The sequence below is a fragment of the Salinarimonas rosea DSM 21201 genome (assembly GCF_000429045.1).
In the GTDB taxonomy this organism is placed as follows: Bacteria; Pseudomonadota; Alphaproteobacteria; order Rhizobiales; family Beijerinckiaceae; genus Salinarimonas; species Salinarimonas rosea.
On the sequence record NZ_AUBC01000029.1, the window covers coordinates 1 to 51,133 of the forward strand.

Genomic DNA, 51,133 nt, shown 5'->3' on the forward strand with positions numbered 1-51,133 from the left:
CCATCGAGGGCAGCCGGAGTGATAACCATGCCCAAATCGCCTGCGTCCCGACAGACTGGCCGAGTCGCGGCCGGAACGCATCAACTGGGTAAGGCGTGGTGACCACGAACGCGACGCCCGCGACGCTCGCCGTGACGGCGACGAGGCGCGTCATCGAGAACGGGTCGAGGAAGTGCCCGGCCGTCCCGGCGGTGACGATGAAGCCCGCGATCATCATGATCCAGACGATCGCCGCCGCCGACGCCTGCCGCGCGGGCGCGACGCGCTCGGCCAGCAGCGCGAGGAGCGAGGTGCCCGAGGCGCCGACCCCGACGCCGATGATGCCGAAGGCCAGCGTCGAGAGCGCGATGCCCGCGACGAGGTTCGTCGCCGCGAGCGCGGTGGCGAGCGCGGCGAGCACCGCGCCGACGGCGAGCGCCGCCATGCCGCCGACGATCCACGGCGTGCGCCGCCCGCCCACGTCCGAGCCGTGGCCCCAGCGCGGGCGCAGCAGCTGCACGGCGTAGTGCAGGCCGACCAGCAGGCCCGGCAGGGAGGCGGCGAGCGCGAGCTCGACCACCATGACGCGGTTCAAGGTCGAGGTGGTGATCACCACGATCGCGCCGAGCGAGGCCTGGACGAGGCCGAGCCGGGCGATGCCGAGCCAGGAGAGGGGAGCGCCGTCGCGCGAGGCCGTCCGGGAGGCTGTCATGGTGCCGCTCCCTTCATCCGCCGACCGGCCCGAGCCCGCGCAGGGCGAAGGCGGTGGCGAGCATGCCCAGCACGTAGAGCGTCGTGCCGGTGGCGTTGTACCAGGCGGCCTTGCCGCGGGGATCGGCGACGAGCTTGCCCATGAGCGCGGCCTGCGCGGCGAGGAGCGCGGTCACCGCGAGCGCGTGCCAGGGCGCGCCCCAGAAGAGCAGCAGCGCGATCACCACCAGCTGCGGCGCCGCCATGACGACGCAGGCGAGGCGCGCGGCGCGGTCGACGCCGAGCAGGACGGGCAGCGAATCGACGCCCTCGCGCTTGTCGCCTTCCACCGACTTGAAGTCGTTGAGCGTCATGATCCCGTGCGCGCCGAACGAATAGAGCAGCGCCACGACGACGATCCGCCAGTCCGGAAACGCGGCGGCCATGATGGCGGCGCCGGTGAACCAGGGCAGGCCCTCGTAGGAGATCGCGACCGCCGAGTTGCCCCACCAGCCGTTCTGCTTGAGGCGGAAGGGCGGGGCCGAATAGGCCCAGGCGAGCGCGAGCCCGATCACCCCGGCGAGCAGCACGACGGGCCCGAGCATGAAGGCGACGAGGAACGAGAGCGCCGTCCAGATCACGGCGATGTAGAAGCCCCATTGCCCGGGGATGCGCCCGGAGGGGATCGGCCGGTTCGGCTCGTTGATGGCGTCGACGTGCCGGTCGTACCAGTCGTTCACCGCCTGGCTCGCCGCGCAGACGAGCGGCCCCGCCAGCACCACGCCCGCCAGGATCACGGGCCAGCGCGTGTCCGCGGCGACGCCGGAGGAGACGACCCCGCAGGCGAACGCCCACATGGGCGCGAACCAGGTGATCGGCTTGAGGAGCTCGGTGAAGGAGAGGATGGCCGGTCGCGTCATGCCGGAGATGCTACCCCGCTCGGCCGGCCCGTCAATCAGAATTGACACTTACGTGTGTCAAGTCGGGTGAGGGGCTGCACGGCCCCGTCCGGCCTCAGTCGTCGTGGTCGAGGTCGCCGAGCCCGTGCCGACGCAGCTTGGCGTAGAAGCTCTGGCGCGAGAGGCCGAGCATCTCGGCGGCGGAGGCCCGGTTGTCGCCGGTGAGGTCCAGCGCGGCCTCGATGCACAGCTTCTCGATCACGTCCGTCGTCTCGCGGACGAGCTCCTTGAGCGACACGCGCCCGACGAGCTCCTTCATCTGCGCGACGGAGTGCGGCAGCTCCGGCCCGGCGGCGCCCATCGCGGCGGCGGGACGCGGGCCCGTGGAGCGGATGGCGAAGCCGTAGCAGGCGTCGTCGACCTCCGGCGCCAGCACGGCGGAGACCTCGACGTCCTCGGTCAGCCCGTACTCGCCCTGCACCACGGTGCCGAATCGCTTCACCGCGCCGTGCTCGCGCACGCTCGCCGTGAGCACGTTGCAATCGACGCTGGAGCGGCCGAGCCAGCGGTCGAGCGGCTCGCCGCGGGCCTGCTCCTCGGTGGCGAGCTGCACGAGATCGAGGAAGGCGGCGTTGGCGGAGAGGATGCGCCGGTCGGAATCGGTCACGACGATCGCATCCGGCAGGCGCTCGACCACGCGCAGCACACGCCGGCGCGCGGCCGCGAGGGCGCTCGCGCCACCGGCGGGCGGGGCGAGGCGCACGAGGAAGTGGGTCACGCGCTCCTGGCGGAAGACCGAGGCCGAAGCCAGGGCCTCGCGCCCGTCCCCGAGCCTGAGGCGCGCCTCGTCGGAGCGCCCGGCGGTGCGGGCGGCGCCGAGCAGGTCCTCGAGCGCGCCGGCGCTCTCGGCCGCGAAGAGCTGGGCGAGCGGGCGCCCGGCGATCGGCCGGCCGGAGGCGACGAGCTCGATCGCGGCGGGGTTGGCCTCGCTGACGCGCCGGGTCGCCGCGTCGACGACGAGCACCGCTTCCGACGCGATCTGGAACAGGAGACGGTAGCGCGTCTCGGCGCTGCGTAGATGCGAGTACTCGCGCTCCATCGCGGCCTGTGCGTCCACCAGCCGGCGCTGCAGCGTGGCGACGCCACGCAGGTCGCGGCCCACCGCGACGATGCGCCCGGAGCGGCCGACGTCGACGGCGGAGTAGAGGATCGGCAGGTCCGGCCCGACGGGGAGAGGGTGGTTCACCTGACGCCAGATGCGCGCCTCGTCGGAGGCGGCGTTGCGCATCAGCGCCTCGATCTTCTCGCGGCTCTCGACGGTGACGGTGTCGACCCAGCGCTTCCCGCGCCAGCGCCCGCATTCCTCGACCTCGAGCTCCCGCGAGCCGACGGCGACGTCCTCGATCACCCCGTCGGGATCGACGATGAGCGCGAGATCGTTCGTGGCCGCGATCAGGCGCGCAGCGCTCGCCGCGTCGACGTCGGCCAACGCCGTCTCAGGGGCCCGGAATCGGCGCAGGCCCTCGGGAGCCGTAGGAGTGTCCATCGGGCGCTGCGATCCTCGCTGTTCCAAGCCGATCCCTCACCGAGCCCGCGCGGCGCCTCCCACGAACCGCTGCGCCTTCCTGACGGCGTCCAGGCCGTCGAACGCCACGAGGTCGGCACCGACGAGCGCGGCACTCTCGGGATGTTCGTTGAAGTAGTGGCCCCCGACGACGACACCGACCCGCTTGTTGCGCGACCTGCGCCGGACGACGTCGATAGCGGACGCGAGCTCCGCGAGCAAGCTCTCGCAGCTCAACGACAATCCGACGACGTCGAACCAGTCCGAGCGGACGATGCGGCCCAGCTCCGCGAGCGAGGTGCCGGGGGCGCACACGGCGTCCCAGCCCGAGCGGCGCAGGAATTCCTCGACGATGGCCACGCCGAACGTGTGGGTCTCGCCCGGCGAGGAGGCGAGCAGGATGCGCTTCTCCTCGGGCCCGGTGTCGCCTTCCGCCTCGAAGGGCGCGCTGAGGGCGCGCAGCACCTGCTGGAGGCGCGAGAGAGCGATCGTGACGTCGCAGAAGTCCGCCTTGTCCTCCCGCCAGAGCGCATCGAGATGATTCGCGGCCGGTGCGAGCAGATGCAAGAAGATCGTCTCCAGCGTCGCGCCCCGCGCGCGCAGGACGGAGATGTAGGAGGTCGCGACCTCCACGTCGTGCGCGATGACGAGGCCGGCGAACTCCACCACCTCCTCGTGCGAGGGCAGCGGGTCCTGCCGGTCGCCCTCGCAGCAGCCGTCGCTCGTGTGCACGAGCATCAGGCGGGGGATGATCTCGGCCTCGATCGTCCGGGAGAGCGCGTCCCTGCGAGCCGCCTCCGTCCGTGGTGCACGGCGCGAGCTCTGCCCCACCGAACGTGCCTCGCCGCCTGGCGCAGCGGCGGAGGACGATGCGATCGCCTCCTTGAGGATGGCCATCGTAACCTCCCTTCGTCTCGGCGTCGTGCGCGTCGACTGCTCGGCGGACCGTTGATCTTGTTGATTTTTCTGGTCGGGGAGCGTGGCTGAACTTGGAGCGAGCATAAGGCGGAGCAAGCTGTGCGCGCAAGTGGTCCGAAGCTACGCACTTAACCCGACCGTGTTTGTTGTGAGGATGGATTGACGTCAATCTAGGTTGACACTTCCGGGCCCGCTCCGTAGCTTTCGAGGCAAGAAGACGAGCCGTTCCAGGGAGGGTCGCGATGCGTCGCGCCGACGCCGAGACGCCGAGGAGAGGTCTCTACACGCCTCAGGAACGCCTGCGGCGCGACGCCTCTCCGTGGACGACGGTGCAGGGGGTGCTCGCGCCGGTGCAATTCCTGGTATGCCTCGCCAGCATCGCCCTGATCGCGCGCTACCTCGCGACCGGCGACGGCTATGCGCTCGCGACGATCTCCATCGTGGTCAAGACGCTGACGCTCTACACGATCATGGTCACCGGAGCGATCTGGGAGAAGGAGGTCTTCGGCGTCTACCTGTTCGCCGAGCCGTTCTTCTGGGAGGACGTCGTCTCCTTCGGCGTGATCGGGCTGCATACCTTCTATCTCGTGGCGCTGTTCACGGATCTGCTCGGCTCGCGCGGCGAGATGCTGCTCGCGCTCGCCGCCTACGCCGCCTACGTCGTCAACGCCGTGCAGTTCGTCCTCAAGCTGCGCGCCGCGCGGCTGCAGGAGACCCGCGAGAGGGGCGCCGCGGCGCCCGCGGGCGGCGGGATCCCGGCGGGGGAGGGTGCCCGATGAACCGCCATGTCGTCGTCGACGAGACCCGCCGCCCCGCGCCCGCCGGCTGCGCCGACGTACCGAGCGTCCCGCCGACCGTCGCCCCGGGCACCGGCCCGGCCGTGCGCACCGAGCGCGGCCAGCGCGAGGTCTTCTGCGGGCTCACGGGCATCATCTGGATGCACCGCAAGATCCAGGACGCCTTCTTCCTGATCGTGGGGTCGCGCACCTGCGCGCACCTGATGCAGTCGGCCGCGGGCGTGATGATCTTCGCCGAGCCCCGCTTCGCCACCGCCATCATCGACGATCGCGACCTCGCCGGCATCGCCGATGCCAACGACGAGCTCGACACCTGCGTCGAGCGGCTCCTGTCGCGCCGGCCCGACATCAAGATGCTCTTCCTCGTCGGCTCCTGCCCTTCGGAGGTGATCAAGCTCGATCTGTCGCGGGCGGCGCAGCGCCTCTCCGCGCGCTTCCTGCCCGACGTGCGGGTGCTCTCCTATTCCGGCTCCGGCATCGAGACGACCTTCACGCAGGGCGAGGACACCTGCCTCGCCTCGCTCGTGCCGACCCTGCCGCAGGCCGCGCCGGAGGCGCAGCAGCTGCTCGTCGTCGGAGCGCTCGCGGACGTGGTCGAGGACCAGTTCGCCCGCATCTTCGCCGCGCTCGGCATCCCCGCGCGCTTCCTGCCGATGCGCCGGGCGAACGAGCTGCCTCCGGTGGGGGAGGGCACGCGCATGCTCCTCGCCCAGCCGTTCCTGGCGGAGACCGCGCGCGCCCTCGAGGCGCGCGGCGCGACGCACCTCGGGGCACCGTTCCCCCTCGGCGTCGAAGGGACGACGGCCTGGCTGCAGGCGGCCGCGGACGCCTTCGGCGTCGACCCGGCGGCGCTCGAGCGCGTCACCGCGCCGATGGCGGCGCGCGCCCGCGCCGCGCTGGAGCGCCAGCGCGAGCGGCTTTCCGGCAAGCGGATCTTCTTCTTCCCCGATTCGCAGCTCGAGCTGCCGATCGCCCGCTTCCTCCACCGCGAGCTCGGCATGGAGCTCGTCGAGGTCGGCACGCCCTTCCTCCATCGCCAGCACCTGGCGGCGGAGCTGGCGCTCCTGCCGGACGGCGTCGCGATCGTCGAGGGCCAGCACGTCGACCGGCAGCTCGATCGCTGCCGCGCGGCCGCGCCCGACATCACGGTGTGCGGGCTCGGCCTCGCCAACCCGCTCGAGGCGGAGGGGCTCGCGACCAAGTGGTCGATCGAGCTGCTCTTCACCCCCATCCACGGCTACGACCAGGCGGCGGACCTCTCCGGCCTCTTCGCCCGCCCGCTCGTGCGCCGCGAGAAGCTGAAGGTTTGAGGCGATGAAGCTCACCGTCTGGACCTACGAGGCTCCCCCGCACGTCGGCGCGATGCGCGTCGCGACCGCGATGGAAGGCGTCCACTACGTCCTGCACGCGCCGCAGGGGGACACCTACGCCGACCTGCTCTTCACCATGATCGAGCGGCGCGACCAGCGCCCGCCGGTGACCTACACGACCTTCCAGGCGCGCGACCTCGGCGCGGACACGGCGGAGATCTTCAAGGAGGCCGCACGGGAGGCCTACGAGCGCTTCGATCCCGACCTGATGCTGGTCGGCGCCTCCTGTACCGCCGAGCTGATCCAGGACGATCCGGGCGGGCTCGCGAAGGCGCTGAACCTCCCCGTCCCGGTCGTGCCGCTGGAGCTGCCCTCCTATCAGCGCAAGGAGAACTGGGGCGCGGCGGAGACCTTCCTCCAGCTCGTGCGCGCGCTCGCACGGCCCCGCGCCGAGCCGCGCGCGGAGGGTGCGCAGCCCTCGTGCAACATCCTCGGCCCGACCGCGCTGGGCTTTCGCCACCGCGACGACCTCGAGGAGATCCGCCGGCTGATGGCCCGCATCGGCGTGCGCGTGAACGCGGTGGCGCCGCTGACGGCGCGGGCGCACGACATCGCGCGCCTCGGCGAGGCGGACTTCAACGTCGTCATGTACCCCGAGATCGCCGGCCCCGTGGCGCGCCACCTGGAGCGCGCCTGCAGGCAGCCCTTCACCAAGACCGTTCCCATCGGCGTCAACGCCACGCGCGCCTTCGTCGAGGAGGTCGGCGCGCTCGCCGGGCTCGACGTCGCCGACGTCCTCGCCGAGGGCGCGGGGCGGCTGCCGTGGTGGTCGCGCTCGGTCGATTCGAACTACCTCACCGGCAAGCGGGTCTTCGTCTTCGGGGACGCGACCCACGCCATCGCCGCCGCCCGGGTCGCCTCCGAGGAGCTCGGCTTCGAGGTCGTGGGGCTCGGCACCTATTCGCGCGAACTCGCCCGCGAGGTGCGCGCCGCGGCCGAGGGGCTCGGCCTCGAGGCGCTGATCACGGACGACCATCTCGAGGTCGAGGACGCGATCACGGCCCTCGCGCCGGAGCTCGTGCTCGGCACGCAGATGGAGCGCCACATCGCCAAGCGGCTCGGCGTCGCCTGCGCGGTGATCTCGGCCCCCGTCCACGTTCAGGACTTCCCCGCCCGCTACTCGCCGCAGATGGGCTTCGAGGGCGCGAACGTCCTCTTCGACACCTTCGTCCACCCGCTCGTGATGGGGCTCGAGGAGCACCTGCTCTCGATGTTCCGCGAGGACTTCGAGTTCAACGACGGCGCGGTCCCCTCGCATCTCGCCTCCGAGCACGCCGCGCCGCGCCGCGAGGCGGCCCCCGCGCCGGCCGAGCCGACTTCCGGGCCCGAGCCCGCGCCGGCCGCAGACGGCGGCGTCGCCGTCCTCGAGCGACCGGCGGCCGATGCCGACCTCCGCTGGACCGCCGAGGCGGAGAAGGAGCTGCTGAAGATCCCCTTCTTCGTGCGCGGCAAGGCCCGGCGCAATACCGAACGCTTCGCGCGCGAGCGCGGGGTCGCCCCGATCACCGTCGAGACGATCTACGATGCGAAGGCTCATTTCAGTCGCTGACCGGACGGATCTGACGATCCGATCCATGGACGGGCCCGCCCCGGCCTGCCTCGACCGCGTCGCGGCTCCCTCGGCTGCGGGCGTGCCCCTGCGCTTCACCATCGTGACGCTCGACAACCATCTCGCCGGCCCGATCGCCCGCGCCCGGCGCACCCTCGCCCGTGAACTGCCGGGGCTCACACTGCGCGTCCATTGCGCCACCGATTTCGAGGGCGATCCCCAGGCGGTCGCGCGCGCCGTCGCCGACATCGCGAGCGCCGACATCGTGCTGTGCACGATGATGTTCCTCGAGGACCACATCCGCGCCGTCATGCCGGCGCTGGAGGCCCGGCGCGACGCCTGCGACGCGATCGTCGCCTGCATGTCGGCGGGGGAGGTGACGAAGCTCACCCGCATCGGCGGGCTCGACATGAGGAAGCCCGCCTCCGGGCCGATGGCGCTGTTGAAGAAGCTGCGCCCGAAGAGCTCGAAGAAGGACGGCGCCCCCGGCGCCGGCGACTCGGGCGCGCGTCAGCTCAAGCTCTTGCGCCGCATCCCGCAGATCCTGCGCTTCATCCCGGGCACCGCCCAGGACCTGCGCGTCTACCTCCTCTGCCTGCAGTACTGGCTCGCGGGCTCGGAGGAGAACGTCGCCAACATGGTCCGCCTGCTCGTGGACCGCTACGCCGCCGGCCCGCGTCGCGCCCTGCGCGGCACGCTGAAGGTCGGCGACCCGGTCGAGGTGGCGGAGGTCGGTGTCTACCATCCGCGCGTCCCCGGCGGCATCGCCGAGAAGGCGGACGCGCTGCCGCGCACCGGCGGGGCCGGGCGGGTCGGGCTCGTGTGCCTGCGCTCCTACATCGTCGCCGAGGACACCGCGCACTACGACGGGGTGATCGACGCGCTCGAGGCGTCGGGCCTCGACGTCGTGCCCTGCTTCGCCGCCGGCCTCGACGCGCGCCCCGCCATGGAGCGCTACTTCCTCGATCGCGACGGGCGTCCGACGGTGGACGCCGTCGTCTCGCTCACCGGCTTCTCGCTCGTCGGCGGCCCCGCCTACAACGATTCGAAGGCCGCCGAGGAGATCCTCGCGCGGCTCGACGTGCCCTACCTCGCCGCGCAGGCGAGCGAGTTCCAGTCGCTCGCCGCCTGGGAGGGGTCCGAGCGCGGCCTGCTGCCGGTCGAGGCGACGATGACGGTCGCGCTTCCCGAGCTCGACGGCGCGACCGGGCCGATCCTCTTCGCCGGGCGCGGCCCCGGCGCCGGCGCCGGCGCCTGCGGCCATTGCCGACGCTCGGAGGCGGAGCGCGCCGCCGGCGCCTGCGGCGACTGCATGCGCCCGCAGCCCGAGCGCGTGGCGATGCTCGCCGCGCGGGTGGCGAAGCTCGTCGCCCTGCGCCGCACCGCGCGCGCCGCGCGCAAGGTCGGCATCACGCTCTTCAACTTTCCGCCCAACAGCGGCGCCACCGGCTCGGCGGCCTTCCTCGCCGTGTTCGAGTCGCTCTTCAACACGCTCGCGGCGATGAAGGCCGCCGGCTATACGGTCGACCTGCCCGAGAGTGTGGACGCGCTGCGCACCGCGATCCTCGAGGGTAACGCCGCCCGCTACGGCGCGGACGCCAACGTCGGCGCGACGATCCCCGTCGACGACCACGTGCGCCGCGAGCGGCATCTCGCGCAGATCGAGGCGCAATGGGGCCCCGCGCCCGGGCGGCAGCAGACCGACGGCGCCTCGCTCCACGTGCTCGGCGCGCGCTTCGGCAACGTCTTCGTCGGCGTTCAGCCCGGCTTCGGCTACGAGGGCGACCCGATGCGGCTCCTGTTCGAGCGGGGCTTCGCGCCGACCCACGCCTTCTCCGCCTACTACCGCTGGCTGCGCGAGGATTTCGGCGCGCACGCGGTGCTGCACTTCGGCACGCACGGTGCGCTGGAATTCATGCCCGGCAAGCAGACCGGACTGTCGGGCGCCTGCTGGCCGGACCGGCTGATCGGCGATCTGCCCAACCTCTACGTCTACGCCGCCAACAATCCCTCCGAGGGCATGATCGCCAAGCGCCGCGCCGCCGCGACGCTGATCTCCTACATGACGCCGCCGGTCGGGCATGCCGGCCTCTATCGCGGCCTCGTCGACCTGAAGGGCGCGGTCGAGCGCTGGCGCGCTCTGCCGCCGGAGGACATCGCCGAGCGCGCCGACCTCGCGCAGAGCATCCGCGCGCAGGCGGGCGAGCTCGACTTCGTGCTCGCCGATCCCGGCCCGACCGGCGAGGCGGACATCGCCGGGCTGTGGGAGCAGGTGCTCGAGTACGAGACGACGCTCATCCCCTACGGCCTCCACGTGATCGGCCGCGCTCCGTCGGCGGTCGAGCGCGCGGACCTCCTCGTCTCCGTCGCGGACGCCTCCGACGGCATCGCTCTGGCGCGTGCCGCCGCGGAAGCGCTCGCCGCCGGCGCCACGCCCGCCGCCGCCCACCAGGCGGCGGAGCCCGGGCGCGGCGAGGTGACGCCGGACCAGCTCGAGGTCCTGACCCGGCTCGCGGCGGTGAACGCCGCGATGGCCACGGACGGCGAGCTGCCCGGCATCCTCCACGCGCTCGACGGCGGCTACATCCGCCCCGTGCCCGGCGGGGACCTGCTGCGCACCCCCGCGATCCTGCCGACAGGGCGCAACATCCATGGTTTCGACCCCTTCCGCATCCCGAGCGCCTACGCCGTCAAGGACGGCGCGCGGCAGGCCGACGAGCTGATCCGCCGCCACCGCGCCGACGGCAACCCGCTGCCGGAGACGGTGGCGATGGTGCTGTGGGGCACCGACTCGCTGAAGACCGAGGGGGCGCCGATCGGCCAGGCGCTCGCGCTGATCGGCGCCGCGCCGAAGTTCGACAGCTACGGGCGGCTGTGCGGCGCCGTGCTGCGGCCGCTCGACGAGCTCGGCCGCCCGCGCATCGACGTCGTCGCGACGCTCTCGGGCATCTTCCGGGACCTGATGCCGCTGCAGACGCGCATGCTCGCCGAGGCCGCCTTCCTCGCGGCCTCCGCCGACGAGCCGGATGCGATGAACTTCGTCGCCAAGCACGCCCGCGGCTACATGGCCGAGAAGGGCTGCGACCTCGAGACGGCGGCGCTGCGCATCTTCTCCAACGCGGACGGCACCTACGGCGCGAACGTCAACCAGCTGATCGACGCCGGCGCCTGGGACGACGAGGACGAGCTCGCCGAGACGTTCTCGCGGCGCAAGTGCTTCGCCTACGGGCGCTCCGGCAAGACGACGCGCGAGCCCGCCCTGTTCGAGAGCATGCTGTCGGGTGCCGACCTCGCCTACCAGAACCTCGAATCGGTCGAGCTCGGCGTCACCACCGTCGATCAGTACTACGACAGCCTCGGCGGCATCTCGAAGGCGATCGGCCGGGCCCGCCGCGAGGCCGGCCGCGACGCGCCCGGCGCCCGGCCGGTTCCCGTCTACATCGGCGACCAGACCAAGGGGAAGAACGTCGTGCGCACGCTCACCGAGCAGGTGGCGCTCGAGGCCCGCACGCGCATGCTGAACCCCAAGTGGTACGAGGGCCTGCTGCAGCACGGCTACGAGGGCGTGCGCCAGATCGAGGCCTCCGTCACCAACACGATGGGCTGGTCGGCCACCACCGGCCAGGTCCAGGACTGGGTCTACCAGCGCCTGACCGAGACCTTCGTGCTCGACGCGGCGATGCGCGAGCGCTTGGCCGCGCTCAACCCGAAGGCGTCCGTGAAGATGGCCAACCGCCTCATCGAGGCGCACGAGCGCCGCTACTGGACGCCCGACGCCGCCACGCTCGCAGCGCTGCGCGCCGCGGGCGAGGCCCTCGAGGACCGCCTTGAAGGCATCACCGAAGGAGCGACCCCGTGACCGCCTTGAACATCCGTGCGCCTATCCCCCGGCGCCCCGCTCTCGGCCGCTCCGACGGCGAGGGCAGCGTGCAGGTTCACCTGGATCCGAGCCTCGACATGGGCAAGGCGCAGGTCTTCGCCGTCTACGGCAAGGGCGGGATCGGCAAGTCGACGACCTCGTCCAACCTCTCGGCCGCCTTCTCGAAGCTCGGCAAGCGCGTCATCCAGATCGGCTGCGACCCCAAGCACGACAGTACCTTCACCCTCACTCGGAGGCTAATCCCCACCGTCATCGACGTGCTGGAGACGGTGGACTTCCACTCCGAGGAGCTGCGGATCGAGGACTTCGTCGTCGAGGGATACAATGGTGTGATGTGCGTCGAGGCCGGCGGCCCGCCCGCGGGCACCGGCTGCGGCGGCTACGTCGTCGGCCAGACCGTGAAGCTCCTCAAGGAGCATCACCTGCTCGAGGACACGGACGTCGTGATCTTCGACGTGCTCGGCGACGTGGTCTGCGGCGGCTTCGCCGCGCCGCTCCAGCACGCCGACCGGGCGCTGATCGTCGCGGCCAACGACTTCGACTCGATCTTCGCGATGAACCGCATCGTGCAGGCGATCAAGGCGAAGTCGAAGAACTACGAGGTCCGCCTCGGCGGCGTCATCGCCAACCGCTCCGCGGCCACCGACCAGATCGAGCGCTTCACCGACAAGATCGGCATGAACGTGCTCGCCCGCTTCCCGGATCTCGACGCCATCCGGCGCTCGCGACTCGGTAAGCGCACGATGTTCGAGATGGGGGATGAACCCGATGTTCGCGCCGTGCAGGACGAGTACCTTCGCCTTGCGCAGTCGCTGCTCGACGGCACGGACCCGTTGATCTGCGATTCCCTCAAGGACCGCGAGATCTTCGATCTTCTGGGGTTCGAATGATGCAGACCCAGAGCTACGTCGACCGCCGCCATCGCCTGCAGGCCTATTTCGACCGCACGGCATCGGAGACCTGGGCGCGGCTGACGTCGGACGCGCCGGTGAGCCGCATCCGCGCCACCGTCCGCGCCGGGCGCGCGGAGATGCGCGCGACCATCCTGTCCTGGCTGCCGGACGACCTGAGCGGCCTCACCCTGCTCGACGCCGGCTGCGGCACCGGGGCGCTCAGCGCCGAGGCCGCACGGCGGGGCGCACGGGTGACCGCGATCGACGTGGCCGAGAGCCTGGTGGCCGTCGCGCGCGAGCGCCTGCCGGCGGACGTCGACCCGGCGTTCGTGACCTTCCGCACCGGGGACATGCTCGACGAGGCGCTCGGGCGCTTCGACTACGTCGTTGCGATGGACTCGCTCATCCACTACCGGCCCTCGGACATGGCCGGCGCCCTCGCGGCGCTGTGCTCGCGCACGGACCGGGCGGTGATCGCCACCTTCGCGCCGCGCACGCCCGCCCTCTCGCTGATGCACGCCACCGGCAAGCTGTTCCCGCGCGCGGACCGCTCGCCGGCGATCGTGCCGGTGTCGGAGACGACGCTGGCGCGGCTCGTCGGCGGCGAGCCCGACGCCGCCGGCTGGCGCACCGGCCGCACCCGGCGGGTGAGCCGCGGCTTCTACACCTCCCAGGCCCTGGAGCTCGTTCCAGCATGAGGCAGGCCGGGCCCACCCGCTCGACGCCGGCGCTGTCGAGCTTCTGGACGCTGATCGGCACGCGCTTCCTGCCGTTCGCGGACGCGGCGACGCGCGAGCTGCCGCTCCCGCGGCTCGTGCGCCTGTCGCTGTTCCAGGTCTCGGTGGGAATGGCGATCGTGCTCCTCAACGGCACGCTCAACCGGGTGATGATCCTCGAGCTCGACGTGCCGGCCTGGCTCGTGGCCTCGATGATCGCGCTGCCGGTCCTGTTCGCGCCGGCACGGGCGCTGATCGGGCATCGCTCGGACCACCACCGCTCGCTGCTCGGCTGGAAGCGGGTGCCCTACATCTGGTTCGGCTCGCTGCTCCAGTTCGGCGGGCTCGCGATCATGCCGTTCGCGCTGCTCGTGCTCTCGGGAGACGGGCAGGGGCCCGTCTGGGTCGGCCAGCTCGGGGCGGGCCTCGCCTTCCTGCTCGTCGGCGCGGGCCTTCACACGACGCAGACCGCGGGCCTCGCGCTCGCGACGGACCTCGCGCCGGAGGCGTCGCGCCCGCGGGTGGTCGCCTTCCTCTATGTCATGCTGCTCGCCGGCATGGTCGCCAGCGCGGTCCTCTTCTCCGTCCTGCTCGAGCCCTACAGCCATCTCGCGCTGATCCAGGTCGTGCAGGGCGCGGCCGTGGTGACGATGGTGCTCAACGGCATCGCGCTGTGGAAGCAGGAGGCGCGCGACCCGTCCCGCACCCGCGTGGACACGCCCCGGCCCGCGTTCCGCGAGAGCTGGGCGAAGTTCGTCGCCGGCGGGCGCGCCACGCGCACCCTCGTCGCGGTCGGCCTCGGCACGGCCGGCTTCTCGATGCAGGACATCCTGCTCGAGCCCTACGGCGGCGAGGCGCTCGGCATGTCCGTCTCGGCGACGACGGCGCTCACGGCGCTTCTCGCCGCCGGCTCGCTCGTCGGCTTCGCCTATGCCGCGCGCCGGCTCACGAGAGGCGGCAATCCGTACCGGCTCGCCGCGCTCGGCGTGCTCGTCGGCATCGCCGCGTTCTCCTGCGTGGTCTTCGCGGGCGCGTTCGACTCGGCCCCGCTGCTGCGCATCGGCGCCGTGCTGATCGGGCTCGGCGCCGGGCTGTTCGCCGTGGGCACGCTCACCGGCGCGATGGCGCTCGCGGATGCGAGCGGCTCGGGCCTCGCGCTCGGCGCCTGGGGCGCGGTGCAGGCCACCGCCGCGGGCGTGGGCATCGCGCTCGGCGGGGCGATCCGCGACGGCGTCGGCGCGCTCGGCGCCTCGGGGGCGCTGGGCACGGCGCTGGCGGGTCCGGAGATCGGCTACCACGTCGTCTACCACCTCGAGATCCTGATTCTGTTCGTCTCTCTCGTCGCGATCGGTCCGCTGGTCGCACCCGCTTCGGTCGGCACCTCGGCGCGCCGCGAGCGGTTCGGTCTCGCCGACACGCCAGCTTGAATGAGGAGGCTTCCATGGGCACTGGAGCCATCACGGGTTACATCGACGTCGCGCAGGTCACGCTCTACGTCTTCTGGTTCTTCTTCGCGGGGCTGATTTTCTACCTGCGCCGCGAGGACAAGCGCGAGGGCTACCCGCTCGTCTCGGAGCGCTCCGAGCACATCCTGGTGCAGGGCTTCCCCTCGATGCCCAAGCCCAAGACCTTCCTCCTGCGCAACGGCCACACCTACCAGGCGCCTCCCGGCCACGTCGACGAGCGCGAGCTCAAGGCCGTGCCGGCCGAGCCCTGGCCCGGCGCGCCGCTCAAGCCCACCGGCAACCCGATGATCGACGGCATCGGCGCGGCCTCCTACGCGCTGCGCGAGGACGTTCCCGAGCTCACCGCCGAGGACGAGAACCGCACCGTTCCGCTGCGCGTGGCGACCGACTTCGCCGTCGCCGCGCAGGACGAGACGCCGATCGGCATGCCCGTCTACGGGGCCGACGGGATCAAGGCGGGCGTCGTCTCGGAGATCTGGATCGACCGCTCCGAGCCGATGATCCGCTACCTGGAGACGGAGGTGGCGACGGCCGCCGGCCCGCGCACCGTGCTCGTGCCGATGAACTTCTGCCGCATCAAGAAGGCCCGCGGCGAGGTCCACGTCGCCGCCATCCTCGCCTCCCAGTTCGCCGACGTGCCGGCCCTCGCCTCGCCCGACCAGATCACGGCGCGCGAGGAGGACAAGATCACCGGCTACTTCGGCGGCGGCACCATCTACGCCACCCCCGAGCGCGCGGAGCCGATCGTATGAGCATCGCAATCGTGAAGAAGCCCGAGGATGCGCTCGCCGCCGCGGCGGCCCGCGAGGCCGCGCAGGCCGAGCCCGTCACCCCGCGCGGCCTGCCCGCTCCGCTGCCGGAGGGCGAGACGATCCTCTGGCAGGGCCAGCCGGCCTGGCGCACGCTCGCGCGGCGCGCGATGCACCTTCGCGGCATGAGCCTCTATTTCGGGATCCTCGCCGTCTGGGCCTTCGGCGAGGCGATCGTGGCGGGGGAGGGCGTCCCCGCGGCGCTTCTCTCCGCGACCTGGCTTCTGGCGCTCGGCGCGGCGGCGATCGGGCTCTTGTCGCTCTATGCCTGGCTGTCCGCCCGCTCGACCTTCTTCACCATCACGAACGAGCGGCTGATCCTGTCCTTCGGCGTGGCGCTGCCGATGAGCGTGAACGTGCCCTTCAGGCTCCTCGAGAACGTCGCGCTCAAGCGCTGGCCGAACGGCACCGGCGACCTCCCGCTCACCATCAAGAGCGAGCGGCGGCTCTCCTACGTGCTGTTCTGGCCCTACGTGCGGCCCTGGCGGTTCTCGAAGGTCGAGCCGATGCTGCGCGCGGTGCCGCAGGCCGAGCGCGTCGCGGCGATCCTGGCCGAGCGCCTGACCGCCACGCACGGCGAGAACGCGGCGGCGCAGGCGGCGGCGTCCTCGCGGCACCAGGACGCGAGCGAGGGCGCGCGCGACGACGCACGCCTGCGGCCGGCCACCGCCTGAGACCCGCACCGAGACCCGTGGAGCTCCCCCGATGAACGCTCACGCGATGCCACCCCGACCGGAGCCGGCCGCCGACGTGCCGCGCCGCCGGCCGCACTTCCCCAGGGGCGCGCTGTACGGCGCCGCGACCGTTCTCCTCGCGGTGCTCGTCTCCGTGTGGATCTTCCGCGAGCCGGAGCCGGCGCCGCGGGACCTCACGGGCGCGCACCTCGCCGTGCCGCTGATCTTCGAGGACCGCGCCGACGGCGCCGTCGTCGTGCGCGACCCGGCGGACGGGACGGTGCTGCGCGTGTTCGACCCGGGCACCAACGGCTTCGTGCGCGGCGCCATGCGCGGCCTCGCCCGCGAGCGCAAGCGCCGGGCGATCGGCGCGGAGGTGCCCTTCACGCTCGTCCTGTGGCCCACGGGCCACCTCTCGCTCGAGGACCCGGCGACGCATGCCTCGATCGATCTCTCCGCCTTCGGCCCGGACAACTTCGCGCCGTTCGTCACGATCCTGAACGCAGAGGGAGGGGCGTCATGATCTTCCGCCGCACGCTCGAGGTGCCCTGCACCGTCGAGATCGAGAACACGTTCGACAGCCTCCACGCGCATGTCGACCTGCACGGGATCAAGGTCGCGCCCGGCGACAGCGTGATCGTCCACGGCGCGCCCACCATCGTGCCGCACGGCGAGCGGCAGGTCTTCGAGCGCCGCGCCACCGTGGTGCGCGCGACGATCCTCGACCGCCTCTTCGCTAGGGCCGAGGGCTATGCGGAACTCACCGACCTGTTCGAGGTCGGTTTCGAAGGGCATCCTCCGGAGATCCGCAAGAGCGACGGGCCGGCGCTACCCCTGCCGGCAGACGACGCCCGACATTCCCGAGGGAGGGACGCGACATGATCACGATGGAAGGCGGAGTCGGCCAGGGCGAGAACGGCAAGCCGCGCCGGGGCCCGCGCGAGGTCAACGAATCCACCCGTCGCGCCCAGGCGAGCACGATGCTCTCGCCGCGCTTCTACACGACCGATCACGCCGCCATGGACGCGATCGACGTCGAGCCCGTGCGCAAGGACTGGGACGCGCTGATCAAGGAGATGCGCGACGACCCCAACAAGGGCCACTTCAAGCGCACCGACGAGTGGGACGACTTCGACCTCTCGACCCTGCCCGAGGGCCTGCAGGAGGAGCTCAAGGACTTCCTGATCTCGTCGGTGACGGCGGAGTTCTCGGGCTGCGTCCTCTACGTCGAGCTCAAGAAGCACATCAAGAACCCCGACGTGCGCGAGCTGTTCGCGCTCATGGCCCGCGACGAGGGCCGGCACGCGGGCTTCATCAACGACACGCTCAAGGACCTCGACATCGCGGTCGACCTCGCCTTCCTGACGAAGGCGAAGAAGTACACCTACTTCAAGCCGAAGTTCATCTTCTACGCGACCTACCTCTCCGAGAAGATCGGCTACGCGCGCTACATCACCATCTACCGTCTGTTCGAGCGCAATCCCGAGCTTCGCTTCCACCCGATCTTCAAGTGGTTCGAGAAGTGGTGCAATGACGAGTTCCGCCACGGCGAGGCCTTCGCGCTGCTCATGCGCGCCAACCCGCACCTCGTCTCGGGCCTGAACAAGTACTGGGTGCGCTTCTTCCTGCTCGCGGTCTACGCGACGATGTACGTGCGCGACCACGCCCGGCCGCACTTCCACGCCGCGCTCGGCATCGACCCGGACGAGTACGACTACCGCGTCTTCCGGATCACCTCCGAGGTCTCCCGCCAGGTCTTCCCGGTCGTGCTCGACATCGACCACCCGGCCTTCAAGGCGGGGCTCGATCGGCTCGTGCGCATCTCCCGCTCGATGGAGAAGGCCGCCGCGCACGGGGGCCTCGCGGGCAGGCTGCGCAAGGGCGCGCTCTCGCTCGCCGCCGCCGCGACCTTCGCGCGGCTCTACCTCCTGCCCGTGAAGCGCAACGAGGTCCCCGCCTCGGTGCGCCTCGAGCCGGCCTGGTGAGGACGCACGCCCCATGACCATGGTCCTCGTCGCGGCCGGTTTCGCGCTCTTCGCCTGGTGGGCCTCCACCGGGCTCATCCTGATGCTCGACCGGCTGCCGCGCTGGACCTTCGCGTGGACCATGGCGGGGGCGACGGCGCTCACGGCGCTCGCGGTCTGGGGGCTCGCCTGGTCCGCGCAGCAGACGAGCGTCGCCGCGGCGCTGTGCGCCTTCGCCTGCGCGCTCGTGGTCTGGGGCTGGACCGAGGTGTCCTTCCTCACCGGCTGGATCACCGGGCCGCGCACGACGGCCTCGCCGCCGGGGACCCGGGGGCTGGCGCGCCTGCGCCACGCGATCGCGGCCATCATCTGGCACGAGCTCGCCATCCTCGCGGGCTTCCTCGTCGTGCTCGCGGTGACGTGGGGCGGCGAGAACCAGACGGCGACGGCGACCTACGCCGTCCTGTGGATCATGCGGCTGTCGGCCAAGATCAACATCTTCCTCGGCGTGCCCAACCATGCCGACGGCTTCCTGCCCGAGCATCTCGCCTACCTGAAGTCCTGGTTCACCAGGCGCGCGATGAACCCGTTCTTCCCGGTGTCGGTCTCGGCCGCCCTCGTGGTCCTCGCGCTCGTCGCCGCCCCGGTGTTCGCACCGGAGACCGGGGCGTTCGAGGGGGCGAGCCGTGCGCTCGTGGCGACGCTCCTCGCGCTCGCGATCGTCGAGCACTGGTTCCTGGTCCTGCCCTTCGAGTCGATCGCGCTCTGGCGCCTGCCGTCCGGCGAGCCGCGGGCCGGCGAGTCCTCGCGCGACGCACTTCCGCCGAGCCTCCCCGCGCCGCCTCCGGGCACGGTTCCCACCCCGCTCGCTGCCGTTCTTCCCGCCCCGTTGCGCGAGCCCGTCCCGGACTCCGCGCGCGACCCCCGCGCCCCGCGCCGCCCCGTGCCGCGTGTCGAGGACACGCCGTCCGCGTTCAGCCTGTGGAGACGATGATGAACTACGAGGAAATCTTCCGCACCGCGCTCGACGGGCTGCACCAGGAGGGCAACTACCGGGTCTTCGCCGATCTCGAGCGGCAGGCCGGCGCCTTCCCGCGCGCGATCTTCCGCAGCGGCGGCGTCGAGCGCGAGGTCACGATCTGGTGCTCGAACGACTATCTCGGCATGGGCCAGCATCCCGACGTCATCGCCGCGATGCAGGAGACGATCGGGCGCTGCGGCGCCGGCGCCGGCGGCACCCGCAACATCTCCGGCACCACGCACGCGCACGTCCTGCTCGAGCAGGAGCTCGCCGAGCTCCACGGCAAGGAGGCGGCGCTGCTCTTCACCTCGGGCTACGTCTCGAACTGGGCGGCGCTCTCGACGCTCGGCGCCAAGCTGCCGAACGCCGTCATCGTCTCGGACGCCGACAACCACGCCTCGATGATCGAGGGCATCCGCCATTCCAAGGCCGAGAAGGTGATCTTCCGCCACAACGACGTCGCCGATCTCGAGGCCAAGCTCGCGGCGATCGACCCGGCGCGGCCGAAGATCGTGGCCTTCGAGTCCGTCTATTCGATGGACGGCGACATCGCGCCGATCTCCGACATCTGCGACGTGGCCGAGGCCTACGGCGCGATGACCTATCTCGACGAGGTCCATGCGGTCGGCATGTACGGCCCGCACGGCGGCGGCGTCTCGGAGCGCGAGGGGCTCGCGCATCGCCTCACGATCATCGAGGGCACGCTCGGCAAGGCCTTCGGCGTGATGGGCGGCTACATCGCCGGCTCGGAGGCCGTGTGCGACTTCGTGCGCTCCTTCGCCTCGGGCTTCATCTTCACGACGGCGCTCCCGCCGGCGCTCGCCGCGGGCGCACGCGCCGCGATCCGGCACCTGAAGGTCTCGGACGTCGAGCGCCGCGGCCAGCGCGAGCGCGTGGCGCAGCTGCGCGCGCGGCTCGACGAGGCGGGCATCCCGCACCTGATGAACGGCAGCCACATCGTTCCCGTCATCGTGGGCGATCCCGTGCGCTGCAAGGCGATCACCGACCTGCTGCTCGAGCGCCACGGCATCTATGTCCAGCCGATCAACTACCCGACCGTGGCGCGCGGCACCGAACGGCTGCGCATCACGCCCGGGCCGCTGCACACGGAGGCGGACGTCGAGCACCTCGTGCGCGCGCTCGAGGCCTGCTTCGCCAGCGTCGCCGAGCTGCGCGAGGCCGCGGAGTAGCGCCCTCGCCCCCTCACGCGTCCCGCGCGAGGGCGGCGAGCCGTGCGACCATGGTCGATCCCGGATCGGACAGCGGGGCGACGACGTCGAAATGGTGCCGGCCGGGCGCCGACTCGTAGCGCGTGGCGACACCCTTCGCCCCCCAGGCCTCGACGATGGCGCGGCTCTGGCGGTGGTACTCCGCGCTCTCGATCTCGCCGACGATCGCGTCGAGGCTGCCGCCGGGGATCGGCTCCCACAGGAGCGGGCTCGCGGCCTTCGCCTCGGCCTCGTCCATCCGCAGCGCGCCGTTGACCTTGGTGTGGAGGAGCGGCGCGAGGTCGAACAGGCCGGAGATCGCATAGGCGGCGCGCACCAGGTCGTCCGGCAGGTCCTGCGAGACGGCCTTCCAGTGCGTGGCGAGCAGGCAGGCGGCGAGATGCCCGCCGGCGGAATGGCCGGCGACGACGAGGGGGCGGTCGAAGCGCGCCATCTCGCGGGCGGCGGTGCGCATCTCCTCGACGATCTCGCCGATGCGCGCCTGCGGCGCGAGCGTGTAGCTCGGGATCGCGACCTGGATCCCGTGCGCGAGGAGCCCCGCCGCCAGATGGCTGAAGGAGGAGCGGTCGAGCGATTGCCAGTAGCCGCCGTGGATGAACATCACGGAGGCAGCCGCCCGGTCGGTTTCCGGCCGGAACAGGTCGAGCCGCTGGCGCTCGCCCGCCCCGTAGGCGATCTCGAGCGGCGGATGCGCCGCGCGGAAGGCGGCCGCATCGCGTGCCCAGCCGGCGAAGATCTCCGGGTGGTGCGGCACCCGCGCGCGGTTGTCGTACTCGGCCTCGTAGTCGATCGGCGCGTCGGTCATCTGAGGGCTCCTCTCGCGTCCAGAGGGAAGCGCGCCGGGCGCCTGGCCGCAAGGGCCTGTGCGCCCGAAGCCGGATCGGCACGCCCGCGCCCTCGCCGTGCCCGCCGCCACCCGTCCGCCGCTTTGACTTCCCCGCGCGCATCCGTCAAAAGGCCGGCCTTCCGGGACGCGCGCCCGCGGCCGCGCCCCGATCGGGAACCCGAGAGGCCCAGATGAACAACCCCGTTCTCGTCGAGGTGACGCGCGGCGCGCTCGTCGAATCCCGCCATCGCGGCGCCGTGGCGGTCGTCGACACCGAGGGCACGGCGGTGCTCACGATCGGCGACGTGGACGAGCCGGTCTTCCCGCGCTCGGCCGTCAAGGCCATCCAGGCGCTGCCCCTCGTCGCGAGCGGGGCGGCGGACGCGATGGGCCTGACCGACGCCGAGCTCGCCCTCGCCTGCGCCTCGCATTCCGGCGAGCCGGCCCATGTCGAGACCGCGGCGGCGATGCTCGCCAAGGCCGGGCGGGACGTCGGCACGCTCGAATGCGGCTGCCATTGGCCGCTCGACCAGAAGGTCGCCCGCGCGCTCGCCGAGGCGGGCGGGCAGCCGAGCGCGCTCCACAACAATTGCTCGGGCAAGCACGCGGGCTTCGTCTGCCTCGCCTGCGCCTCCAAGGTCGATCCCGCCGGCTACGTCGGACCGGATCATCCGGTGATGGAGGAGGTGCGTGCCGCGCTCGAGGAGGTGACCGGCGCGACCCACACCGCCGACCGGCGCGGCACCGACGGCTGCGCCATCCCGACCTACGCCGTGCCGCTCACCGCGCTCGCCTACGGCTTCGCCAAGCTCGGCACCGGCATGCACCTCTCCGACGCCTACGCCGCCGCCGCGGCGCGCATCCGCAAGGCGGTGGCGGCGAACCCGTTCATGGTGGCCGGCACCGGCCGCTTCGACACGCGGGTGATGGAGTGCCTCGGCCCGCGCGTCTTCCTCAAGACGGGCGCCGAGGGCGTCTACTGCGCCGCCTTCCCGGAGCTCGGGCTCGGCGCCGCGCTCAAGTGCGACGACGGCGCGACCCGTGCGGCCGAGGCGATGATGGCGGCGATCATCCGTCGCTTCCTCGACCTCGACGACAAGGAGCGCACCCTCGCCGATTCCGTCGCCGCAGCGGCGATCAAGAACTGGAACGGCACCCTGGTCGGCGAGATCCGGGCGGTGGGACCGCTCTCCGGCTGAGCGGCGGCGTCACCGCTGCGCCAGCGCGCCGGCGATCTCGGCGGCGAGCGCCGCGTTGTTCTTCACGAGCGCGACGTTCGTCGCGAGGCTCCGGCCGTGCGTGAGCGCGACGAGGCGCCCCAGCAGGAACGGCGTCACGGCCTTCGCGCTCACGCGCTCGGCTCGCGCTTCCGCGAGGGCGGTGGCGATGTGCGCGTCGATCTCGGCGCGGGGGATCTCCGCCTCTTCCGGCACGGGGTTCGCGACGAGCACGCCGCCGTCGAGCGAAAGATCGCGCTTGGCGGCGATCAGGGACGCAATGGCCGCGGCATCGTCGAGCCGCAGCGGCGCGGCCAGGCCCGACGAGCGGCTCCAGAAGGCGGGGAGGTCGTCGGTGCGGTAGCCGATCACCGGCACGCCGCGGGTCTCGAGCGCCTCCAGCGTGCGCGGCAGGTCGAGGATCGCCTTCGCGCCGGCGCAGACGACGCAGACCGGCGTGCGGGCGAGCTCCTCGAGATCCGCCGAGACGTCCATCGTCTCCTCGACGCCGCGATGCACGCCCCCGATCCCGCCCGTGGCGAAGACCCGGATGCCGGCCGCCGCCGCGCAGATCATCGTCGCGGCGACGGTCGTGGCGCCGTCGCGCCCGGCGGCGACGGCGAAGGGGAGGTCGGCGCGCGAGAGCTTCATCACGTCCGACTTCTGCGCCAGCGCCTCCAGCGTCGCGTCGTCGAGCCCGACGCGGATGCGGCCGGCGATCACGGCGATCGTCGCCGGCACGGCGCCCCCCGCCCGCACGACCGCCTCCACCGCCCGCGCGGTCTCGAGGTTCGCGGGCCAGGGCATGCCGTGGGTGATGATCGTCGATTCGAGCGCCACCACGGGCCGTCCGGCGGCGAGGGCGTCGGCGACCTCGGGGGCGATGTCGAGGAACGAGGGGTGTGCGGTCATGGGGCGGCTCCGTCGGCCAGCGCCTCGGCGAGGAGGGCGGGCGAGAGGTCGGCGCGCACGGCGCCGGGGCGGGCGATGGTGAGGCGGGCGAGGGCCTGGCCGGCGGCGAGCGCGTCCGATGGTATCGCGCCCGCGGCGAGGCGATGCAGGGTCCCGGCGATGAGCGCGTCACCGGCGCCGGTGACGTCGACCACGTCGGCCGCAGGCGCGGGACGATGCGTCGCGCCATGCGCTTCCGCGTGGACGAGGCCGTCGGCGCCGAGCGTCACCACCGCCGCGGCGGCGCCGCGGGCCACGAGGGCGCAGGCGAGATCCTCCGGCGGGCAGACCGCGCCGACGATGGCCTCGGCCTCGTCGCGGGCGCAGAACAGGACGGCGACGCCATGGAGGTCCCGCGGCAGGCGGGCGGATTTCGCGACCGACACCGCATCGAGCGCGAGGCGCCACGGCGCCCCGCGGGCGCGCTCCACGAGGGCCGCGAGCGCGTCCGCCGCGCAGTTCGCGTCCGCGAAGACGAGGCCGGCGAGGTCCAGCGCCGGTTCGGCACGCCCGACGAAGCCGGCATCGAGCCGTGCCAGCCCCTCCATGGCGGCGAGGCCGACGTGCAGCGCGCCGTCCGGGGCGAGCACGGCGACGTATTCCGCGGTCCGCATGCCGTCCGCACGCTCGATGCCGGACACGTCGACGCCGCGCTCGGCGAGGGCGCTCACGATCTCCGCACCGGCCGCATCCGCGCCGACGACGGTGGCGAGCGCCACGGGCGCGCCGAGCCGCGCCAGCGTCTCGGCGACGTTGCGCGCCACGCCCCCGTGCGAGACGCCGGCCGTGGCCGGGTTCGAGGTCCCGAGCCGGACGGCGTCGCGCACGCGATAGGTCCGGTCCACGGCCGCGCCGCCGAGGCAGAGGATGCGGCGGGGTGGGGCAGGGGGCATGGCGGGACGGTCGTGCGGGTTCGGGATGGAGCCGCTTAGCAGAGGCGCGGAGGCGGGGGAAGGAGGCCCCCGCTCACCCGAATCGATCCCGCCACGCCGGCGGGCATTCCGGGAACGGCAGGGAGGTCGCTTCCCGGACGCCCCGCGCCACCGCGCGTGCGAGCACGTCGGCCGCCACGGCGCCGATCTCGGTCAGCGCGATCGCCGGGGCGTCGCCGAGCGGCCGGCGGCCTGTCGCGGCGCAGAACACGGTGTCGCCGTCGTAGGGTGCGTGGGTGAGGCGCAAGGCGCGGGCGAGGCCGTCGTTGGCTTGAACCGCGACGCGCTTCGCCTGGGACTTCGTCAGCCCCGCGTCGGTGGCCACGAGAGCGATGGTCGTCGCGGGTTGCGGCCCGCCCTTCCAGGCCAGGCGACCGCTCCTGCGCGCGACGTCCGCCGGCAGGCCGAGCCCGCCGAACTCGCCGTCGACCTCGAAGGGCGCCGCCCAGAAATGCGGGCCCTCGCCGACGATCGCCGAGCCGATCGCGTTGACGACGACGAGGGCGCCGACCGTGTGGCCCGAGGGCGTCACGGCGGAGGCGGAGCCGAGCCCGCCCTTGAGATCCACCGTCGTCGCTCCGTAGCCGCCGCCGACGGTCCCGAGCGCGAACTCCGCGCCCGCCGCCTCGCAGGCCTCGTGCCCGAGCTCGCGATAGGGCGGGTAGAGCCCCCAGTCCTTGTCGCCGCCGTTGAGCAGATCGAAGACGATCGCCTGGGGCACGATGGGCACGAGCGCGTCGCGGATGGCGAAGCCACGTCCGCGGGCGCGCAGCCAGGCCTGCACGCCGCCCGCCGCGTCGAGCCCGAAGCCGGACCCGCCGGAGAGGACGATCGCGTCCACCGCCTCCACCGTGGCGTCCGGCTCGAGGCAGGCGGTGTCGCGGTTGCCCGGTGCGCCGCCGAGGGCCGCGACCGAGGCGACGGCGGGCGCGTCGAACAGCGCCACCGTCACGCCCGAGGCGAGCCGCGCGTCGTGCGCGTTGCCCACCGCGATCCCGGCGACGTCCGTGATCAGGTTGCGCCCCCGCGACATTCGATCCCTCCTCGACGATCTCGCGCAACGCGCGCGCCGTCCCCATTCTCCAGGTTCGCTACCGTGTATCACGCGGCATCACGAGGCCGCGAGAGCGTGCGCGGCGCGCTTTCCCGCAGGCGCCTTTTCGGACTACACGAAGATCCATGATGGACGTCTCGCTCTACGCCGCCCTGCTCGGAGGGCTCATCAGCTTCCTGTCGCCCTGCGTGCTGCCGCTGGTGCCGCCCTACATGTCGTATCTCGCCGGCGTCTCCGTCGAGGAGATGCAGCGGGAGGACGACTGGGCGGTGCGGCGGCGGGCGCTGCTCACCGCGCTCGTCTTCGTGGCGGGCTTCGCCACGGTCTTCACCGCGCTCGGCGCGACGGCGTCGCTCTTCGGCCAGCTCGTGCGCCAGTACATGGACGTGTTCGCCACGCTGGCGGGCGTGGTCATCATCGTGATGGGGCTGCACTTCCTCGGCGCCTTCCGCATCGCGCTGCTCTACCGCGAGGCGCGCTTCCAGGGCGGCGCCTCGGCCGGCCTCGGCGGGGCCTACGTGATGGGGCTCGCCTTCGCCTTCGGCTGGACGCCCTGCATCGGGCCGATCCTGGCGGCGATCCTGGCGGTCGCGGGGTCGGAGGCGAGCGTCGGGCGCGGTGCCATGCTGCTCGCGGTCTACTCCGCCGGGCTCGGCATCCCCTTCATCCTCGCGGCCTTCGCGATGAAGCCCTTCGTGGCCTTCCTCAAGCGGATGAAGTCGCGCTTCGCCTATGTCGAGAAGGCGATGGGCGCCCTCCTCGTGCTCACCGGCGTCGCCTTCCTCACGGGGGGCATCCAGACGGCCTCGTTCTGGCTGCTCGAGACCTTTCCGGCGCTCGCGACGCTGGGGTGAAGACCCTACCTCTCCCCTGCGGGAGAGGGGCGAGCGCTCACAGAACGATGTTCTCGTCGAAATTGTCGGGCGAGATCGGCAGCAGGAACTCCACCGCGATCCCGTTCTGGAAGTGGCGGACGACCCGCGCCGGGGTCGACCCGACGAGGAGGCCCGCGCCGATCGCGGGCCGCTTGTCGAGCGCGATGCCCGCACCCGAGATCGAGACGTCGATGAGGCTCGCCTCGAGGGTGATTCCCTCGTCGAGCTTGAGCACGACGCGCTTGTCGATGGGCGTGATGCGCTCGTGCCGGCGATCCTCGGGCAGCCCCAGCTCGTGACGGTTGGCGAGCCAGGTGAGCTGGGACGCGAGCTTGTCGCGCTTACGCGCGGTGGCCGTGATCGCGATCGCGAAGCCCTTGTCGGTGTGGCGCGCGATCGTGCCCTCGACTCGGCCGATGTGCTCGAAGTAGCAGACGACGCGCTCGCCGATGAGCCCGCGCACCGGCGCGACCAGCGCCACGCCGCCGGGGGAGAAGTCGACGCTCTGGCAGGGATACTCCTGCCGGTTCGGGAGCATGTAGCGGCCGAGGAGGACGACGTTGACGCGTGCGTGGAGACGCCGGTCCGAGCGGCGCAGCGGCGCAGCCGCTTCTTTCTGCAGCGTCGATGGCGAAGCGGTCATCGCAGCGGGGGTCCTCGGCGGTCGATCGTGCGCGAGGACCGTAGCGCTGCTTGGTTAAGACGCGCTTTCCAAGGGAAATCCTCCGGACTTTCGTTTCGGTCGATCGCCCATCCGGGGTTTCAGAGCCGGTCGCTCAGGCCCGCCCGCCCTCGTGCACCACGAAGCGGCGGCGGCGTTCCACCGCGTCGAGGGGAGGGCGCATCTCCTCCAGCGGCCGGCCGGACGGCCAGACGACCCGCATCGAGACGGTGGTCAGCGTGGTCACCGGATGGAAGCCGATCCAGGTCGGGACGATGCGCGCGGAGAGGCATCCGAGCGCACGGGCATTGGTGCGTCCACGATGGCGCAGGGGCAGGACGACGAGCTCGAGATCGACGGTCTCGCCCTCGTTCGTCGCGCCGACGAGCCCGCTGACGATGCCCGCCGTCTCGTCCACGACGATGTCGAGGTTGCGGCGCACATCGTGGCGGGTGCGCTCGGGCCACAGGTCGACGAGGCGCATGTCGCGCAGCTCGCGACCGAAGAGGGCGCACATGCGGGTGCCGGCGAGCCGGAAATGCGCCTCGCGGCCCTCGTCGAGCTCGAGGATGAAGGCATCGGCGAGGACGTGGCGGATCTCGCCGGGCTCGATCTCCCCGCGCTCGGGCGCCGCGCGCTCCCCGCGCAGGGCGTCCCAGTAGGAAAACAGCATCCGTGTCGCCGGGTGCTTCATGCAGGATCTCCAAGCCTCTCGCACGGGTCTCGCCCGTGCCGCGGCGACGCGCCGGCGCCTCGTTTCGCGACGCGCCGACGCGACGCGTCCGTTGTCGACGAGTCGCGACGCGAAGGCCATGCCCGGGGAGGGGAGCAGCCATCGAAAGGTTCGGTTAACCTTAACCGAAGCTTACCCCCGCCGGGCCCTTGCCCGGCAGGCGGCCATGGTGCACGTTCTCCTTGCTTCTGGACTTTGCTTCGACGGGGAGGCCGGGACGAGACGGGCGCCGAGAAGAGCGTCGAAGGCGGCATGCGTGCCGCGGCCGGCCGCCCTGACCGGCGTTTCGAGCCTCGATACGGAACGGGGGAGGGCGACGAGCCCTCCCCCGATTTCGTTCGCGAGCCGGTGAGCGCATCGACGAGCGCCGGGGCTCACCGCATCGCGTGGTCGTGCTGCCCGTCGAGCTGGACGCCCTCGCTCGGCTGCCATTCGGCCGGCATCGCGTGGCCGCGCGCGACGTCCGGCGCCACGGACTCGGCGACGAGGGCGGCGAGCGCCTCCTCGAGGCCCTGGCTCGTCTGCGCCTGCGAGCCGAGCCGGCGCACGTTGACCGTGCGCTCCGCGGCCTCGCGCTTGCCGACGACGAGGATCACCGGGATCTTGGCGTGCGAGTGCTCGCGCACCTTGTAGGTGATCTTCTCGTTGCGCGTGTCCGCCACGACGCGCAGCCCCGCGCGCTTCGCCGCCGCCGCCACCTCGCGGGCGTAGTCGTCCGCCTCCGAGGTGATGGTGCACACCACCACCTGCTGCGGCGCGAGCCAGAGCGGGAAGTGGCCGGCATAGTGCTCGATCAGGATGCCGAGGAAGCGCTCCATCGAGCCGCAGATGGCGCGGTGGACCATGACCGGCATCTTCTTGGTGCCGTCGGCGTCGACGTAGAAGGCGCCGAAGCGCTCCGGCAGGTTGAAGTCCACCTGCGTCGTGCCGCACTGCCAGTCGCGCCCGATGGCGTCGCGCAGGACGTACTCGAACTTCGGCCCGTAGAAGGCGCCTTCGCCCGGGTTGATCGCGGTCTTCACGCGGCCGCCGGCGCGTCTCTCGATGTCCTCGAGCACGCGCGCCATCACCGCCTCGGCGTGATCCCAGGAGGCGTCCGAGCCGACGCGCTTCTCCGGGCGCGTGGAGAGCTTCACCACGATCTCCTCGAAGCCGAAGTCGGCGTAGGTCGAGAGAATCAGGTCGTTGATCTTCAGGCACTCGTCGGCGAGCTGCTCCTCGGTGCAGAACACGTGCGCGTCGTCCTGCGTGAAGCCGCGAACCCGCATCAGCCCGTGCATGGCGCCCGACGGCTCGTAGCGGTGCACGACGCCGAACTCGGCGAGGCGCAGGGGAAGGTCGCGGTAGGACTTCAGCCCGTGCTTGAAGATCTGCACGTGGCCGGGGCAGTTCATCGGCTTCAAGGCGAACCAGCGCTTGTCCTCGGCCTCGTCGCCGGCGGACTGGGCCGCGAACATGTTCTCGCGATACCAGCCCCAGTGCCCGGAGGTCTCCCACAGCGACTTGTCGAGGATCTGCGGCGCGTTGACCTCGTCGTAGTCGCCCTCGAGCCGCCGGCGCATGTAGGCGACGAGGCTCTGGAACAGGCTCCAGCCCTTGGCGTGCCAGAACACGACGCCGGGGCCCTCCTCCTGGAAGTGAAAGAGGTCCATCTCGCGGCCCAGCCGCCGGTGGTCGCGCTTCTCCGCTTCCTCGAGCTGGTGCAGGTAGTGCTCGAGGTCCTCCTTGGAGGCCCAGGCGGTGCCGTAGATGCGCGTCAGCATCGGGTTGTTGGCGTCGCCGCGCCAATAGGCGCCGGCCACCTTCATTAGCTTGAAGGCGTCGCCGACCCTGCCCGTGGAGGGCATGTGCGGGCCGCGGCAGAGGTCGAACCAGTCGCCCTGATAGTAGATCTTCAGGTCCTGGTCGGCGGGGATCGCCTCGACGAGCTCGACCTTGAACGCCTCGCCCTTGCCCGCGAACACCTCCTTGGCGCGATCGCGCGACCAGACCTCCTTGGTGAAGGGCCTGTCCGCCTTGATGATCTCGCGCATCTTCGCCTCGATCGCGGCGAAGTCCTCCGGGGTGAAGGGCTCGTCGCGGGCGAAGTCGTAGTAGAAGCCGTTGTCGATCACCGGCCCGATCGTCACCTGCGTGCCCGGATAGAGCGTCTGCACCGCCTCGGCGAGGACGTGCGCGCAATCGTGGCGGATGAGCTCCAGCGCGCGCGGATCCTCGCGCGTCACGAACTCGATCCTGGCGTCGGCGCGGATCTCGTCGGAGAGGTCGCGGACCTCGCCGTCGATCGCCATCGCGACCGCCTTCTTGGCGAGCGACTTCGCGATCGACTCGGCCACCGCGCGGCCGGACACCGCGTCCGGGTACTCGCGCTGCGCGCCGTCGGGGAAGGTGAGGGTGATCATGGCTGCTCCTTGCTCACTCCTGCGAACGAGGCAGGTAAGCGGGAAAGACGGCGTCGGGTGGGGATCAGCTGCGGGCCGCGCCGCCGTCGTCGGGCGCGTCCTCGCCGGCGGTCGATGCGGTCGTCGGGCCGGTGCCCGGTCCGTTCACGCCACGCCAGCGGCCGAAGGCCCAGGGCGTATACCACCGGGCTTGCGCGGGCAAGGCGTCCGGCACGTTGTCGATGCCGTGCGTGCCGAACGGGCCGCAGCGGCAGATCCGGGCGAGCCCCATCCAGCCGCCGGCCCAGAGGCCGTAGCGGCCGATCGCCTCCGACGTGTATTCCGAGCACGACGGCAGGTGCCGGCACTGGCGGCCCATCAGCCCCGAGAGCGTCAGCTGGTAGCCGCGGATCGCGCCCCGCGCCGCCGTGCGCGGCCCGCGTGCCGCGGCCGACCTGGCAGCGTCGAAGAGGGCGTCGAGGCCGGTCCGGGGCGCGCGTGGATCCATGTCCGTAGAGATGGGGCCTGCGTCTTCGGCGCGCAATCGCCACCGCAGTGAACGAAGCATTCAGCCGGCGTTCAGCGCAGGGCGCCTATGAAACCCATCATGATGAAACGGGGTTCGCCCCTATTGTCGGAAAGATGCGCTGCTGTCTTCCGGTGTTCGCCTGCGAGCGACACGAAGCGTGGCGGAAAAGGAGCAAGAACATGTCTGTGAAGACTATCTTCCAGCGCCTCGGCCTCGCTGCCGCGACCTGCCTCGTCGCCGGTGCCGCCTGGGCCTATCCCGCCGAAGTCTCGCGCGACCTGAACCTGCGCGCCGGCCCCGGCACGAACTACCAGGTCATCGCGACGATGCCCGGCGGCGTCGTCGTCGACGTCGAGGGCTGCCGCGGCAGCTGGTGTCGCGTCGACTATCGCGGTCGCTCCGGCTGGGCCAGCGCACGCTATCTCGGGGAGCCGAGCGTGCGGCGCGGCCCGCGGGCCCCCGCACCGGACTACGGCTACCGCGAGCGGGTCCGCCCCGCCCCGGGCATCACCTTCGAGTTCGGCTTCGGCGCGGACCGCGACTACTACGACGATCGCCGCTGGCGCGACGACGATCGCCACTGGCGCGACGACGACCGCCACTGGCGCCGCCCGGGCCGCGGGCAGGGCCGCGTGATCGCGCGTCTCGACCGCGACGGCGACGGCTACTACGAGACGATCCGCATTCGCCGTCCGGACGGCTCGGTGGTCGTCCGCCGCGACCTCGACGGCGACGGCCTGTTCGACGACGTCGTGCGTCGCTTCTGACGGCACCCGGCAACGCGGCGTTCACCCGCGCGCGCTACACCCGAACGGCCCGGATCGCCCGATCCGGGCCGTTCTCGCGTCGGGAGGGCGAGACAGATGCCCGAGAGCCTCGCGGCCGTCCTCGGCCCGGACGCCGACCTCGGCACCGCCGCGCTCGCCACGGTCGCCGGGCTCGGCGCCGTCATGGCGTTGATGGCGCTCGCCGGCGGCAGCATCCTCGCGGCCGTGGTGAAGCGCATCGCGCTCCTCTTGGTCGCGGCCGGCGTGTCGCTCGGCGGCTTCCTGATGCTGCGCGACGGGGAGAGCGCCGCGATCATCGGCGATCTCGCCGCCCGCCTCGCCCCGAGCCTCGCGGAGACGCGCACCGCCCCGGCGCCCGAGCCGCCCCGCGTCGGGCTCGGGCCCCGCGAGGTCGTGGCCTACATGGAGCGCGGCGCCTTCGCGCTCCCGGGCCGCGCCAACGGCGCGCCGATGGACTTCCTGTTCGACACCGGCGCCACCGCCGTCGTGCTCACCGCCGAGAACGCCGCACGCATCGGCTGGCCCGCGAACCGCCTCGCCTACACCGTGCGCGTCTCCACGGCCAACGGCACCACGACGGCGGCCCCGATCACCCTCGAGCGCGTCGCCATCGGCGGCATCGAGGTGCGCGACGTGCGCGCCTTCGTGGCGCAGCCGGGGGACCTGCGCGAGAACCTGCTCGGCATGAGCTTCCTGGCGAAGCTCGCCTCCTACGAGGTCCGGGGGGACAGGCTGCTGCTGCGGGGGTGGTGAGCGTTCGCGACACGCGCCGACGCCGCATCCTCCCCGGAGGGGAGGAGTCCGCGCGGCACGCGCGGGCGGTGGGGCCGTTCGGATGGCCTGGCGAGCGGCATCGCCGCCCTCCCCAACCCCGGCTCCGCGAGCCTCCGTCCTCCCCTGCGAGGAGGTAGCGGCGGGCGGCCGACCTGCGGTAGATTGCCCGCCATGCCCGACCTGTTCGCCCCCGACGGCCCCGCGCCGGACGCCGATCCCGCCCGCCCGCTCGCCGACCGGCTGCGGCCCCGGACCCTCGCCGAGGTCGTCGGGCAGGAGCATCTCGTCGGGCCCGACGGCGCGCTGACCCGGCTGATCGCCTCGGGCTCGCTCGGCTCGCTCGTCTTCTGGGGGCCGCCGGGGACCGGCAAGACGACCGTCGCACGGCTGCTCGCCGGGGAGACCGCGCTCGACTTCGTGCAGATCTCGGCGATCTTCTCCGGCGTCGCGGACCTGAAGAAGGTGTTCGAGGCGGCCCGGCTGCGCCGCGCCATGGGGCGGGGCACGCTGCTCTTCGTCGACGAGATCCACCGCTTCAACCGCGCCCAGCTCGACGCCTTCCTGCCGGTGATGGAGGACGGCACCATCACGCTGGTGGGGGCGACGACGGAGAACCCGTCCTTCGAGCTCAATGCGGCGCTCCTGTCGCGCGCCCGCGTGCTCACCTTCCGCTCGCTCGACGAGGCCGCGATCGAGCGGCTGCTCGCCCGCGCGGAGGAGGCGCAGGGGAAGCCCCTGCCGCTCGATGCCGACGCCCGCGCCGCGCTGGCGCGCATGGCGGACGGCGACGGGCGGGCCGCGCTCACGCTCGCCGAGGAGGTCTGGCGCTCGGCGCGGGCGGGGGAGACCTTCGACACGAAGAGCCTCGTCGCGATCGTCCAGCGCCGCGCGCCGCTCTACGACAAGGGCCAGGAGGGCCACTACAACCTGATCAGCGCGCTGCACAAGACGGTGCGCGGCTCCGATCCCGACGCGGCGCTGTACTACCTCGCCCGCATGCTCGACGCCGGCGAGGACCGACTGTTCATCGCCCGCCGGCTCGTGCGCATGGCGGTGGAGGACATCGGGCTCGCGGACCCGCAGGCGCTCGCGGTCGCCAATGCCGCCAAGGACGCCTTCGACTTCCTCGGCTCGCCCGAGGGCGAGCTGGCGCTGGCGCAGGCCACCGTCTACCTCGCCACCGCGCCGAAATCGAACGCGGTCTACGCGGCCTGGAAGGCGTCGATGCGCGCGGCCAAGGAGCACGGCTCCCTGATGCCGCCCAAGACCATCCTCAACGCGCCGACGAAGCTCATGAAGAACGAGGGCTACGGCGCCGGCTACGCCTACGACCACGACGCGCCGGATGCCTTCTCCGGCCAGGACTACTGGCCCGAGGCGCTCGGCCGGCAGCGCTTCTACGAGCCGGTGGACCGCGGCTTCGAGCGCGAGGTGCGCAAGCGGCTCGACTGGTGGGAGAAGCTCAGGCGCGAGCGCCGGCGACCATAAACCGAGGAGGGTAGGCGCTAGTAGCGGCCGTCCTCCCCCTCGTCGCCGTCCTCCAGGTCTGCTTGCCGCCTCTGCGCGAGCGCCGCGAGGCGCTCCAGCGCCCCCTGCAGGATGTAGGCCGCCGCCACCTTGTCGACGACCTCGCCGCGGCGGGCGCGGGAGGCGTCGGCCTCGATCAGCATGCGGGTGACCGCCACCGTCGAGAGCCGCTCGTCCCAGGGCACGATGGGGCAGTGGACGAGAGGGGCGAGGTTGCGCATGAAGGCGCGCGTCGCCTGCACCCGCGGCCCGGCGCTGCCGTCCATGTTGAGCGGCAGCCCGATCACGATGGCGGCGACCTGGTGCGCGGCGACGAGCGCGGCCAGGCGCGCGGCGTCGGGTCCGAACTTCGTCCGGCGGATCGTCTCGAGCGGGCTCGCGATGCGGCGATCCGGGTCGGAGAGCGCGAGCCCGATCGTCTTCGTGCCGAGGTCGACGCCGATCAGCCGCCCGCGCGTGGGAAGCGTCTGCGCCAGCGTCTCCAGCTCCGCGCTCATCGCCGGGCGGCTTTCGCACGTGTGCGGCGTGGTCCGAGGACCCTCGGGGCGCTATCGTCGCGTTCGCGAATCATGTCCGTCGTCCGGGCTGGCGGGGCGGAGCCTCCGCCGCACGGGCGCGTTCTTAATGCAAGCGACGAGGGAGCGCGACCCATGAAGATCACCTGGTTCGGACATTCCGCCTTCCGCCTCGAGTTCGGCGACGCCGTGGTGCTGATCGACCCGTTCCTGTCGGGCAATCCAGCCTTCGAGGGCGATCTCGCCGAGGCGACGAAGGGGGTGACCCACGTCCTCCTCACCCACGCCCACGGCGACCACGTCGGCGACACCGTCGCCATCGCCAAGGAGAGCGGCGCCAAGGTCGTCACCAACTACGATCTGTGCATGTACCTGGCGTCGCAGGGCGTCGAGCGCTTCGACCCGATGAACACCGGCGGCACCGTCGACCAGGGCGGCTTCACGGTGACGATGGTGCGCGCGGACCATTCCGCCGGGCTGGTGGAGCAGGGCGTCGGCTTCCCGCTGGGGAGCGCCGCCGGCCTGATCGTCAAGGCCCCGGGCGAGCCCACGGTCTACCACATGGGCGACACCGACATCTTCTCCGACATGGCGCTGATCGCGGAGCTGCACCGGCCCGACGTGGTGCTCGTCCCGATCGGCGACCGCTTCACCATGGGCGCCGAGGTCGCGGCGCTCGCGATGAAGCGCTACTTCCCGGAGGCGAAGACGGCGATTCCCTGCCACTACGGCACGTTCCCGCTCATCGCCCCGACGGCGGACGGCTTCGTCGCCGCGATGCAGGGCGCGGGCACGCAGGTCGTCGTGCCGCACAAGGGCATGCCGGTGCGCATCGCAGGGTGAACGCGCATCGGGTGAACGCCCGTTAACCATGATCGCGTGCCGCGCTGGCACGCCGGGCGGCTGTCTGGCAGGCTCCCGCGTTAAGGATCGCTTAACCAACGCGCCGAGGCCGCTTTGCCCGATACCATCGTCCTCTCGCCGAGGGTCACGCGCCGCGCCGTGCCGGCGTCGGACACGATCCTGCCCGTGCTCGACCTCGATGCGAACAGCCGGGTCGTGCGCCGGGCGGTGACGGCGCCCGTGATCTCCGCCGCGGATCTCGCGGGGGCCCGTCCGCGCGCGCCGCAGCGGCCCGTGCCGGTCGCTCCGGTAGCATCGCCGGACCCGGCGCCCGATCTCGGCGCCCGCCTCGTGCGCCGCCTGCGCGCCGCCGTCGCGGACAGCCGCATCCGGATCGCGCTGCTCACCGCCATCCTCGTCGTCCTGGGGCTCCACGTTCTCGGGCCGCCGACGCTGCCGCGGGTGACCCGCGACGCGATCGAGGCGCCGTTCCCGCCGCCCGGCCACGCCATCGCGTTCGTCGTCCCGCACGCCTTCTGAGGGCCTGTCGCGATTCTTCAAGACGGAGCAGTCCGCCGCGGGCAGGGTGGCGGCCTCTTCCCGCAACGGAGATCACGATGAAGCTCAGGTACACGATCCTCTACGTGGAGGACGTCCCCGCCTCCCTCGCCTTCTACGAGCGCGCCTTCGGTCTGGCGCGGGGCATGCTGCACCCGTCGAACGACTACGGCGAGCTCGCCACCGGGAACACGACACTGTCCTTCTCCTCGCGGCGCCTGATCCGCGCGCTCGGCAAGGACCCCGCCGCACCCGATCCCGCCCGCCCCAGCTTCGAGATCGCCTTCGAGACCGACGATGTCGAGGCCGCCTTCGCCCGCGCGGTCGAAGCGGGCGCGACGCCGAAGCAGGCGCCGCGGCGGGAGGAATGGGGGCAGACGACGTCCTACGTGACGGACCCGGACGGGTATCTGGTGGAGATCTGCTCGGCGGTGCCCGGCTGACGCATCATCCGTACCCCGTCGCCAGCACCATCCCGGCCACCGTCTCGTCCCGCACGAGCCGCCCCGGCGTCGTGCCGAGCCAGCGGGAGAGCTCGCGGGTGAGGTGGGCCTGGTCGGCGTAGCCGGCGGCGAAGGCGGCCTCGGCCGGCGACGTGCCGGCGAGCAGCGCGCGGCCGGCGCGACGGGCGCGGGCGAGGCGGCGCCAGAAATCCGGGGAGCGGCCGGTCTCGGCCCGCACGAGCCGCTGGAGGGTGCGTGGCGCGACACCCGCGCGTGCGGCGGCGCCGGCGACGTCGCGGGCCTCGGCGAGGCAGGCGAGGGCCTCCTCCAGGCGAGGCGAGCGCGGCGCGATCTCCGGCAGGCGGTCGAGGATCGCCGCCGCGTCCTCCGCGTCGGCGGGCGGCACGGCCGACAGCACGCCGACGTCGACCCGCCGCCCCGGTGCCAGCCGGAAGCCGGCGAGGCGCTCGCCGGGCGAAAGGCGCACCCGCGTCGGCGCGTCCATCAGCGCCGAGACGCGCAGCTCCGGCGCGGTGCCGGGGCGTCGCGCGAGGATGAGGTCGACGCAGCCGTCCGGCAGCACCAGCGCGTCGCGCGGTGCATCCGCGCTCGCGACCCAGCTTCCGATGACGTCCCGCGCGCTCACCCGCCGCTCCCGCCCATGGTTGCCCCCCGCGTCGCGGCGATGATATAGCCGGCGCGACCCGCCCTCCAGCCCGGCTTGGAACACATGTCCGTCGACACCGACACCGTGAGGCGCATCGCGCGCCTGGCCCGCATCCGCGTGACCGACGAGGACGTGCCGCATCTCCAGGGCGAGCTCAATGCCATCCTCGCCTTCGTCGAGCAGCTGTCGGAGGTCGACGTCGAGGGCGTCGAGCCGATGACCTCCGTCACGCCGATGCGCATCAAGACCCGCGAGGACGGCGTCGCCGACGGCGACAAGGCCGACGACATCGTCGCCAACGCCCCCGTGACCGAGGACCATTTCTTCGTGGTCCCCAAGGTCGTCGAGTAACCCGTTCAGCCGCCGTCGCACCCCGTCGCAGCAAGGGCACGCCCGTGACCGATCTCACCGACCTCACCCTCGCCGAGGCCCGCGAGGGGCTCGCGAAGAAGTCCTTCTCCGCGCGCGAGCTGACGCAGGCGCATCTCGATGCCGTGGCGAAGGCCCGCGCGCTCAACGCCTACGTGCTCGAGACGCCGGAGAAGGCGCTCGCCATGGCCGACGCCTCCGACGCGCGCCTCGCGAAGGGGGAGGCGGGCCCGCTCGAGGGCCTGCCGATCGGCGTCAAGGACCTGTTCTGCACCGAGGGCGTGCGCTCGACCGCCTGCTCGCGGATCCTCGACGACTTCACCCCGCGCTACGAATCGACCGTCACCGCCAACCTCTGGCGGGCGGGCGCGGTGATGCTCGGCAAGATCAATTGCGACGAGTTCGCCATGGGCTCGTCGAACGAGACGAGCGCCTTCGGGCCGGTCGTGTCGCCCTGGCGCCGCGCCGGCTCGGACGCGGCGCTCGTCCCCGGCGGCTCGTCCGGCGGCTCGGCCGCGGCGGTCTCCGCCCGCCTCGCGCTCGCGGCGACGGCGACCGACACCGGCGGCTCGATCCGCCAGCCCGCCGCCTTCACCGGGACGGTGGGCATCAAGCCGACCTACGGGCGCTGCTCGCGCTGGGGCATCGTCGCCTTCGCCTCGTCGCTCGATCAGGCCGGGCCGATCACCAAGAGCGTCGAGGACGCGGCGATGATGCTCCAGGCCATGGCCGGCCCGGACGCCAAGGACACGACCTGCGCCGACATGCCCGTGCCGGACTACCGCGCCGCCGTGTCGCGCGGCGTCAGGGGGCTCAGGATCGGCATCCCGAAGGAATACCGCGTCGAGGGCATGCCCGCCGAGATCGAGGCGCTCTGGCAGCAGGGGCAGGACTGGCTGCGCGCCGCCGGCGCCGAGATGGTCGAGATCTCGCTGCCGCACACCAAATACGCGCTTCCGGCCTACTACATCGTCGCGCCGGCGGAGGCCTCCTCCAACCTCGCGCGCTACGACGGCGTGCGTTACGGCCTGCGCGTGCCGGGCCGCGACATCACCGACATGTACGAGATGACCCGCGCCGAGGGCTTCGGCCGCGAGGTGAAGCGGCGCGTCATGATCGGCACCTACGTGCTCTCCGCGGGCTACTACGACGCCTACTACCTGCGCGCCCAGAAGATCCGCACCCTGATCAAGCGCGACTTCGAGGAGGCCTACGCCGCGGGCGTCGACGCCATCCTCACGCCGGCGACGCCGTCGGCCGCCTTCGGCATCGGCGAGAAGGGCTCGGGCGATCCCGTGGAGATGTACCTCAACGACATTTTCACGGTCACCGTGAACATGGCGGGCCTGCCCGGCATCTCCGTCCCCGCCGGCTTCGACGCGCAGGGCCTGCCGCTCGGCCTCCAGCTCATCGGCCGCGCCTTCGACGAGGAGACCCTCTTCGCCACCGGCCGCGTGATCGAGGAGGCCGCCGGCCGGGTGACCTATCCGCAGCCCTGGTGGGGGTGAGCACCGGGCTCGAGATCGCGCTCGCCGAGGCGGTCGCGACCGTCCTCTGGATCGGGCACACGGGCTTTCCGCGCGTCGGGCTCGCCGTGCTCGTGACGGCGCCGTTGCTCTGGTGGGCGCAGGCGCTGCCGGCCTTCGGGCGCGCCGCGATCGGGACGACCCTCTTCGCGCTCGGCCTGTGGGCCAGCGCGACCTGGGGCGGGGCGACCGGAATCGTCGACGACGGACGCATCGTCATCGACGAGGTCGCCGGCGCGGCACTCGTGCTCTTCGTCCTGCGGCCGAGACGCCCCTCGGTTGCCGCGTTCCTCCTCGTCGCCTACGTGACGATCGACCGGGTGAAGCCCTGGCCCGTCGACCGGGCGGAGGCGATCCCCGGGGCGCTCGGCGTGATGGCGGACGACCTCGCCGCGGCGGGGATCGTCCTCGCCGCGGCCGCGCTCGCGTCCGTGGTGCTGCGGCGCCTCGCATGATGGCGCGGGGGCGCGCCGCCTGCTAGGACGCGGGCGCGTTCGCGTCCGCCTTTCGAGGAGCCTCCCGCCGTGGAAACCCCGTCCGTCGCCGCCGCCGTCTGGCTGATGGCCGCCTTCGACCCGATCCTGATCGTGGTGGCGGCCTGGTTCGGCTGGAATGCCGACCAGGCCGGCAAGCTCGTCGTCGCGGTGATCGCGGCGCTGGCGGCGGCAGTCCTCGCCGCCTGGGCGATCACCAGCCTCGGCCTCCCCTGGATCGCCCCCGTCGGCGGCGACCACCCCTCGCTGCTGCCGGTGCGCACGGTGGCGGCGCTGGTCTGGTCGAGCGCGGCGTACGGGATCAGGCGCATGCGGGGGGCGTGATCGGGGGCGGGGTAGGACGAAAGCTCCTCCCCCGTCGGGGGAGGTGGATCGGCGGCGAAACCGACGAGACGGAAGGGCGTGCGCCGCAGGCGCGCTCCGGCGCAGCCGAAACCGGACGTGTCGAGCCGCGGGACCCCGCCCCTGGCTCGCTGCGCTCGCCGTCCCCGCCCCGAGGGGGCGGGAGAGCGGGGCGTCAGTCGTGGAAGTGGTCGTAGACCGCCTTCGCGGTGGCGGCGTTGACGCCGGGCGTCTTCATCAGGTCCTCGAGCGCGGCGCGCTGGATGGCCTTCACCGTGCCGAAATGGTGGAGCAGCGCGCGCTTGCGGGCGGGGCCGATGCCGGCGATCTCGTCGAGCGGGTTCTGCACCATGGCGCGCTTGCGCTTGGCGCGGTGGGCGCCGATGGCGAAGCGGTGGGCCTCGTCGCGCAGGCGCTGGATGAAGTACAGCGCCGGGTCGCGCGGTGGCAGCTTGAAGGGGCTCCTGCCCTCGCAGAAGAACGTCTCGCGGCCCGCGTCGCGGTCGCGCCCCTTGGCGACGCCGACGAGGGCGACGTCGGTCACGCCGATCTCGGCGAGCGCCCTGCGGGCCGCCGCGACCTGGCCGGCGCCACCGTCGATGAGCACGAGATCGGGCCAGGCCGGGAACTCCTCGTCGGCGGCGGCCGTCTCGAGCTCGTCCTCCAGCGTCTCGTCCTCGCTCCCGGCCTCCGGTCCCTCGGCGATCAGCGCGTCCTCGATCTCGCGCGCCTCCTCCGGCTCGTCTGCCGCCGCCTCGGGGACGCGGACGAGCCGGTCCGGATGCTCCTTCACCAGCCGCGCGAAGCGCCGGCCGAGCACCTCCTTCATCATCCCGAAGTCGTCGCCCGGCGTGAGGTCCTGCGACTTGATGTTGAAGGTGCGGTAGTGCTGCTTCATGAAGCCGCCGACGCCGGCGACGACCATCGCGCCGACGGCGTTCGTGCCCATGATGTGCGAGTTGTCGTAGACCTCCACGCGCCGCGGGGCGCGCGGCAGGTCGAAGGCCTGGGCCAGGACGTCGAGCAGCTTCGCCTGGGAGGAGCGCTCGGCGAGGCGCCGGCCGAGCGCCTCCTTGGCATTGCGCAGCGCCGCCTCGACCATGGCGCGACGCTCGCCGCGCTTCGGGGCGTGCACCTCCACCTTGTGGCCGGCCTTCAGGGTCAGGGCCTTCTGGACGAGGTCGCGCTCCTCGATGTCGTGGGACAGGAGGACGAGCCGCGGCGGCGGCTTGTCGGCGTAGAACAGCGAGACGAAGGAGGCGAGCACCTCCTGAGGCGCGAGCCCCTTCTCGGCCTTGGGGAAGTAGGCGCGGTTGCCCCAGTTCTGCCAGTTGCGGAAGAAGAACACCTCGACGCAATAGGCCCCGGCCTGCTCGTCGATGGCGACGACGTCCGCCTCCTCCACCGACTGCGTGTTGATCCCCTGCGACCCCTGGATGGCGGAGAGCGCGGCGATGCGGTCGCGGTAGCGGGCCGCGCGCTCGAACTCGAGCGCTTCCGCCGCTTCCTGCATGTCCGCGGCGAGCCGCTCCTTCACCGCGGTCGAGCGCCCGGCGAGGAAGGCCTGCGCCTCGCCCGCGAGCGCCGCATAGTCCTCCCTGCCGATCTCCCCCGTGCAGGGGCCGGCGCAGCGCTTGATCTGGTGGAGCAGGCAGGGCCGCGTGCGGTTGTCGTAGTAGCTGTCCGAGCAGGTGCGCAGCAGGAAGGCGCGCTGCAGCGCCGTCATCGTGCGGTTGACCGCCCACACGCTCGCGAACGGCCCGAAATAGGCGCCCTTGCGGTTCCGCGCCCCGCGGTGCTTCACGAGCTGCGGCGCGCGATCGGCGTCCTCGGTGAGGAGGATGTAGGGCAGGGACTTGTCGTCGCGCAGGAGCACGTTGTAGCGCGGCTTGAGCTGCTTGATGAGGTTCGTCTCGAGCAGCAGCGCCTCGGTCTCGGTCGCCGTGGTGACGAACTCCATCGCCGCCGTGTCGACGATCATCCGGGCGATGCGGTTCGAATGCGCGTAGCCCCGCGCGTAGGAGCCCACGCGCGACTTCAGGTTCTTGGCCTTGCCGACGTAGAGCACCTCGCCGGCCGCATCGATCATGCGGTAGACGCCCGGCGCGTTGGGCAGCGTCTCCCAGAAGCGCCGGATCACCGACATGCCGGCCTTCAGCTCGGCCGGCGTCTCGAAGTCGAAGGCCGCGCGCGTGCCTTCGGCGTCGGCCGGCTCGGGCGGGAGCGGGGCATCGGCCTCGGTCGTCGTGGTGGATTCGGTCTCGTCGCTCATCGTGCGGGAGATGTATGCGACGCGCGCGCGAGGGGAAAGGGCAGCGCGCCGCGGCGAGACGGCGCCCGTGCCGACGGCGCGCCGCTCACGACGGCATTCCTGCGGCGCGTATGTCGCCCCAAGCGTCGAATCGGCGCTCGGGTGCCTCGGACGTTCGATGCAACTTCGCCTCGTCGGGCGGCGACCATATGGGAAGCCCGGCGGCACGACTGCTTGCCGGATGACGGCCTTCCCGATATGACCCCTCGCGACAGGTGCGCGGGTCCGGCCCGCCGCGCCCCCCGAAGCTCGAAGGCTCCGTGATCGATGAAGCTCGTCGCCGGCAACTCCAACCGCCCGCTCGCCGAGGCGATCGCCGCGTACCTCGACGTCCCGCTCGCGCGCTGCTCCGTCAAGCGCTTCGCGGACATGGAGATCTTCGTCGAGCTCCAGGAGAACGTCCGCGGCGAGGACGTCTTCATCGTCCAGTCGACCTCGTTCCCGGCGAACGACCACCTGATGGAGCTGCTGATCCTGATCGACGCTTGCCGCCGCTCCTCGGCGCGGCGGATCACGGCGGTGATCCCGTATTTCGGCTACGCCCGACAGGACCGGCGCACCGCGGGCCGCACGCCGATCTCGGCCAAGCTCGTGGCGAACCTGATCACCGAGTCCGGCTGCGACCGCGTGCTGACGCTCGATCTCCACGCGGGACAGATCCAGGGCTTCTTCGACATCCCCACCGACAACCTCTTCGCCGCCCCGGTGATCACTCGCGACATCAAGGAGCGCCTGCCCGCGGGCGAGCGCATGGTGGTCTCGCCGGACGTCGGCGGCGTGGTGCGCGCCCGCGCGCTGTCCAAGCGCCTCGAGACGACGCTCGCCATCGTCGACAAGCGCCGCGACCGGCCGGGCGAGTCGGAGGTGATGAACATCATCGGCGAGGTGCGCGGGCGCTCCTGCATCCTCATCGACGACATCATCGATTCCGGCGGCACCCTGTGCAACGCCGCCGAGGCGCTGCTCGCGGAGGGCGCCACCGCGGTCTCCGCCTACATCACTCACGGCGTGCTCTCGGGCGGGGCGGTGTCGCGCATCGCGAACTCCAAGCTCAAGGAGCTCGTGATCACGGACTCGATCATGCCGACGGAAGCCGTGAAGGTCGCCCGCAACATCCGCGTCGTCTCGATCGCGCCCCTGATGGGCGAGGCCATCGCCCGCACCGCGAGCGAGAGCTCGGTGTCCAGCCTGTTCGATTGAGGCGGGGGCGGCGGGCCTGGGATCTACCGGGACGCGAAGCGTTCGACGTTCTCGCGCGTTCGTGCATGGGCAATCGCCGAGGTAGGGCCGGATGCTTGTGCTTCCGTCGGATTTCCGTAGACGCGACCGGCTCTCCGGTTGATGCGTGTCGTCGGGGCGGGCACCAACGCCCCGAGATACGCGCGAGAGGGAGCACACAATGCCCGACACCACCACCAAGGTCGCCCTCGTCACCGCCGGCGGCTCCGGCATGGGGGCGGATGCCGCGCGCCGGCTCGCCGCCGACGGGTTTCGCGTGGGCATCCTCTCGTCGTCAGGGAAAGGTGAGGCCCTGGCCGGCGAGCTCGGGGGCTTCGGGGTCACCGGGTCGAACCTCGTCGTCGCCGATCTCGCGCGGCTCGTCGACGGCGCCATGGCGCGCTGGGGGCGGGTCGACGTCCTGGTGAACTCCGCCGGGCACGGGCCCAAGGGCGACGTGCTCGCCATCCCCGACGAGGACTGGCACCTGGGGATGGACGTCTACCTTCTGAACGTCGTGCGACCCGCGCGTCTGGTGACGCCGATCATGCAGGCGCAGGGCGGCGGGGCGATCGTCAACATCTCGAGCTTCGCTGCCGTGGAGCCCGATCCGGTCTTCCCCACGTCGGCCGTGTTCCGCGCCGGGCTCGCGGCCTTCACGAAGCTCTTCGCCGATCGTTACGCGCCGGACAACATCCGCATGAACAACGTGCTCCCCGGCTTCGTCGACAGCCTGCCGGAGACCGAGGCGCGCCGCGCGCGCATCCCGATGGGGCGCTACGCGCGGGCCGCGGAGGTCTCCTCGCTCGTCGCCTGGCTCGCCTCGGAGGAGGGCGCCTACATGACCGGTCAGAACCTGCGCCTCGACGGCGGGCTGACGCGCTCGCTGTGAGCGCGCCGAGCCCTCACCTCGGCGCCGTCACCCCCGCGCCGTCCGCTCCCGCCAGCGGCGCACCACGACCGGGATCAGCGCCAGCACCGCGAGCCCCACGAGCGCCGTGATCACCTCCGGCGTCAGCACGCCGCGCGCGGAGAGCTCGCCGCCCTGGGCGATCACGCTCTCGAAGCCCGCGCCGACGGAGGCGAAGACGAAGGCGCCGGGCACGATGCCGATCAGCGTCGCGACCACGTAGGTGCGCAGGGGAACGCCGAGGAAGGCGGGGGCAAGGTTGACGACGAAGAAGGGGAAGACCGGCACGAGCCGCAGGAACAGCAGGTAGTTGAACGCGTCCTTGCGGAAGCCCTCCGCCATGCGCGCGATCGCGCCGCCGGCCTTCTCGCGCAGGGCGTCGCCGAGCGCCGTGCGGGCGATCAGGAAGACGCCGGTCGCGCCGATCGTGGCGCCGACGACCGCGAAGGCGGTGCCGGCGAGGACGCCGAACAGGAAGCCGCCCGTCATGGTCAGCACCGCGCCGCCGGGCAGCGAGGCCGCCACCACGACCGCGTACACCGCGACGTAGGCGAGCGCCGCGAGGACGAATCCGTCGGCGACGAAGGCCTGCAGCCGCTCCGAATTGGCGCGCAGCGCCTCGAAGGAGACGTACTCGTCGAGCCCAAGGGCGAAGGCGCCGGCGATCACGGCGGCGAGCGCCACGAGCGGGCCGAAGCGCCGCAGCGCGCCGCGGGCGGGCCGGCTCGCAGGACGGTCGGCGGCGGTGTCGGCGGTGGTGCGGTCCTGGGTGTCCTGCATCGCGGTCATCGTGCTTTCTCCCGGTGTCTACGCTGTTTCGCGTGGACACCGGTGTTGTAACGCACCGCCCGGTCACGGGCCCGTCACGACTTCGCGGGCGCCGCGTGACCGACGAAGGCGGCGATCGCGGGATCGCGCGTCGGATCGAGCGCGGCGCGGGGTGCATCCTGCACGAGGACGCGTCCCCGCGCCACGAAGGCGAGGGCGTCCGCCCGGTCGAGCACGTCCTCGGGGGTATGGATCGTGATCAGGACCGTGATGCCCCGCGCGCGGCGCAGGTCGTCGACGATGGCGATCATCTCCCGCCGCAGGCCGGGATCGAGGGCGCCGAAGGGCTCGTCGAGCAGGAGCAGCGGCTTTCGCGAGACGAGCGCACGCGCGAGCGCCACGCGCTGGCGCTGGCCGCCGGAGAGCTGCTCGGGCCGGCGCGCCTCGAGCCCCGCGAGATCGACCGCCGCGAGCGCCTCGGCGACGCGCGCGCGGTCGGCCTCCGCGAGGCGCAGCGAGGGGCGGATGCCGAGCGCGACGTTCTGCGCCGCCGTGAGGTGGGCGAACAGGTTGTTGTCCTGGAACATCATCGCCACCGGCCGCTCGGCCGGCGAGAGCGGCAGGAGATCGCGCCCGTCGAAGGCGAGCCGTCCGGAGACCGGCGTCTCGAACCCCGCGATCATGGACAGCAGCGTCGTCTTGCCGCCGCCGGAGGGGCCGACGATCGCGAGCATGGAGCCCGACGGGGCCTCGAGCGCATACAGCGTCTCGAAGTCCGGCCAGGCGAGGCGGCAGGCGTCGACAATCAGCATCGGGCCATCCGTGTGGCGAAGGCGGAGAGCGCGAAGGCTGCCGCGACGAGGAGGAGCCCGATCGCCGCCGCCTCGTCGAGGCGGTACGCGCCCAGGCGCTCGTAGAGCAGGTAGGGCACCGTCCGCAGCTCCGTCCCGCCGAAGAGCGCGACGATGCCGAAATCGCCGAAGGAGAGCGCGGCGGCGAAGGCGAAGGCTCCCGCGAGCGGGCGGCGCAGCACCGGCCAGTCGACGATCGCGATCCGGCGCAGGCCGGTGAGCCCGAGCAGCGCCGCGAGGCGGCCGTGGCGCTCGGCGCTCGTGGCGAGCGCCGGCGCCAGGAAGCGGTAGGCGAAGGGCAGGGCGCCGATGGCGTTCACCAGGGGCAGGAGCAGGAAGCCGGCCTGCGTCGGCCCCACGCGTCCGCGCAGGAGGAGGAAGAGCCCCGCCGTCAGCGCGAAGGGCGGGATCGCGAGCACCAGTGCCGGCAGCACGTCGTAGGCGGCCGCGAGCCGCCCCCGCCGGCGGCTCCGGGCCGCCTGCGCCGCGCCCGCGAGCGCGATCGCCATGGCGCAGGCGAGGACCGCCGAGACGAGCGCGATCGCGACGCTCGTCGTCGCCGCGTGGGCGAGGTCGCGGTCGAAGACCCGCGGCAGCGCGGCGGCGCCTTCGAGCGTCGCCGCCAGGATCGGGAGGACCAGCGCCCCGCCGAGCGCCAGCACCGCGCGGTCGAGCCGGCGCAGGCGCGGGTCGCCGGCGTCCGGGCGCGCGATCGGCAGGCGCTCGGTCGGTACCACGGGGGCCCGCGTCACCGCCCAGTGCAGCACGAGCGTCAGCGACAGGCAGATCGCGAGCTGGACGCCCGCGAGCATCGCCGCGCGGGCGAAATCGAGCTCGACCCGGAGCGCGGAGAAGATCGCGACCTCGAGCGTCGCCTTGCCCGGCCCGCCGCCGAGCGTGAGCACGATGGCGAAGCTCGTGAAGCACAGCAGGAAGACGAGCCCGGCGAGGCCGGGCGTCTCCCGCATCAGGATCGGCCGGTCGAGATGGGCGAAGGTGGCCCGCGCGCCGAAGCCGAGGATCGCGGCGAGCCGCCAGTGCTCCGCGGGCGCCCGCGACAGCGCGTCGAGGTAGACCCGCGTGGCGAGCGCGGCGTTGAGGAAGACGTGGGCGAGGAGGATGCCGGGCCATCCGAACGGGTCGGGCCGCAGCGTAAGCCCCGTCGCCTCCAGTCCCACCGCGAGCCATCCCGAGCGTCCGTAGACCGCGACGACCGAGAACACGACGACGATCGCCGGCATCACCGCCGCCGCGCCGAGCGCCGCGAGCGCGAGGCCGCGCCCCGGGAAGCGCCGCCGCGCCAGCGCCAGCGCCAGCGCCGCGCCCAGCGCGAGCGAGAGCACCGTCGAGAGGGCCGCCTGGGCGAGCGAGAAGACGAGGATGCGGCGCAGGTAGGCGTCGAGCGCGAGCACGCTCGGCCGGTCCTGCGCCGCCGCGATCAGCGCGCCGAAGGCGGCCGCCGCCAGGACCGCGAGCGCGAGCGCGACGAGCGCACCGGGATGCGGCAGGCGTCGGCCCGGCGCGCGCCTCACCGGGTCGTCGCCTCGAGCCAGGTGTCGATCAGCCCCCGACGCTGGGCGGAGACGCGCTCGGGGTCGAACAGGAACGCCACGTCCGGCGCGATCAGCCCCTCGAAGCTCTCCGGCAGCCCGCCCTCGGGCAGGCGCGCGGGGTACATCCAGTTGCCCTCCGGGATCAGGCTCTGGAAAGCGTCGGACAGCATGAAGCGCAGGAAGTCCCTGGCGAGCTCCGGGGCGTCCGTGGCCTGCGTGATCCCGGCGATCTCGACGTGGAGGTAGTGCCCCTCGGCGAAGCGGGCGGCTTCGTAGCGCGTCTCGTCCTCGACGGACCGGTGGTAGGCCGGCGAGGTCGAGTACGACAGCACCATGTCCGCCTCGCCCTCCAGGAAGAGCCCGTAGGCCTCCGACCAGCCGGTGGTGAAGGTCACCACGCGCGGCGTCAACGCCGCCCAGGCATCGGCGAGCCCTTCGCCGAAGACGGCGCTCGACCAGAGCAGCAGCCCGAAGCCCGGCGCGCTGGTGCGCGGGTCCTGGAGTACGACGCGCGGGCCGTCCGGATCCGTGAAGAGCGCCTCCAGGCTCTCCGGCGGGGCGTCGAGCCGGGTCGTGTCGTAGACGAAGGCGAGATGGCCCCAGTCGTAGGGCAGGAAGGTCTCGTCCTCCCATGCCACCGGCATGTCGAGCGGGCCGGGCTCGACGCCGTGGGGCGCGAACAGGCCGAGCGCGCGGGCTTCCGCGGCGAGGTTCATGTCGAGGCCGAGCACGACGTCGGCCTGGGTCGAGGCGCCCTCGAGCCGCAGGCGGCCGAGCAGCGAGCCGGCATCGTCGGCGGTCACCCACTCGAGATCGCAGCCGCAGGAGGCCTCGAAGCGCTCGGCGATGGCCTCGCCCGGGCCGTAGCGGCCGACGAAGGAGGAATAGGTGTAGACGGTGAGCGTCGGCCGCTCCTGCGCGGCGGCGGGCGTCGGCAGCGCGGCCAGCCCCGCGGCGAGGGCGGGCGAGGCGAGGGTGAGGGCGGCGAGGAGGAAGCGGGCGGGGGTGTGCATCGGCGGCTCCGTTCGCGAGAGCCGGGGCGCGACGGGCGACGATGTGCGGGGGCGGTCGCAGCGCGCGGCCAGTCGCTCATCCCTACGCCGGCACGACCCGGATCAGGTTCGACGGGTTGGCGCGGACCGCGCCTCTCAGCTCCTTCGCGGAGCACCCCGTGAGACGCGACGGGTGTAGACCGCCGCGCACGTCCGCGCAAGCGTGGGCCGCGATCAGGTCAGCGAGACGCGCCGGCGTCGCCGCATCAGGAACCACGCCATCCCGAAGGTCCAGACCAGCACGATCAGCGCGATGGCGCGCTCGTAGAGCCCGTCCCACCGCGTCGGGACGATGAAGAAGATCGGCGCGAGCACGATCCAGGCGGCGCCGACGACGGCGTCGAAGATGCCCCAGGCGCGGCGCTCGCGCCAGAGGCCGGGGATGAGGAGCAGCGTCGCGAGTGCGAACAGGCCGCCGAGCGCATAGACCAGCTCCAGGTGGATGACGAAGCCGCCCCGATCGCGGTCGCCGTATTCGTCGTGGAGCGCGATCGTCGCGACGTCGAGGGCGACGAGCGCGACGCAGACCACGCCTGCGCGCCAGGTTCGGCCTGCGCGCCGCCGCCCGAGACCCCAGGCCAACGCCGCGAGGCCGATGGCGAAGGCGACGAGTCCGAGGTCCTGGATCCAGGCGAGGCGGCCTGCGGCGAGATCCGAGATCGAGTTGCGGACGGGGTCGTAGCCCGGCACCAGCGCGGAGCCGACGAGATCGGTGACGACGAGGACGCTCGCGCCCGCGGCGGCCACCGCCCCCGTCCAGGGGACGGAGGCGCTTTCGTCACGAGAAGAGTGCATCGATGAAGACCGCCCGCGAGGTTGCTGCAAGACGGCCAACGCGCGAGAGGCGCCCGCCGTTGCGCCGCCTCCGGCGAGCGACGCGACCCCGCCCGGCGGGCGGGGCCTGCGCCAGTCAACGCCCGCCGGGCGTGAGCCTGTGGATCTTCCCCTCGTCCACCGCGGCGTAGAGGCTGCCGTCGGGGCCGAGCACCACGGAGCGGAAGCGGCCCGCCTCCATCGGCAGCGTCATCTCCGTGACGTCGACGACGGACGTGCCCGCCTCGTCGAGCTCGATCACGTCGATGCGCTGGCCGATGGGCGTGCCGCCGAACCCGATGCCCATGATGCCGACGACGAGCGCGTTCTCCCAGTCGCCCCACGCCTCGCCCTCGAGGAAGGCGGCGGACGCGGTGCCCTGGGACCAGCCATTGTTCTCCCAGATCGGGGGCATCGCGTCCGGGTAGGTCTCGAAATCCGTCATCGGCATGAAGGAGGCGCGCTCGAAGCGGTTCATTCCCTCCATCTGGTTGGGCATGTAGCCGCAATAGTCGTCCGGGCAGTCGCCGCGGCCGGCCATGTTCGGGCGCGGGTCCCAGCCGCCGTTGCCGCCGTTCTCCAGCACGGTGATCTCGTCGGAATGCCAGGGGCCGTGCTCGGCGACGATCGCGGCACCGGTCACGGGGTGGAAGGCGATGCCCTGCACGTTGCGATGACCGTAGGTGTAGGTGCGCGGGTCGAAGCCCTCGGGCGGGGTGTTGCCGGGAGCGGCGTTCCCGTCGGTGTCGATGCGCAGCACCTTGGAGCCCATGATGGTCGGGCTCTGCGGGATCGTGCCGTTGTGGTTGTCGCCCGTGGTGACGTAGAGATATCCGTCCTGCGGGCCGAAGCGGACGCGGCCGCCGTTGTGGGTGCCCGTCCCGCCGAAGGGATGGTCCGTCGGCTGCGTCTTGAAGGGGATGTCGTCGACGATGTCGGTGCGGTCCGAGACGCCGGCGAGGTCCTCGTCGACGGTGAGCCGCAGCACGCGGTTCGTCGGCGGATCGGAGCGGCGCGACGCCGCGTAGACGTAGATGCGGCGGTTCTCCGCAAAATCCGGATCCACGGCGACGCCGTTCATCCCGGCCTGGCCCTCGCAGAAGAGGTCGTCCGCCGTGGCCGCGTAGCCGGCGCTCTCGGGCATGCCGAGCAGCGCGTTCACCTCGCCCGAGGGCAGGCGCACGGACAGGCCCTCGCAGAACTCGGTGAAGAACATCGTGCCGTCCTCCAGGAACGCCATGTCCCAGGGGATGTCGAGCCCGTCGAGCACGACCTCGTGCTCGAGGCTCGTCGTGTTCATGCCGCTCTGCGCGAGAGCAGGGGTGCCGCAGGCGACGGCGCCTGCGATCAGGGCCGCGAGCGACGTCGCGGGGGCGGTTCGTTGCCGATGGCGCATGGTTTCCTCCCGATGGTCGTTTCGACGAACGCGCCCGGGCGCATACGCATCGGGCGTCGTGACGCCGATCGCGCCGTCGCCCGGCGCGTGCGGGAGGAGGTAGGGCGGATGCCGGCCGGGGAAACACCGGTGCGGGACGCGGGTCGCATCGCGAGGGGGAGAGACCGTGCGGTCGTGGGGGGGGCGCCTGTAGCGACCCTTCATTGGCGACGAGTGTTGCCGGGAAACAACAGCTTGAATTGGTTCCGCCAAAGCACTGCGCCCCGCCGTCGAAATCGACAGCGGGTATCTTGCCGCCAGAATGGGCATGCGGTACCATTCAGAACGTGGAGTTGCCGGCATGCAGCTCCACGTAGCCCGGATGCGGGCTCCTTCTTGGGCGTTTCCTCCCTAGACTCAGGGCCGCACCTCGCGGCCCTTCTTTTTTGGGCCACGGCATGCGCCTTCGTCTCGGCGGAGGGGAAGCTAGCCTAGCGTTTTTCCGGAATCAAGCCGCTGTCCGGGGTCAGCACATATGAGACGCGGCGGGGCTCCCGTCAGCTCAGGCCGAGAGGTACGCGGCGGGTGGTCTCCCGGCAAGGGCTCCGTGAGGTCTGTGGTGGTTGTAGAGATTCTGGAAGGCGTCGATGTGTGGGTTGAGGGCGTCGACGCCGGTGGGAAGGTCGTAGACGGCGTAGAATTCGTAGCGCCAGGCGGCGTTGCAGCGCTCGACGGCGCCGTTGAGCTTCGGGCTCTTGGGCGGGAGCTCGTAGAGGGCGAGCTTCTTGTCGGCGCAAGCCTTCTCGAACTCCGCCTTGAACTCGGAGCCGCCGTCGACCTGGATCGCCTTCACCGGGAA

General features: G+C 72.3%; 50 protein-coding genes and 1 riboswitch. Of the genes, 28 read left to right on the plus strand and 22 right to left on the minus strand.

Features of this window, described 5'->3' with window-relative positions:
- From G407_RS28580 to G407_RS0118510, 4 genes are all read right to left on the minus strand, one after another.
- On the minus strand, positions 1-691 hold a 691-nt coding region (locus G407_RS28580), incomplete at its 3' end, for a PucC family protein (protein ID WP_210163134.1).
- 13 nt (positions 692-704) lie between these two features.
- A complete protein-coding gene (gene chlG / locus G407_RS0118500; protein ID WP_029032025.1) occupies positions 705-1,589 on the minus strand; it encodes a chlorophyll synthase ChlG in 885 nt (294 codons plus the stop codon).
- A gap of 94 nt (positions 1,590-1,683) precedes the next feature.
- Positions 1,684-3,114, minus strand: a complete 1,431-nt coding sequence (gene ppsR, locus G407_RS0118505; RefSeq protein ID WP_052341556.1) for a transcriptional regulator PpsR — start codon at positions 3,112-3,114, stop codon at positions 1,684-1,686.
- Positions 3,115-3,150: 36 nt separating this feature from the next.
- Entirely contained in the window at positions 3,151-4,029 is an 879-nt protein-coding gene (locus G407_RS0118510; RefSeq protein WP_052341557.1) for a cobalamin B12-binding domain-containing protein, read from the minus strand.
- A 263-nt stretch (positions 4,030-4,292) separates the two neighbouring features.
- Here G407_RS0118510 and bchF point away from each other — a divergent pair, with 263 nt between their 5' ends.
- The 14 genes from bchF to hemA are packed head-to-tail and all read left to right on the plus strand — an operon-like array spanning position 4,293 to position 20,379.
- Positions 4,293-4,829 (plus strand): 2-vinyl bacteriochlorophyllide hydratase, encoded by a 537-nt coding sequence (gene bchF, locus G407_RS28585; RefSeq protein ID WP_043540160.1) that lies wholly within the window; start codon positions 4,293-4,295, stop codon positions 4,827-4,829.
- Positions 4,826-6,157 carry a ferredoxin:protochlorophyllide reductase (ATP-dependent) subunit N gene (locus G407_RS28590; RefSeq protein ID WP_084327624.1) on the plus strand — a complete coding sequence of 444 codons (1,332 nt, stop codon included), beginning with the start codon at positions 4,826-4,828 and terminating at the stop codon, positions 6,155-6,157. The genes bchF and G407_RS28590 overlap by 4 nt, the downstream gene beginning before the upstream one ends.
- Positions 6,158-6,161: 4 nt before the next feature.
- On the plus strand, positions 6,162-7,766 hold the full coding sequence (gene bchB / locus G407_RS0118525; RefSeq protein WP_029032028.1) for a ferredoxin:protochlorophyllide reductase (ATP-dependent) subunit B: 1,605 nt from the start codon (positions 6,162-6,164) through the stop codon (positions 7,764-7,766).
- Between the two features lie 25 nt (positions 7,767-7,791).
- The gene (locus tag G407_RS0118530) at positions 7,792-11,625 is read left to right on the plus strand and encodes a magnesium chelatase subunit H (protein ID WP_052341558.1); all 3,834 of its coding nucleotides are present in this window, start codon (positions 7,792-7,794) and stop codon (positions 11,623-11,625) included.
- On the plus strand, positions 11,622-12,536 hold the full coding sequence (gene bchL, locus G407_RS0118535; RefSeq protein ID WP_425337519.1) for a ferredoxin:protochlorophyllide reductase (ATP-dependent) iron-sulfur ATP-binding protein: 915 nt from the start codon (positions 11,622-11,624) through the stop codon (positions 12,534-12,536). The genes G407_RS0118530 and bchL overlap by 4 nt, the downstream gene beginning before the upstream one ends.
- Positions 12,536-13,237, plus strand: coding sequence for a magnesium protoporphyrin IX methyltransferase (gene bchM, locus G407_RS0118540; protein ID WP_029032031.1), 702 nt, complete (start codon positions 12,536-12,538; stop codon positions 13,235-13,237). Before bchL ends, bchM begins: the two co-directional genes overlap by 1 nt.
- A complete protein-coding gene (locus G407_RS0118545) occupies positions 13,234-14,682 on the plus strand; it encodes a BCD family MFS transporter (protein ID WP_043540161.1) in 1,449 nt (482 codons plus the stop codon). The genes bchM and G407_RS0118545 overlap by 4 nt, the downstream gene beginning before the upstream one ends.
- Positions 14,683-14,696: 14 nt before the next feature.
- A complete protein-coding gene (puhA, locus tag G407_RS0118550) occupies positions 14,697-15,473 on the plus strand; it encodes a photosynthetic reaction center subunit H (RefSeq protein ID WP_029032033.1) in 777 nt (258 codons plus the stop codon).
- On the plus strand, positions 15,470-16,204 hold the full coding sequence (gene puhB, locus G407_RS28595; protein WP_052341559.1) for a photosynthetic complex putative assembly protein PuhB: 735 nt from the start codon (positions 15,470-15,472) through the stop codon (positions 16,202-16,204). The genes puhA and puhB overlap by 4 nt, the downstream gene beginning before the upstream one ends.
- 31 nt (positions 16,205-16,235) lie before the next feature.
- The gene (gene puhC / locus G407_RS28600; RefSeq protein WP_052341560.1) at positions 16,236-16,727 is read left to right on the plus strand and encodes a photosynthetic complex assembly protein PuhC; all 492 of its coding nucleotides are present in this window, start codon (positions 16,236-16,238) and stop codon (positions 16,725-16,727) included.
- A complete protein-coding gene (locus tag G407_RS28605) occupies positions 16,724-17,086 on the plus strand; it encodes a hypothetical protein (protein ID WP_425337520.1) in 363 nt (120 codons plus the stop codon). The genes puhC and G407_RS28605 overlap by 4 nt, the downstream gene beginning before the upstream one ends.
- Entirely contained in the window at positions 17,083-18,189 is a 1,107-nt protein-coding gene (gene acsF / locus G407_RS28610) for a magnesium-protoporphyrin IX monomethyl ester (oxidative) cyclase (RefSeq protein WP_084327625.1), read from the plus strand. Before G407_RS28605 ends, acsF begins: the two co-directional genes overlap by 4 nt.
- A gap of 13 nt (positions 18,190-18,202) precedes the next feature.
- Positions 18,203-19,162: a putative photosynthetic complex assembly protein PuhE gene (gene puhE / locus G407_RS28615; protein WP_084327626.1), complete on the plus strand. Its 960-nt coding sequence runs from the start codon at positions 18,203-18,205 to the stop codon at positions 19,160-19,162.
- Positions 19,162-20,379, plus strand: coding sequence for a 5-aminolevulinate synthase (gene hemA, locus G407_RS0118580; RefSeq protein ID WP_029032034.1), 1,218 nt, complete (start codon positions 19,162-19,164; stop codon positions 20,377-20,379). The genes puhE and hemA overlap by 1 nt, the downstream gene beginning before the upstream one ends.
- Before the next feature lie 13 nt (positions 20,380-20,392).
- Here the strand turns inward: hemA and G407_RS0118585 are convergent, their stop codons facing one another.
- Complete coding sequence (locus tag G407_RS0118585; RefSeq protein ID WP_029032035.1) at positions 20,393-21,223, minus strand: alpha/beta hydrolase; 831 nt, start codon at positions 21,221-21,223, stop codon at positions 20,393-20,395.
- A 212-nt stretch (positions 21,224-21,435) separates the two neighbouring features.
- On the opposite strand from G407_RS0118585, the gene G407_RS0118590 reads away from it, so the two are divergent.
- Positions 21,436-22,443, plus strand: a complete 1,008-nt coding sequence (locus G407_RS0118590) for an asparaginase (protein WP_029032036.1) — start codon at positions 21,436-21,438, stop codon at positions 22,441-22,443.
- A 9-nt stretch (positions 22,444-22,452) separates the two neighbouring features.
- On the opposite strand, the gene G407_RS0118595 is transcribed toward G407_RS0118590, so the two are convergent.
- The 3 genes from G407_RS0118595 to G407_RS0118605 all read right to left on the minus strand — a co-directional run bounded on the left by G407_RS0118595 (position 22,453) and on the right by G407_RS0118605 (position 25,377).
- A complete protein-coding gene (locus tag G407_RS0118595; protein ID WP_029032037.1) occupies positions 22,453-23,373 on the minus strand; it encodes a pseudouridine-5'-phosphate glycosidase in 921 nt (306 codons plus the stop codon).
- A complete protein-coding gene (locus G407_RS28620) occupies positions 23,370-24,305 on the minus strand; it encodes a PfkB family carbohydrate kinase (protein ID WP_052341561.1) in 936 nt (311 codons plus the stop codon). The genes G407_RS0118595 and G407_RS28620 overlap by 4 nt, the downstream gene beginning before the upstream one ends.
- Before the next feature lie 73 nt (positions 24,306-24,378).
- Positions 24,379-25,377: a P1 family peptidase gene (locus G407_RS0118605; protein WP_029032038.1), complete on the minus strand. Its 999-nt coding sequence runs from the start codon at positions 25,375-25,377 to the stop codon at positions 24,379-24,381.
- Between the two features lie 146 nt (positions 25,378-25,523).
- Here G407_RS0118605 and G407_RS0118610 point away from each other — a divergent pair, with 146 nt between their 5' ends.
- Positions 25,524-26,252 carry a cytochrome c biogenesis CcdA family protein gene (locus G407_RS0118610; RefSeq protein WP_029032039.1) on the plus strand — a complete coding sequence of 243 codons (729 nt, stop codon included), beginning with the start codon at positions 25,524-25,526 and terminating at the stop codon, positions 26,250-26,252.
- A 37-nt stretch (positions 26,253-26,289) separates the two neighbouring features.
- On the opposite strand, the gene G407_RS0118615 is transcribed toward G407_RS0118610, so the two are convergent.
- The 4 genes from G407_RS0118615 to yidD form a co-directional block, all read right to left on the minus strand.
- Complete coding sequence (locus G407_RS0118615) at positions 26,290-26,916, minus strand: PilZ domain-containing protein (protein ID WP_043540162.1); 627 nt, start codon at positions 26,914-26,916, stop codon at positions 26,290-26,292.
- A gap of 133 nt (positions 26,917-27,049) precedes the next feature.
- A complete protein-coding gene (locus tag G407_RS0118620) occupies positions 27,050-27,628 on the minus strand; it encodes a PAS domain-containing protein (protein ID WP_029032041.1) in 579 nt (192 codons plus the stop codon).
- 413 nt (positions 27,629-28,041) lie between these two features.
- The gene (thrS, locus tag G407_RS0118625; RefSeq protein WP_029032042.1) at positions 28,042-30,069 is read right to left on the minus strand and encodes a threonine--tRNA ligase; all 2,028 of its coding nucleotides are present in this window, start codon (positions 30,067-30,069) and stop codon (positions 28,042-28,044) included.
- Between the two features lie 64 nt (positions 30,070-30,133).
- Positions 30,134-30,556 carry a membrane protein insertion efficiency factor YidD gene (yidD, locus tag G407_RS31270; RefSeq protein WP_084327627.1) on the minus strand — a complete coding sequence of 141 codons (423 nt, stop codon included), beginning with the start codon at positions 30,554-30,556 and terminating at the stop codon, positions 30,134-30,136.
- 200 nt (positions 30,557-30,756) lie between these two features.
- Here yidD and G407_RS30685 point away from each other — a divergent pair, with 200 nt between their 5' ends.
- The 3 genes from G407_RS30685 (at position 30,757) to G407_RS0118645 (ending at position 33,627) form a co-directional block, all read left to right on the plus strand.
- Entirely contained in the window at positions 30,757-31,344 is a 588-nt protein-coding gene (locus G407_RS30685; RefSeq protein WP_052341562.1) for an SH3 domain-containing protein, read from the plus strand.
- 96 nt (positions 31,345-31,440) lie between these two features.
- On the plus strand, positions 31,441-32,118 hold the full coding sequence (locus G407_RS0118640; RefSeq protein WP_052341563.1) for a TIGR02281 family clan AA aspartic protease: 678 nt from the start codon (positions 31,441-31,443) through the stop codon (positions 32,116-32,118).
- Positions 32,119-32,310: 192 nt separating this feature from the next.
- Positions 32,311-33,627: a replication-associated recombination protein A gene (locus G407_RS0118645; RefSeq protein ID WP_029032044.1), complete on the plus strand. Its 1,317-nt coding sequence runs from the start codon at positions 32,311-32,313 to the stop codon at positions 33,625-33,627.
- A 17-nt stretch (positions 33,628-33,644) separates the two neighbouring features.
- On the opposite strand, the gene ruvX is transcribed toward G407_RS0118645, so the two are convergent.
- Positions 33,645-34,163: a Holliday junction resolvase RuvX gene (ruvX, locus tag G407_RS0118650; RefSeq protein ID WP_043540163.1), complete on the minus strand. Its 519-nt coding sequence runs from the start codon at positions 34,161-34,163 to the stop codon at positions 33,645-33,647.
- Between the two features lie 153 nt (positions 34,164-34,316).
- Between ruvX and G407_RS0118655 the strand changes: the two genes are divergently transcribed.
- From G407_RS0118655 to G407_RS0118665, 3 genes are all read left to right on the plus strand, one after another.
- Positions 34,317-35,024, plus strand: coding sequence for a metal-dependent hydrolase (locus G407_RS0118655; RefSeq protein ID WP_029032046.1), 708 nt, complete (start codon positions 34,317-34,319; stop codon positions 35,022-35,024).
- Between the two features lie 114 nt (positions 35,025-35,138).
- The gene (locus tag G407_RS0118660; protein WP_029032047.1) at positions 35,139-35,564 is read left to right on the plus strand and encodes a hypothetical protein; all 426 of its coding nucleotides are present in this window, start codon (positions 35,139-35,141) and stop codon (positions 35,562-35,564) included.
- A gap of 77 nt (positions 35,565-35,641) precedes the next feature.
- The gene (locus G407_RS0118665) at positions 35,642-36,025 is read left to right on the plus strand and encodes a VOC family protein (RefSeq protein ID WP_029032048.1); all 384 of its coding nucleotides are present in this window, start codon (positions 35,642-35,644) and stop codon (positions 36,023-36,025) included.
- Between the two features lie 4 nt (positions 36,026-36,029).
- Here the strand turns inward: G407_RS0118665 and G407_RS32185 are convergent, their stop codons facing one another.
- Positions 36,030-36,671, minus strand: a complete 642-nt coding sequence (locus G407_RS32185) for a helix-turn-helix domain-containing protein (protein WP_052341564.1) — start codon at positions 36,669-36,671, stop codon at positions 36,030-36,032.
- A gap of 84 nt (positions 36,672-36,755) precedes the next feature.
- Here G407_RS32185 and gatC point away from each other — a divergent pair, with 84 nt between their 5' ends.
- The 4 genes from gatC (at position 36,756) to G407_RS0118690 (ending at position 39,405) form a co-directional block, all read left to right on the plus strand.
- On the plus strand, positions 36,756-37,043 hold the full coding sequence (gatC, locus tag G407_RS0118675; protein WP_029032049.1) for an Asp-tRNA(Asn)/Glu-tRNA(Gln) amidotransferase subunit GatC: 288 nt from the start codon (positions 36,756-36,758) through the stop codon (positions 37,041-37,043).
- A 44-nt stretch (positions 37,044-37,087) separates the two neighbouring features.
- Entirely contained in the window at positions 37,088-38,569 is a 1,482-nt protein-coding gene (gatA, locus tag G407_RS0118680) for an Asp-tRNA(Asn)/Glu-tRNA(Gln) amidotransferase subunit GatA (RefSeq protein WP_029032050.1), read from the plus strand.
- Positions 38,566-39,042, plus strand: coding sequence for a phosphatidylglycerophosphatase A (locus G407_RS30690; protein WP_169728805.1), 477 nt, complete (start codon positions 38,566-38,568; stop codon positions 39,040-39,042). Before gatA ends, G407_RS30690 begins: the two co-directional genes overlap by 4 nt.
- Before the next feature lie 69 nt (positions 39,043-39,111).
- Entirely contained in the window at positions 39,112-39,405 is a 294-nt protein-coding gene (locus G407_RS0118690; protein ID WP_029032051.1) for a hypothetical protein, read from the plus strand.
- A 193-nt stretch (positions 39,406-39,598) separates the two neighbouring features.
- Here G407_RS0118690 and uvrC read toward each other — a convergent pair whose 3' ends face one another.
- Positions 39,599-41,695, minus strand: coding sequence for an excinuclease ABC subunit UvrC (gene uvrC, locus G407_RS28645; RefSeq protein WP_043540164.1), 2,097 nt, complete (start codon positions 41,693-41,695; stop codon positions 39,599-39,601).
- A gap of 306 nt (positions 41,696-42,001) precedes the next feature.
- Here uvrC and G407_RS0118700 point away from each other — a divergent pair, with 306 nt between their 5' ends.
- Both G407_RS0118700 and G407_RS0118705 read left to right on the plus strand, forming a co-directional pair.
- Positions 42,002-42,934, plus strand: coding sequence for a ribose-phosphate pyrophosphokinase (locus G407_RS0118700; protein ID WP_029032052.1), 933 nt, complete (start codon positions 42,002-42,004; stop codon positions 42,932-42,934).
- Between the two features lie 199 nt (positions 42,935-43,133).
- Complete coding sequence (locus G407_RS0118705) at positions 43,134-43,844, plus strand: SDR family oxidoreductase (protein WP_029032053.1); 711 nt, start codon at positions 43,134-43,136, stop codon at positions 43,842-43,844.
- Positions 43,845-43,871: 27 nt separating this feature from the next.
- Here the strand turns inward: G407_RS0118705 and G407_RS0118710 are convergent, their stop codons facing one another.
- The 7 genes from G407_RS0118710 to G407_RS0118740 form a co-directional block, all read right to left on the minus strand.
- On the minus strand, positions 43,872-44,651 hold the full coding sequence (locus G407_RS0118710; RefSeq protein ID WP_245259126.1) for a TVP38/TMEM64 family protein: 780 nt from the start codon (positions 44,649-44,651) through the stop codon (positions 43,872-43,874).
- 74 nt (positions 44,652-44,725) lie between these two features.
- On the minus strand, positions 44,726-45,442 hold the full coding sequence (locus tag G407_RS0118715) for a thiamine ABC transporter ATP-binding protein (RefSeq protein ID WP_029032055.1): 717 nt from the start codon (positions 45,440-45,442) through the stop codon (positions 44,726-44,728).
- Positions 45,436-47,013, minus strand: coding sequence for an ABC transporter permease family protein (locus tag G407_RS0118720; protein WP_029032056.1), 1,578 nt, complete (start codon positions 47,011-47,013; stop codon positions 45,436-45,438). The genes G407_RS0118715 and G407_RS0118720 overlap by 7 nt, the downstream gene beginning before the upstream one ends.
- The gene (thiB, locus tag G407_RS0118725; protein WP_029032057.1) at positions 47,010-48,047 is read right to left on the minus strand and encodes a thiamine ABC transporter substrate binding subunit; all 1,038 of its coding nucleotides are present in this window, start codon (positions 48,045-48,047) and stop codon (positions 47,010-47,012) included. Before thiB ends, G407_RS0118720 begins: the two co-directional genes overlap by 4 nt.
- A gap of 62 nt (positions 48,048-48,109) precedes the next feature.
- Positions 48,110-48,216: riboswitch (TPP riboswitch) on the minus strand.
- A 44-nt stretch (positions 48,217-48,260) separates the two neighbouring features.
- Positions 48,261-48,881: a DUF998 domain-containing protein gene (locus G407_RS28650; protein WP_084327629.1), complete on the minus strand. Its 621-nt coding sequence runs from the start codon at positions 48,879-48,881 to the stop codon at positions 48,261-48,263.
- A 115-nt stretch (positions 48,882-48,996) separates the two neighbouring features.
- Entirely contained in the window at positions 48,997-50,295 is a 1,299-nt protein-coding gene (locus tag G407_RS0118735) for a PQQ-dependent sugar dehydrogenase (RefSeq protein WP_029032058.1), read from the minus strand.
- Positions 50,296-50,836: 541 nt separating this feature from the next.
- Positions 50,837-51,133: integrase core domain-containing protein (locus tag G407_RS0118740; RefSeq protein WP_029029504.1), on the minus strand; the 297-nt coding region annotated here is incomplete at its 5' end.

Bases quoted from the DNA above. Each gene is read 5' to 3' on its own strand.
- G407_RS0118705 (WP_029032053.1), top strand. From the start codon at position 43,134: ATGCCCGACACCACCACCAAGGTCGCCCTCGTCACCGCCGGCGGCTCC.
- chlG (WP_029032025.1), bottom strand. From the start codon at position 1,589: ATGACGCGACCGGCCATCCTCTCCTTCACCGAGCTCCTCAAGCCGATC.
- bchM (WP_029032031.1), top strand. From the start codon at position 12,536: ATGCAGACCCAGAGCTACGTCGACCGCCGCCATCGCCTGCAGGCCTAT.
- hemA (WP_029032034.1), top strand. From the start codon at position 19,162: ATGAACTACGAGGAAATCTTCCGCACCGCGCTCGACGGGCTGCACCAG.
- G407_RS0118545 (WP_043540161.1), top strand. From the start codon at position 13,234: ATGAGGCAGGCCGGGCCCACCCGCTCGACGCCGGCGCTGTCGAGCTTC.
- acsF (WP_084327625.1), top strand. From the start codon at position 17,083: ATGATCACGATGGAAGGCGGAGTCGGCCAGGGCGAGAACGGCAAGCCG.
- bchB (WP_029032028.1), top strand. From the start codon at position 6,162: ATGAAGCTCACCGTCTGGACCTACGAGGCTCCCCCGCACGTCGGCGCG.
- G407_RS28590 (WP_084327624.1), top strand. From the start codon at position 4,826: ATGAACCGCCATGTCGTCGTCGACGAGACCCGCCGCCCCGCGCCCGCC.
- G407_RS0118610 (WP_029032039.1), top strand. From the start codon at position 25,524: ATGATGGACGTCTCGCTCTACGCCGCCCTGCTCGGAGGGCTCATCAGC.
- G407_RS28605 (WP_425337520.1), top strand. From the start codon at position 16,724: ATGATCTTCCGCCGCACGCTCGAGGTGCCCTGCACCGTCGAGATCGAG.
- G407_RS0118655 (WP_029032046.1), top strand. From the start codon at position 34,317: ATGAAGATCACCTGGTTCGGACATTCCGCCTTCCGCCTCGAGTTCGGC.
- puhE (WP_084327626.1), top strand. From the start codon at position 18,203: ATGACCATGGTCCTCGTCGCGGCCGGTTTCGCGCTCTTCGCCTGGTGG.
- G407_RS0118605 (WP_029032038.1), bottom strand. From the start codon at position 25,377: ATGTCGCGGGGGCGCAACCTGATCACGGACGTCGCCGGGATCGCGGTG.
- puhC (WP_052341560.1), top strand. From the start codon at position 16,236: ATGAACGCTCACGCGATGCCACCCCGACCGGAGCCGGCCGCCGACGTG.
- G407_RS0118510 (WP_052341557.1), bottom strand. From the start codon at position 4,029: ATGGCCATCCTCAAGGAGGCGATCGCATCGTCCTCCGCCGCTGCGCCA.
- thrS (WP_029032042.1), bottom strand. From the start codon at position 30,069: ATGATCACCCTCACCTTCCCCGACGGCGCGCAGCGCGAGTACCCGGAC.
- G407_RS0118595 (WP_029032037.1), bottom strand. From the start codon at position 23,373: ATGACCGCACACCCCTCGTTCCTCGACATCGCCCCCGAGGTCGCCGAC.
- G407_RS0118615 (WP_043540162.1), bottom strand. From the start codon at position 26,916: ATGACCGCTTCGCCATCGACGCTGCAGAAAGAAGCGGCTGCGCCGCTG.
- G407_RS0118590 (WP_029032036.1), top strand. From the start codon at position 21,436: ATGAACAACCCCGTTCTCGTCGAGGTGACGCGCGGCGCGCTCGTCGAA.
- G407_RS0118585 (WP_029032035.1), bottom strand. From the start codon at position 21,223: ATGACCGACGCGCCGATCGACTACGAGGCCGAGTACGACAACCGCGCG.
- G407_RS0118735 (WP_029032058.1), bottom strand. From the start codon at position 50,295: ATGCGCCATCGGCAACGAACCGCCCCCGCGACGTCGCTCGCGGCCCTG.
- G407_RS0118620 (WP_029032041.1), bottom strand. From the start codon at position 27,628: ATGAAGCACCCGGCGACACGGATGCTGTTTTCCTACTGGGACGCCCTG.
- bchF (WP_043540160.1), top strand. From the start codon at position 4,293: ATGCGTCGCGCCGACGCCGAGACGCCGAGGAGAGGTCTCTACACGCCT.
- ppsR (WP_052341556.1), bottom strand. From the start codon at position 3,114: ATGGACACTCCTACGGCTCCCGAGGGCCTGCGCCGATTCCGGGCCCCT.
- G407_RS0118710 (WP_245259126.1), bottom strand. From the start codon at position 44,651: ATGACCGCGATGCAGGACACCCAGGACCGCACCACCGCCGACACCGCC.
- G407_RS0118640 (WP_052341563.1), top strand. From the start codon at position 31,441: ATGCCCGAGAGCCTCGCGGCCGTCCTCGGCCCGGACGCCGACCTCGGC.
- ruvX (WP_043540163.1), bottom strand. From the start codon at position 34,163: ATGAGCGCGGAGCTGGAGACGCTGGCGCAGACGCTTCCCACGCGCGGG.
- G407_RS0118645 (WP_029032044.1), top strand. From the start codon at position 32,311: ATGCCCGACCTGTTCGCCCCCGACGGCCCCGCGCCGGACGCCGATCCC.
- G407_RS0118665 (WP_029032048.1), top strand. From the start codon at position 35,642: ATGAAGCTCAGGTACACGATCCTCTACGTGGAGGACGTCCCCGCCTCC.
- G407_RS28620 (WP_052341561.1), bottom strand. From the start codon at position 24,305: ATGCCCCCTGCCCCACCCCGCCGCATCCTCTGCCTCGGCGGCGCGGCC.
- G407_RS0118530 (WP_052341558.1), top strand. From the start codon at position 7,792: ATGGACGGGCCCGCCCCGGCCTGCCTCGACCGCGTCGCGGCTCCCTCG.
- thiB (WP_029032057.1), bottom strand. From the start codon at position 48,047: ATGCACACCCCCGCCCGCTTCCTCCTCGCCGCCCTCACCCTCGCCTCG.
- G407_RS28650 (WP_084327629.1), bottom strand. From the start codon at position 48,881: ATGCACTCTTCTCGTGACGAAAGCGCCTCCGTCCCCTGGACGGGGGCG.
- G407_RS0118715 (WP_029032055.1), bottom strand. From the start codon at position 45,442: ATGCTGATTGTCGACGCCTGCCGCCTCGCCTGGCCGGACTTCGAGACG.
- gatC (WP_029032049.1), top strand. From the start codon at position 36,756: ATGTCCGTCGACACCGACACCGTGAGGCGCATCGCGCGCCTGGCCCGC.
- G407_RS30685 (WP_052341562.1), top strand. From the start codon at position 30,757: ATGTCTGTGAAGACTATCTTCCAGCGCCTCGGCCTCGCTGCCGCGACC.
- puhA (WP_029032033.1), top strand. From the start codon at position 14,697: ATGGGCACTGGAGCCATCACGGGTTACATCGACGTCGCGCAGGTCACG.
- puhB (WP_052341559.1), top strand. From the start codon at position 15,470: ATGAGCATCGCAATCGTGAAGAAGCCCGAGGATGCGCTCGCCGCCGCG.
- uvrC (WP_043540164.1), bottom strand. From the start codon at position 41,695: ATGAGCGACGAGACCGAATCCACCACGACGACCGAGGCCGATGCCCCG.
- yidD (WP_084327627.1), bottom strand. From the start codon at position 30,556: ATGGATCCACGCGCGCCCCGGACCGGCCTCGACGCCCTCTTCGACGCT.
- G407_RS0118700 (WP_029032052.1), top strand. From the start codon at position 42,002: ATGAAGCTCGTCGCCGGCAACTCCAACCGCCCGCTCGCCGAGGCGATC.